56 protein-coding genes and 1 pseudogene (1 of these 57 cut by a window edge) are annotated in these 56,887 nt (G+C 56.0%); 37 read left to right on the plus strand and 20 right to left on the minus strand.

Annotation, left to right across the window (positions count from 1 at the left end; translation table 11 throughout):
• Positions 1 to 259: 259 nt before the first annotated feature.
• The 5 genes from NAC44_RS01725 to NAC44_RS01745 form a co-directional block, all read right to left on the minus strand.
• Positions 260 to 3,577, minus strand: coding sequence for an efflux RND transporter permease subunit (locus NAC44_RS01725; RefSeq protein WP_250937190.1), 3,318 nt, complete (start codon positions 3,575 to 3,577; stop codon positions 260 to 262).
• Positions 3,578 to 3,589: 12 nt separating this feature from the next.
• A complete protein-coding gene (locus NAC44_RS01730; RefSeq protein WP_250937192.1) occupies positions 3,590 to 4,765 on the minus strand; it encodes an efflux RND transporter periplasmic adaptor subunit in 1,176 nt (391 codons plus the stop codon).
• A 511-nt stretch (positions 4,766 to 5,276) separates the two neighbouring features.
• Positions 5,277 to 6,731: a dihydropyrimidinase gene (gene hydA / locus NAC44_RS01735; protein WP_250937194.1), complete on the minus strand. Its 1,455-nt coding sequence runs from the start codon at positions 6,729 to 6,731 to the stop codon at positions 5,277 to 5,279.
• A complete protein-coding gene (locus NAC44_RS01740; protein WP_250937195.1) occupies positions 6,728 to 7,069 on the minus strand; it encodes a hypothetical protein in 342 nt (113 codons plus the stop codon). The genes hydA and NAC44_RS01740 overlap by 4 nt, the downstream gene beginning before the upstream one ends.
• Positions 7,066 to 8,319 (minus strand): Zn-dependent hydrolase, encoded by a 1,254-nt coding sequence (locus NAC44_RS01745; RefSeq protein ID WP_250937197.1) that lies wholly within the window; start codon positions 8,317 to 8,319, stop codon positions 7,066 to 7,068. The genes NAC44_RS01740 and NAC44_RS01745 overlap by 4 nt, the downstream gene beginning before the upstream one ends.
• A 226-nt stretch (positions 8,320 to 8,545) precedes the next feature.
• Between NAC44_RS01745 and NAC44_RS01750 the strand changes: the two genes are divergently transcribed.
• Positions 8,546 to 9,184 carry a TetR family transcriptional regulator C-terminal domain-containing protein gene (locus tag NAC44_RS01750; protein WP_250937198.1) on the plus strand — a complete coding sequence of 213 codons (639 nt, stop codon included), beginning with the start codon at positions 8,546 to 8,548 and terminating at the stop codon, positions 9,182 to 9,184.
• Between the two features lie 3 nt (positions 9,185 to 9,187).
• On the opposite strand, the gene NAC44_RS01755 is transcribed toward NAC44_RS01750, so the two are convergent.
• The 4 genes from NAC44_RS01755 to NAC44_RS01770 form a co-directional block, all read right to left on the minus strand.
• Positions 9,188 to 10,135 (minus strand): DMT family transporter, encoded by a 948-nt coding sequence (locus NAC44_RS01755; protein WP_250937199.1) that lies wholly within the window; start codon positions 10,133 to 10,135, stop codon positions 9,188 to 9,190.
• 161 nt (positions 10,136 to 10,296) lie between these two features.
• A complete protein-coding gene (locus NAC44_RS01760; protein ID WP_250937201.1) occupies positions 10,297 to 13,002 on the minus strand; it encodes a bifunctional diguanylate cyclase/phosphodiesterase in 2,706 nt (901 codons plus the stop codon).
• Between the two features lie 792 nt (positions 13,003 to 13,794).
• Entirely contained in the window at positions 13,795 to 15,108 is a 1,314-nt protein-coding gene (gene preA / locus NAC44_RS01765; protein ID WP_250937203.1) for an NAD-dependent dihydropyrimidine dehydrogenase subunit PreA, read from the minus strand.
• Between the two features lie 17 nt (positions 15,109 to 15,125).
• Positions 15,126 to 16,487, minus strand: coding sequence for an NAD(P)-dependent oxidoreductase (locus NAC44_RS01770; RefSeq protein ID WP_250937204.1), 1,362 nt, complete (start codon positions 16,485 to 16,487; stop codon positions 15,126 to 15,128).
• A gap of 195 nt (positions 16,488 to 16,682) precedes the next feature.
• On the opposite strand from NAC44_RS01770, the gene NAC44_RS01775 reads away from it, so the two are divergent.
• Entirely contained in the window at positions 16,683 to 17,090 is a 408-nt protein-coding gene (locus NAC44_RS01775; protein WP_250937206.1) for a DUF2325 domain-containing protein, read from the plus strand.
• Positions 17,068 to 17,346 (plus strand): hypothetical protein, encoded by a 279-nt coding sequence (locus tag NAC44_RS01780; protein WP_250937207.1) that lies wholly within the window; start codon positions 17,068 to 17,070, stop codon positions 17,344 to 17,346. The genes NAC44_RS01775 and NAC44_RS01780 overlap by 23 nt, the downstream gene beginning before the upstream one ends.
• An 8-nt stretch (positions 17,347 to 17,354) precedes the next feature.
• Here NAC44_RS01780 and NAC44_RS01785 read toward each other — a convergent pair whose 3' ends face one another.
• From NAC44_RS01785 to NAC44_RS01805, 5 genes are all read right to left on the minus strand, one after another.
• Positions 17,355 to 17,726 (minus strand): DUF423 domain-containing protein, encoded by a 372-nt coding sequence (locus NAC44_RS01785; protein ID WP_250937208.1) that lies wholly within the window; start codon positions 17,724 to 17,726, stop codon positions 17,355 to 17,357.
• A gap of 4 nt (positions 17,727 to 17,730) precedes the next feature.
• Positions 17,731 to 18,138, minus strand: a complete 408-nt coding sequence (locus NAC44_RS01790; protein WP_274706770.1) for a group II truncated hemoglobin — start codon at positions 18,136 to 18,138, stop codon at positions 17,731 to 17,733.
• Between the two features lie 139 nt (positions 18,139 to 18,277).
• A complete protein-coding gene (locus tag NAC44_RS01795) occupies positions 18,278 to 18,730 on the minus strand; it encodes a hypothetical protein (RefSeq protein ID WP_250937209.1) in 453 nt (150 codons plus the stop codon).
• Between the two features lie 21 nt (positions 18,731 to 18,751).
• Entirely contained in the window at positions 18,752 to 18,937 is a 186-nt protein-coding gene (locus tag NAC44_RS01800; RefSeq protein WP_250937210.1) for a hypothetical protein, read from the minus strand.
• A 171-nt stretch (positions 18,938 to 19,108) separates the two neighbouring features.
• Positions 19,109 to 20,032, minus strand: a complete 924-nt coding sequence (locus NAC44_RS01805) for an alpha/beta hydrolase family protein (protein ID WP_250937211.1) — start codon at positions 20,030 to 20,032, stop codon at positions 19,109 to 19,111.
• A gap of 529 nt (positions 20,033 to 20,561) precedes the next feature.
• Between NAC44_RS01805 and NAC44_RS21480 the strand changes: the two are divergent.
• A pseudogene (locus NAC44_RS21480) lies at positions 20,562 to 22,188 on the plus strand (methyl-accepting chemotaxis protein); the annotation flags it as partial.
• Between the two features lie 934 nt (positions 22,189 to 23,122).
• On the opposite strand, the gene NAC44_RS01815 reads toward NAC44_RS21480, so the two are convergent.
• From NAC44_RS01815 to NAC44_RS01830, 4 genes are all read right to left on the minus strand, one after another.
• Positions 23,123 to 23,890 carry a hypothetical protein gene (locus NAC44_RS01815; RefSeq protein WP_250937213.1) on the minus strand — a complete coding sequence of 256 codons (768 nt, stop codon included), beginning with the start codon at positions 23,888 to 23,890 and terminating at the stop codon, positions 23,123 to 23,125.
• Between the two features lie 101 nt (positions 23,891 to 23,991).
• Entirely contained in the window at positions 23,992 to 24,669 is a 678-nt protein-coding gene (locus tag NAC44_RS01820) for a hypothetical protein (protein WP_250937215.1), read from the minus strand.
• A gap of 101 nt (positions 24,670 to 24,770) precedes the next feature.
• Positions 24,771 to 25,280 (minus strand): IS1595 family transposase, encoded by a 510-nt coding sequence (locus tag NAC44_RS01825; protein ID WP_250937217.1) that lies wholly within the window; start codon positions 25,278 to 25,280, stop codon positions 24,771 to 24,773.
• Positions 25,281 to 25,551: 271 nt separating this feature from the next.
• Positions 25,552 to 26,073 carry a helix-turn-helix domain-containing protein gene (locus NAC44_RS01830; RefSeq protein WP_250937218.1) on the minus strand — a complete coding sequence of 174 codons (522 nt, stop codon included), beginning with the start codon at positions 26,071 to 26,073 and terminating at the stop codon, positions 25,552 to 25,554.
• A 154-nt stretch (positions 26,074 to 26,227) separates the two neighbouring features.
• Here NAC44_RS01830 and NAC44_RS01835 point away from each other — a divergent pair, with 154 nt between their 5' ends.
• From NAC44_RS01835 to NAC44_RS01915, 17 genes are all read left to right on the plus strand, one after another.
• Positions 26,228 to 26,524: a helix-turn-helix domain-containing protein gene (locus NAC44_RS01835; protein WP_250937220.1), complete on the plus strand. Its 297-nt coding sequence runs from the start codon at positions 26,228 to 26,230 to the stop codon at positions 26,522 to 26,524.
• A gap of 64 nt (positions 26,525 to 26,588) precedes the next feature.
• Positions 26,589 to 27,050: a hypothetical protein gene (locus NAC44_RS01840; RefSeq protein ID WP_250937222.1), complete on the plus strand. Its 462-nt coding sequence runs from the start codon at positions 26,589 to 26,591 to the stop codon at positions 27,048 to 27,050.
• Complete coding sequence (locus tag NAC44_RS01845; RefSeq protein WP_250937223.1) at positions 27,047 to 29,179, plus strand: Mu transposase C-terminal domain-containing protein; 2,133 nt, start codon at positions 27,047 to 27,049, stop codon at positions 29,177 to 29,179. The genes NAC44_RS01840 and NAC44_RS01845 overlap by 4 nt, the downstream gene beginning before the upstream one ends.
• A gap of 27 nt (positions 29,180 to 29,206) precedes the next feature.
• Entirely contained in the window at positions 29,207 to 29,974 is a 768-nt protein-coding gene (locus NAC44_RS01850; RefSeq protein ID WP_250937225.1) for an AAA family ATPase, read from the plus strand.
• Positions 29,974 to 30,570 (plus strand): hypothetical protein, encoded by a 597-nt coding sequence (locus NAC44_RS01855; protein WP_250937226.1) that lies wholly within the window; start codon positions 29,974 to 29,976, stop codon positions 30,568 to 30,570. The genes NAC44_RS01850 and NAC44_RS01855 overlap by 1 nt, the downstream gene beginning before the upstream one ends.
• The gene (locus NAC44_RS01860) at positions 30,558 to 31,010 is read left to right on the plus strand and encodes a MarR family transcriptional regulator (RefSeq protein WP_250937228.1); all 453 of its coding nucleotides are present in this window, start codon (positions 30,558 to 30,560) and stop codon (positions 31,008 to 31,010) included. The genes NAC44_RS01855 and NAC44_RS01860 overlap by 13 nt, the downstream gene beginning before the upstream one ends.
• A complete protein-coding gene (locus NAC44_RS01865; protein ID WP_250937230.1) occupies positions 30,940 to 31,584 on the plus strand; it encodes a DUF3164 family protein in 645 nt (214 codons plus the stop codon). The genes NAC44_RS01860 and NAC44_RS01865 overlap by 71 nt, the downstream gene beginning before the upstream one ends.
• Before the next feature lie 12 nt (positions 31,585 to 31,596).
• Entirely contained in the window at positions 31,597 to 32,052 is a 456-nt protein-coding gene (locus tag NAC44_RS01870; protein WP_250937233.1) for a regulatory protein GemA, read from the plus strand.
• Positions 32,042 to 32,422 (plus strand): helix-turn-helix domain-containing protein, encoded by a 381-nt coding sequence (locus NAC44_RS01875; RefSeq protein WP_250937234.1) that lies wholly within the window; start codon positions 32,042 to 32,044, stop codon positions 32,420 to 32,422. Before NAC44_RS01870 ends, NAC44_RS01875 begins: the two co-directional genes overlap by 11 nt.
• A 79-nt stretch (positions 32,423 to 32,501) precedes the next feature.
• Complete coding sequence (locus NAC44_RS01880) at positions 32,502 to 33,341, plus strand: peptidoglycan-binding protein (RefSeq protein WP_250937235.1); 840 nt, start codon at positions 32,502 to 32,504, stop codon at positions 33,339 to 33,341.
• 57 nt (positions 33,342 to 33,398) lie between these two features.
• Positions 33,399 to 33,917 carry a hypothetical protein gene (locus tag NAC44_RS01885; protein ID WP_250937236.1) on the plus strand — a complete coding sequence of 173 codons (519 nt, stop codon included), beginning with the start codon at positions 33,399 to 33,401 and terminating at the stop codon, positions 33,915 to 33,917.
• 66 nt (positions 33,918 to 33,983) lie between these two features.
• Positions 33,984 to 34,328, plus strand: a complete 345-nt coding sequence (locus NAC44_RS01890; protein ID WP_250937244.1) for a hypothetical protein — start codon at positions 33,984 to 33,986, stop codon at positions 34,326 to 34,328.
• A complete protein-coding gene (locus NAC44_RS01895; protein ID WP_250937245.1) occupies positions 34,318 to 34,818 on the plus strand; it encodes a DUF1804 family protein in 501 nt (166 codons plus the stop codon). The genes NAC44_RS01890 and NAC44_RS01895 overlap by 11 nt, the downstream gene beginning before the upstream one ends.
• Positions 34,815 to 36,470, plus strand: a complete 1,656-nt coding sequence (terL, locus tag NAC44_RS01900; RefSeq protein ID WP_250937246.1) for a phage terminase large subunit — start codon at positions 34,815 to 34,817, stop codon at positions 36,468 to 36,470. The genes NAC44_RS01895 and terL overlap by 4 nt, the downstream gene beginning before the upstream one ends.
• The gene (locus NAC44_RS01905) at positions 36,467 to 37,864 is read left to right on the plus strand and encodes a phage portal protein family protein (RefSeq protein ID WP_250937247.1); all 1,398 of its coding nucleotides are present in this window, start codon (positions 36,467 to 36,469) and stop codon (positions 37,862 to 37,864) included. Before terL ends, NAC44_RS01905 begins: the two co-directional genes overlap by 4 nt.
• Positions 37,861 to 39,420: a PBECR2 nuclease fold domain-containing protein gene (locus NAC44_RS01910; protein WP_250937249.1), complete on the plus strand. Its 1,560-nt coding sequence runs from the start codon at positions 37,861 to 37,863 to the stop codon at positions 39,418 to 39,420. Before NAC44_RS01905 ends, NAC44_RS01910 begins: the two co-directional genes overlap by 4 nt.
• Before the next feature lie 105 nt (positions 39,421 to 39,525).
• Complete coding sequence (locus NAC44_RS01915) at positions 39,526 to 39,990, plus strand: phage virion morphogenesis protein (protein WP_250937250.1); 465 nt, start codon at positions 39,526 to 39,528, stop codon at positions 39,988 to 39,990.
• 10 nt (positions 39,991 to 40,000) lie between these two features.
• On the opposite strand, the gene NAC44_RS01920 is transcribed toward NAC44_RS01915, so the two are convergent.
• Positions 40,001 to 43,828, minus strand: coding sequence for an ATP-binding protein (locus tag NAC44_RS01920; protein ID WP_250937252.1), 3,828 nt, complete (start codon positions 43,826 to 43,828; stop codon positions 40,001 to 40,003).
• A gap of 387 nt (positions 43,829 to 44,215) precedes the next feature.
• Between NAC44_RS01920 and NAC44_RS01925 the strand changes: the two genes are divergently transcribed.
• The 16 genes from NAC44_RS01925 to NAC44_RS01995 all read left to right on the plus strand — a co-directional run bounded on the left by NAC44_RS01925 (position 44,216) and on the right by NAC44_RS01995 (position 55,733).
• Positions 44,216 to 45,352 carry a hypothetical protein gene (locus NAC44_RS01925; RefSeq protein WP_250937254.1) on the plus strand — a complete coding sequence of 379 codons (1,137 nt, stop codon included), beginning with the start codon at positions 44,216 to 44,218 and terminating at the stop codon, positions 45,350 to 45,352.
• Between the two features lie 17 nt (positions 45,353 to 45,369).
• The gene (locus NAC44_RS01930) at positions 45,370 to 45,708 is read left to right on the plus strand and encodes a capsid cement protein (RefSeq protein ID WP_250937256.1); all 339 of its coding nucleotides are present in this window, start codon (positions 45,370 to 45,372) and stop codon (positions 45,706 to 45,708) included.
• Positions 45,709 to 45,721: 13 nt separating this feature from the next.
• Complete coding sequence (locus NAC44_RS01935; RefSeq protein WP_250937257.1) at positions 45,722 to 46,675, plus strand: major capsid protein; 954 nt, start codon at positions 45,722 to 45,724, stop codon at positions 46,673 to 46,675.
• Positions 46,672 to 47,037 (plus strand): hypothetical protein, encoded by a 366-nt coding sequence (locus tag NAC44_RS01940; protein WP_250937258.1) that lies wholly within the window; start codon positions 46,672 to 46,674, stop codon positions 47,035 to 47,037. The genes NAC44_RS01935 and NAC44_RS01940 overlap by 4 nt, the downstream gene beginning before the upstream one ends.
• Positions 47,038 to 47,133: 96 nt before the next feature.
• Positions 47,134 to 47,601, plus strand: a complete 468-nt coding sequence (locus tag NAC44_RS01945) for a phage protein Gp36 family protein (protein WP_250937259.1) — start codon at positions 47,134 to 47,136, stop codon at positions 47,599 to 47,601.
• On the plus strand, positions 47,601 to 48,092 hold the full coding sequence (locus NAC44_RS01950) for a Gp37 family protein (RefSeq protein WP_250937260.1): 492 nt from the start codon (positions 47,601 to 47,603) through the stop codon (positions 48,090 to 48,092). The genes NAC44_RS01945 and NAC44_RS01950 overlap by 1 nt, the downstream gene beginning before the upstream one ends.
• A gap of 14 nt (positions 48,093 to 48,106) precedes the next feature.
• Positions 48,107 to 48,358, plus strand: coding sequence for a hypothetical protein (locus tag NAC44_RS01955; protein WP_250937261.1), 252 nt, complete (start codon positions 48,107 to 48,109; stop codon positions 48,356 to 48,358).
• Between the two features lies 1 nt (position 48,359).
• Positions 48,360 to 49,622 carry a phage tail sheath family protein gene (locus tag NAC44_RS01960; protein ID WP_250937262.1) on the plus strand — a complete coding sequence of 421 codons (1,263 nt, stop codon included), beginning with the start codon at positions 48,360 to 48,362 and terminating at the stop codon, positions 49,620 to 49,622.
• 15 nt (positions 49,623 to 49,637) lie between these two features.
• Complete coding sequence (locus NAC44_RS01965; protein ID WP_250937263.1) at positions 49,638 to 50,150, plus strand: phage major tail tube protein; 513 nt, start codon at positions 49,638 to 49,640, stop codon at positions 50,148 to 50,150.
• A gap of 57 nt (positions 50,151 to 50,207) precedes the next feature.
• The gene (locus NAC44_RS01970) at positions 50,208 to 50,579 is read left to right on the plus strand and encodes a hypothetical protein (RefSeq protein WP_250937264.1); all 372 of its coding nucleotides are present in this window, start codon (positions 50,208 to 50,210) and stop codon (positions 50,577 to 50,579) included.
• Between the two features lie 29 nt (positions 50,580 to 50,608).
• Positions 50,609 to 50,740: a hypothetical protein gene (locus NAC44_RS21195; protein ID WP_274706743.1), complete on the plus strand. Its 132-nt coding sequence runs from the start codon at positions 50,609 to 50,611 to the stop codon at positions 50,738 to 50,740.
• 87 nt (positions 50,741 to 50,827) lie between these two features.
• Positions 50,828 to 53,485 carry a tape measure protein gene (locus NAC44_RS01975; protein ID WP_250937265.1) on the plus strand — a complete coding sequence of 886 codons (2,658 nt, stop codon included), beginning with the start codon at positions 50,828 to 50,830 and terminating at the stop codon, positions 53,483 to 53,485.
• Complete coding sequence (locus NAC44_RS01980) at positions 53,485 to 53,961, plus strand: phage tail protein (RefSeq protein ID WP_250937266.1); 477 nt, start codon at positions 53,485 to 53,487, stop codon at positions 53,959 to 53,961. Before NAC44_RS01975 ends, NAC44_RS01980 begins: the two co-directional genes overlap by 1 nt.
• Positions 53,958 to 54,224 carry a tail protein X gene (locus NAC44_RS01985; protein ID WP_250937268.1) on the plus strand — a complete coding sequence of 89 codons (267 nt, stop codon included), beginning with the start codon at positions 53,958 to 53,960 and terminating at the stop codon, positions 54,222 to 54,224. Before NAC44_RS01980 ends, NAC44_RS01985 begins: the two co-directional genes overlap by 4 nt.
• Positions 54,225 to 54,226: 2 nt before the next feature.
• Positions 54,227 to 55,225, plus strand: a complete 999-nt coding sequence (locus tag NAC44_RS01990; RefSeq protein WP_250937269.1) for a phage late control D family protein — start codon at positions 54,227 to 54,229, stop codon at positions 55,223 to 55,225.
• The gene (locus NAC44_RS01995) at positions 55,212 to 55,733 is read left to right on the plus strand and encodes a hypothetical protein (protein ID WP_250937271.1); all 522 of its coding nucleotides are present in this window, start codon (positions 55,212 to 55,214) and stop codon (positions 55,731 to 55,733) included. The genes NAC44_RS01990 and NAC44_RS01995 overlap by 14 nt, the downstream gene beginning before the upstream one ends.
• A 775-nt stretch (positions 55,734 to 56,508) precedes the next feature.
• Here NAC44_RS01995 and NAC44_RS02000 read toward each other — a convergent pair.
• On the minus strand, positions 56,509 to 56,887 hold the end of the coding sequence (locus NAC44_RS02000) for a hypothetical protein (protein WP_250937273.1). The gene runs 578 nt beyond the window's last position; 379 of the gene's 957 nt are visible here — the last part of the coding sequence; the start codon falls outside the window, past its right edge; the stop codon is at positions 56,509 to 56,511.

The following is a 56,887-nucleotide window of genomic DNA, read 5'->3' on the forward strand; positions in this document are numbered from 1 at the left end:
TTGATTTCGATCAATAATTGTATGAAATCGCAAGAATATTCCATTTTGTCAATTTCAGCGATCAGCCAATGAGATAAACCCATTGTGTATGATGCGATCATGACACAAGGGTTCCGAAAATATTTCTTTTATGTTTTTTGTAAAATAAAATATTGCCAGCTTATAAAATCAATATTCAATGTTCATTTCAAATAATGAATGCTTATAAATTTTGCACATTTTTCTTCTCTTTGTTTTTCATTTCTGGTCGATGCAAATATCAACTGCTGCCGGAATATCGTCTTTGTTTGGGCACATCGCCATCGCTCAGGCTGTTTTCCAGCGCGGTCAATCTTTGGTCCTGGGCGTGGAGGGTGGTTTGCAATCTGCTCTGGCTTAAGGTGAGCGCGGCCCTGTCCATCGCCGGAGGTTCCTCTTCCTTACTGCCGACAAAGCCGGAGAAAATCCGGCCCAGCAATTGCGACAGATCGTCCATGATCAGGAAAAAGGCCGGAACGACCACGAGGCTCATCACCGTGGAGACGATGATACCGCCGATCACCGCAATCGCCATGGGCGCGCGGAAGGAGCCGCCTTCACCGACGCCGAGGGCAGAGGGCAGCATGCCGGCCGACATGGCAATCGAGGTCATGACGATCGGGCGGGCGCGCTTGCGGCCGGCCTCGATCATGGCCTCAACGCGGTCCATCCCGTGACGGCGCATTTCAATGGCGAAATCGATCAGCAGAATGGCGTTTTTCGTCACGATGCCGACCAGCATGAGAATGCCGATCAGCACCGGCATGGAGAGCGCATAGCCGGTGAGGATCAGCCCGACGGCGACGCCGCCAATGGCCAGCGGCAGCGAGAACAGAATGGTCAGCGGCTGGATCACATCCTTGAACAGCAGGATCAGCACGGCAAGAACCATCAGCACGCCGAGCATCATCGCATTGATGAAGCTTTGCTTCATCTCGCTTTGCACCTTGGCGTCGCCGCTTTCCATCAGATGCACGCTTTTCGGCAGATGCGCTTCGGCCACGGCCTTTTTGAAGGCGGCTGTCGCCGTATCCAGCGCCACGCCCTGCGGCAGATCGGCACCGATGGAAACGACCAGATTGCGGTTGTTGCGCTGGATGGAGCTGATGCCCTGGGTATAATCGATCTCCGCCACGCTGGAGAGCGGCACCATGACGCCCTCGGCGCTGCGGATTTTCAGGGCGCGCAGTTCACTCAGGCTGCGGCGCACCGAGAGTTTGTCCTGCACCCGGATGGGGATCAGCCGGTTGTCGAGCGAAATTTTCGGCAAGAGCGCATCGGCATCGCCAATCGTGGCAATGCGGATCGTATCGGAAATCTGCTGGGCGGTGATGCCGAGCCGTGCCATTTCATCGGTTTTCGGACGGATCTGCAATTCCGGTCGTGGCAGCGAGCCGTCGGCGCTGACATTGGCAAGAACCGGCACATGTCTGAGTTTGGCTTCGAGAATGCCGACGGCGCGCGAAAGATCCGCCTGATTGTCGGAGAGGAAATAGAACACCACGTCACGCTGGCCGCGGTCGTTCATCTTCTGCACGCGCATGTCGGGTATGGCGGCAAGCCGATTGATGACCTCTTGTTCAATGGCCCATTGCGGTCTGGTGCGACCCGGATCGGCGAGTTTCGGCAGGAGAGCGCCGATCAGTGGCAGGTGGCCAAGTCCATCATTGTAAAGGGTTCGGATCAGGGAGTGATCGATTTTCGTCAGGGCAAGGGTCACGGCGGCGCGGCGGATTTCCAGATCACCGGCTGGCGAGGTGCCGCCCTGAATGAAGATGCTGGCGATATCCGGCACGGTTTTCAGCACCTGATAGATCTGTTTTGAGCGCATTTCGGTTTCGGCAAGCGTGGCATTGGGCGGCAATTCGACCGAAAGCGTGATGCGACCGGCATCGCTCGGCGGCAGGAAACTGCCCGGAACCCGGAAAAGAAGTGTCATGGAGCCGACGAGAAAGACAATGGCAAGGCCAAGCGTGGCATAGCGCGCCATTCCGCTGCCGGTGCTGAGCGAGACCAGCGCCGTATAGGCACGCATGATCCTGCCGTCCTTCTCATGGTCGTCGCCATGGACATCGCCATGGGCATCGGTTGCGCGCATCAGATAGGCAGCCATCAGCGGCGTGATCAGCCGCGCCACCATCAGCGAAAAAAACACCGAAAAGGCGACCGTCAGGCCGAACTGGATGAAATATTGCCCGGCAATGCCCGGCATGAAGGAAACGGGCACGAAGACGGCGATGATGGTGAAGGTGGTGGCAATTACCGCCAGCCCGATTTCGTCGGCGGCTTCGATGGCTGCGCGATAGGGCGTCTTGCCCATCTTGATATGGCGGGCGATGTTTTCGATCTCGACAATGGCGTCGTCCACCAGAATGCCGGTGGCGAGCGTCAGTGCCAGCAGGCTGACGAGATTGAGCGAGAAGCCCAGAAGCTCCATGATCCAGAAGGTGGGTATGGCCGAGAGCGGCAGCGCGATGGCCGAAATCACCGTTGCGCGCCAGTTGCGCAGGAAGAGAAAGACGACGATCACCGCCAGCACCGCCCCTTCCAAGAGGGTGTGGATCGCCGCTTCATAATTGCCATAGGTGAAATAGACCGTGTCGCTGATCAGGTGGATCGCCACGCCGGGATGGTCGGCGCGCACCTTGTCCAGCGCCTTTTTCACCGTATCGGCCACTGTGACTTCCGACGCGCCCTTGGCGCGGAAGACCGAGAAGGAGACGACCGGTCGATTGTTGAACAGCGCAAAGGATTTCGGCTCTTCATAGGTGTCGATCACCCGACCGAGATCACCAAGGCGGACAAAGCCGCCCCCCGGCAGGGCAATGGTGGTGCGCGCCAGCGCCGCCACATTGCGGGTATCGCCAAGAACCCTAATGGCCTGTTCCACCTTTGCCACCTGACCGCGGCCCGAGCCGATATCGACATTGGTGCCGCGCAATTGCTTGGACACATCGGCGGCGGTGATGTTCAGCGCATTCAGCCGGTCGGGATCGAGCTCGACATGGATTTCCCGCTCCGCCCCGCCGATGCGGTCGATGCGGCCAATGCCCCTTTCGCCCTGCAGGCTGCGCTTGATCGTGTCGTCGACGAACCAGGACAGTTCTTCCAGCGTCATGTCGGGGGCGGAGACAGCGAAGGTCTGGATCGCCTGTCCCTCGACATCGACCTTGGAGACGATGGGTGTATCGATCCCGGCGGGCAGGTCGTTGCGGATGCGGTCGATGGCGTCCTTCACATCCTGCACCGCCTGTTCTGTCGGCACCTCGATATGGAAGATCACCGAGGTCAGCGACAGACCGTCGGTGACTTTCGAGGAGATTTCATCGACACCGTTGACCGAGGCGACGGCATCCTCGATCTCCTTCGTCACCTGCATTTGCAGTTCCGACGGCGAGGCACCGCTCTGGGTTACTCGGATCGAGACGACCGGCACATCGATATTGGGAAAGCGGGTGATCGACATCTTGTCGAAAGATTGCACGCCGAGCAGCAGCAGCAGGCAGAAGACGAGGAGAGGGGCAACGGGATTGCGGATCGACCAGGCGGAGAAATTCATCGTTTCACCCCGTCATTGGCTGGCCAGATCGGTTTCAGGCACCGGCTTCACCTGATCTCCGTCACGCACGAAAGCGCCAGCCTTTTCCACCAGCATATCGCCTTGGCTGAGGCCTTTTGTCACCTCGATCCAGCCATCGTCGACAATGCCGGTTTCAACCGGCACATCATGGACCACACCGTCGCGGACGATCCGGGCCAGGCTTTTGCCGTCTTCTGTGCGGATGGCCGAGAGCGGCAGGGCAAGGCCGGTCGCCCTGGCCAGAATGATGGTGGCGCTGGCATACATGCCTTCGCGCACGCCTTTTGCCGGATCGAGCGCGATATGCACCGAGCCCAGCCGCGTCTTCGCATCGACAGCGGGCGAAATCAGCCGCACCTGGCCGGGCACCGGATCTTTCAACCCGGCAATGGTGACAAGGGCCTGCTGACCGACGCGGATGCCGACCATATCACCTTCGGCAACATCGGCCACCAGTTCGAGCTTTCCATCTTTCAGCACGGTAAACAGCGGCTGGCCGGAGCCGGAGGCGATCTGGCCGACGCGGGCATTGCGCGCGGTGATCACCCCGGCAAACGGGGTCCTGATTGCGGTGCGGGCGAGTTTCAGATCGATATCGGCAATCTGGGCGTTGACGGCCTTGAGATTGGCTTCGGCAATGGCGACATTTTGCCGGGCCGAGGCCACCTTGTTTTTTCCGTTGATCGAGGCGGTTTCAAACTGCTGCACCTGGGCGGTGGAAATCGTGCCGCCACCGACCAGCGCCTTGCCGCGCGCCAGCTGCCGGTCAGACTCGGCGGCGTTGGCCTCGGCATCAGTCACCTGAATGCGGTCCTGGGCAAGGCTGGCCTCGGCCTTGGCCTGATTGGCCAGCAACTGGTTTTTCTGCAGGAGGAGGCTGCTATCATCAAGGGTGGCGAGAACCTGACCCGCCACGACCCGGTCGGAGACATCGGCCTGCAGCGTCTTGATCGCCAGTCCTTCCACCTCCGGCTGGATATAGAGTTCCTCGACGGCGCGGATGGTGCCGGTGGCGATCAGCCTTTGCGTCAGAGCGCGGTTTTCGGCCTTGATCACGACGATGGCGGGCAAACGTATGTCCGGGGCAGACGCTGCAGGCGTTTCGGCAAAAACCGGCGTCGCCATTGTCATGATCAGCAGCAGGGCACATGCGCGTTTGCAAGACATCATATCTATTCCTTTTCGCCATCGCCTGGGACAGTGACCGTGACAGTGACCGCGGCCGGGCATGCAGCACGCACCCTGCCGCATCCCGCGATGCCGATAGTTGACCGGTCTTTGCCGGTTCAGACCGCCAGGAAAGGTTTGGCGGAGTACCGCAGGGAATGACGCAATTTTACTGAATTAGAATTTAAAAGAAAAATCCAACACTTTTCATCGATCCTCACCTGCAAGCGAAAAGCCCGCACAGGAAAGACCCTATGGGTCATACAATGCTTGACCCTGTCTCGCAATGGAAAGCGGCTGTCCCGGACGTCAGACAGGCGTATCGATACTGGAGGATGATTTTAAATATAAAATAAAAACAATGATTTATATATTTATTGATAGGCGGTTATGCGGACTCTGCCGCATTCTTCTGCGAAACGCTTGCAAAAAGGGTTAATTCAATCCCGCGATGACGGCATCCGGAAAGGGCAGGATGCCGTCATCTGGTGCATTTTCAGACAATGCTTCGTTACACACCGCTTGCCGGAATGCCGGAACGCTCCACCTTGCGCGGCGCAATCAGCTCCTTCCAGGTGGAGAGCGCCCGGTTGACGGCGGTAAAGGGCTGGCGCTTGACGAATTTGCCATGCCCCTCGCGGGTCTTGACCGTGCCTTCCTCCACCGAGACCAGACCGCGTGTCAGAGTGAAGCGTGGCAGGCCGGTCACCTGCTTGCCCTCGAAGACATTGTAGTCGATGGCTGATTGCTGGGCTTTGGCTGAGATGGTTTTCGACCGTTTCGGGTCCCAGACGATGAGATCGGCATCGGCGCCGACGAGGATGGCGCCCTTCTTCGGATAGAGATTGAGGATCTTGGCAATATTGGTCGAGGTGACGGCGACGAATTCGTTCATCGTCAACCGGCCTGTCGCCACCCCATACGTCCACAGCATCGGCAGCCGGTCTTCCAGCCCGCCGGTGCCGTTGGGAATTTTGGTGAAATCGTTCACGCCATAGCGTTTCTGATCGGTGGTGAAGGCGCAATGGTCGGTGGCGACGCAGGAGAGCGAGCCCGATTGCAGACCGGCCCACAGGCTGTCCTGATGATTTTTGTTGCGGAAGGGCGGGCTCATCACCCGGCGCGCCGCATGATCCCAGTCCTTGTCGGCATATTCGCTTTCATCGAGCGTCAGATGCTGGATCAGCGGCTCGCCATAAACCCGCATGCCCTTTTGCCGGGCGCGGCGGATGGCCTCATGCGCCTGTTCGCAGGAGGTGTGCACCACATAAAGCGGCACGCCCGCCATATCGGCGATCATGATGGCGCGGTTGGTGGCCTCGCCTTCTACTTCCGGCGGGCGGGAATAGGCATGGGCTTCCGGGCCGTTATTGCCCTCTGCCAGAAGCTTTGCCTGCATCTGGGCGACGATATCGCCGTTTTCAGCGTGAACCAAAGGCAGCGCGCCCAGCTCGGCGCAGCGCTGGAAGGAGGCGAACATCTCGTCGTCATTGACCATCAGCGCGCCCTTGTAAGCCATGAAATGCTTGAAGGTGTTGATGCCCTTGTCCTTGACGACGGTTTCCATCTCCTCAAAAATCGTCTTGTTCCACGAGGTGATCGCCATGTGGAAGGAATAATCGGCATTGGCGCGGGTGGATTTGTTGTCCCAGCGGGCCAGCGCCTCCAGAAGCGACTGGTCTGGATCGGGCAGACAGAAATCCACCACCATGGTGGTGCCCCCGGCAAGCCCCGCCCGCGTGCCGCTTTCAAAATCATCGGCCGAATAGGTGCCCATGAAGGGCATTTCCAGATGCACATGCGGATCGATCCCGCCCGGCATGACATAACAGCCGGTAGCGTCAAGAACCGTATCGCCGGAGAGGTTCGGCCCGATCTCAACGATCACCTCGCCCTCGATTTTGACATCGGCCTTGTAAGTGAGATCGGCGGTGACGACGGTGCCGCCCTTGATGACTGTGCTCATGGCGCTTCCTCAGCTTTTAATTTCGTGTCTTTATGACTATAGTGTAGCGGGTTTAAGGGAGTGGGAGCGTTAAACTGAATGGGTACCTCGAAGGTTAGCTTGTTCGTGCTTTCTGTTTTGCCACTAGCTTTCACATCGCCAAAGCTAAGTATCTTAATGCCGCCCCCGCCTTCAGCAGAAGTTGTAACTGATACTTCAAATTTTACCTCTTGAGGCTTTTCTATACGTTTTCCTTCTACATAACCGGGAGCTATATATAGCTGTGATTGTCGCTGAGCCTCAGCCACACCGTTCGTAATATCTAACAAAGCCTGCTTTACGAATTCATCTAATTTCATCCCACAACCTCCGCTGTCTCCAGCACGGCCTGCAACAGCACGTCGCAGCCCGCTGTCGCCCAGTCCTTTGAGATCTCTTCCGCCTCGTTGTGCGAAAGCCCGCCGACGCAGGGGCACATGATCATGGTGGCGGGGGCGACTTTGGCGGCCCAGCAGGCGTCGTGGCCGGCGCCGGAAATGATGTTCATGTGGCTGTAGCCCAGCCGTTCGGCGGCATCGCGCACCCGGCCCACCAGTGTTGGGTCAAAGGTGACGGGGTCGAAATGGCCGACTGCCTCCACCGAACAGCCGACGCCGAGAGCGTCGCAGATTTTCGCTGCTTCCGCCTCGATCCTGGTCCGCATCCGGTCGAGTTTTTCCTGGGATGGCGTGCGGATATCGACGGTGAAGACCACGCTTCCCGGCAGAACATTGCGGGAATTGGGCGAGAAGAACACCTGACCGACGCCGCCGACCGCGCCCGGCTGTTCGCTCATGGCCACCGTCTGCACCATTTCAAGGATGCGGCCCATGGCAAGGCCGGCATTGACGCGCATGGCCATCGGCGTCGAGCCGGTATGGGCCTCCCTGCCGGTGAGCGTAAACTCCAGCCACCACAGGCCCTGACAGTGGGTAACAACGCCGATATCCTTGCTTTCGGCTTCGAGGATCGGCCCCTGTTCGATGTGATATTCAAAATAGGCATGCATTTTGCGGGCGCCGACCTCTTCCTCGCCCACCCAGCCGATGCGTTTCAGCTCCTCGCCATAGGTCTTGCCCTCCGGGTCCTTGCGCGAATAGGCGTAATCCAGCGAGTGCACACCGGCAAACACGCCTGATGCCAGCATGGCCGGGGCAAAGCGGGCGCCTTCCTCATTGGCCCAGTTGGTGACGACGATCGGGTGTTTGGTCTTGACGCCGAGATCGTTGAGTGAGCGCACCACTTCAAGCCCCGCCAGCACGCCGAGCACGCCGTCATATTTGCCGCCGGTCGGCTGGGTGTCGAGATGGGAGCCGATATAGACGGGCAGGGCCTCCGGATCGGTGCCGGGGCGGGTCATGAACATCGTGCCCATCTTGTCGACGCCCATGGTCAGGCCCGCCGTATCGCACCAGCTTTGAAAGAGGCGGCGGCCTTGCGCATCCTCGTCGGTGAGCGTCTGGCGGTTGTTGCCGCCGGCAATGCCGGGGCCGATTTTTGCCATCTCCATCAGACTGTCCCACAGCCTTTCGCCGTTCACGCGCAGGTTAATGCCGGTTCTTGCCGTCATGATGCCGTCCCAATTCTGTAAGCCCCCATCCGAAGGCTTGGTTCCCGTTATCAGCCCCTGTTCAGGGCATTTGTCTGGTTCTTCTATCTTGGTCTTCCGGCCTTGCCTTTGGCGGGCAAGTCACCGATATTTGACCGATTGGTAAAGATTACAGCTTCCGGCGAAAGGCTCAAGATCAAATCAGATCATGAGTGCGAGAAAATGCCGGTTGGAGAGCATTTGCAACATGGCGATACCGAGAGCGGCAAAAACCCAAAGACGCACACGCATTCAGGAAGAGAAGGAAGAGCTGATCCTGGAGGCGGCGCTGGAGGTGTTTTCCCGGCGCGGCTTTCTCGGCGCGACCATCGACCAGATTGCAGAGGCTGCGGGCATGTCGAAGCCGAATGTGCTCTATTATTTCCGCACCAAGGAGGCGATGCACCGGGCGCTGATGGACAGGCTGCTGGAGACCTGGCTGGAACCTTTGCAGGCTTTCGATGCTGAAGGCGATCCGGCCAGCGAAATCCGTTCCTATATCCGCCGCAAGCTGGAAATGGCGCGTGATTTTCCGCGCGAAAGCCGGCTTTTTGCCAATGAAATCCTGCAGGGCGCGCCGGTGATTGCCGATCAATTGGCCGGACCGCTGAAAACACTGGTCGATGAAAAGGTCAAGGTGATCCGCAGTTGGATTGCCGCTGGAAAGATCAGGCGGTGCGAACCCTATCATCTGATCTTCTCCATATGGGCCACCACCCAGCATTATGCCGATTTCGACGTGCAGGTGGGGGCTGTTCTGGGGCCTGCCTATGGCGAAGGCCGTTTCGAGGATGCGGCCCGTTTTCTCGAAACTCTGTTTCTACGAGGGCTTGGCATCGATGTTTGAGTCTCAATCCGGCAAAAGCGCCATGGCGGCCAGCCCGCAGGCGGTTATCAAGGCCCCGGCAAAGACGGTTGCCGCCGCCCAGCCATGACCGAGCAGCCCTTCCAGGATAATGACGAAGCTTGGTGTCAGATAGCTGTAGGCCAGCACCTTTGGTGCGGGCAGACGCTGAGAGGCATATTGCAGCAAAAGGAAGGTGACGATGGTCATCACCACGGCGAGATAGAGGATCAGCAGCCAGCCGAGAAGCGGTATGGCGGTATAATCGAGCGCCACCAGCCGGGGAAAGGCCGGAAACAGCACGAAAAACAGCGTGCCCATCGCGGTCCATAACATGAAGACCATCGGCGGCTCATCCTCATTGAACTTGCGCAGCAGCGGCACGTAGATCGAATGGGCGGTAACGCCGATGAAATAGATCATTTCGCCCTTGCCGACATCGAAGGCGAGCATGGCTTGAAGATCGCCGTGGAAGATCACCCAGATTGCGCCGATGGCGGCAATGATCAGGCTGACAAGAACCCGCCCGCGGGTGCGCTGGCGCATCAGCACCCAGGCGAAGACGGCGCTCATCAGCGGCATCAGGGTGAAGATCGCCCCGGTCGCCACCGGTGCTGTAAATTGCAACGCAATGAACATGCTGAGCATATAGGTGGCCATCAGCCCGCCAATCACGGCAAACCGCCAGGGGCGGCGCGGCACGCGCATGGGATAGGCCTTGACCCGAAAGCAGATAAAGGCGGTGAGCACGACGGTGATGGCATAACGGATTGCCGTCAGTGCCACGGGATCGATCATATGGGCGGCGATGCCGCCAAAGGAAAAGGAGGTGGCCAGCAAAAGCGCAAACAGCAGAACGGCCAGATGCGCCATCAGTTTTTCACGCCCCCGGGCATGGGTGTTGTGCCGCGCCCGCAAGGTGTCGGAGGTTGGGAAGCCGGAAGCCTTAAGCACGGTCGAGCTTTTGCCTTGAAGATCCATGAAGATGATACGCTTTTGCCTCGCAATGCCTGCGCATTTTCTGATCCTGCGCTACGCCGTGCGTGATTTTTACAGCGGTTAAAGCATAGGTGGACTTTGAGCTTTGAAAAGGCCGATTTCCCTGCCAACAGTTCTCATGCGATAATTTTTTGTGCCGCTTCCATGCGGTTCTTCATCAACAGTGTGAAGAGGTCGTCGGCGCTCATTGGTCGGGCCAGCGCATAGCCCTGCAGCGTATGGCAGCCAAGATCGCGCAGAATGTGGGCGTGCTGCATGGTCTCGACCCCTTCGGCGACGATCTCGATGCCGAGAGAGCGGCCGATTTCAACAATGGAGCCGATCAGGCGGCGCTGTTTCGGGCTTTCCAGTATGGGCAGCGTCAACTGGCGATCGATTTTCAGCCGTCGCGGCGACAGTTTCAGCAGACTGAGGATCGATGAATAGCCGGTGCCGAAATCGTCGATTTCAATGTCGATGCCAAGCGCCTTGACCCGGTCGATGGCAATGGCAGCGGCTTCTCCCTTGTCATCGAAGGAAATCGACTCCAGAAGCTCGAAGGACAGGCCACTTTCTGGCAGGTCCAGCAGTGACAGACGGTCCGTCAGGTCATCCTCGAACAGGCGCTGGGCAGAGATGTTGACGGCGATATTGGGAATGGGAAGGTCATGGGCCTTCCAGCGCCGGGCCTCGGCCAGTGCCTGCTGCAGCACGGCATCGTCGATATCGGCCATCACATTCAGGCTTTCAGCGACCGTCAGAAAGGCGCTGGGGGGCAACAGCCCAAGCTCTGGGTGCATCCATCGGGCCAGTGCCTCGACACCGGTCACGGTCAGGCTGCGGGCGTCGAACTGCGGTTGGAAATAAGCGATGAAATCCTGATTTTCCAGAGAGCGCAAAATCGCATCGGCTGTGCGCTTGGTTAAAAGTGTGGCCTCCTTCAGCGTATCATTGAAGAATTCCACCCTGTTCTTGCCGCGGCGCTTGGCCTCGTAAAGGGCAATATCGGCATTGATCAGCGCCTGCTCGGCATTGCCTGGGCCGCTCATTGTCATGGCAATGCCGATACTGGCGCCGACACGGCATTCCTGCCCTTCGAAAACAAGGGGTTTGTTAATGGCGGTAATGATGGCCTGGGCAATGTCGCGCACGGCCGTTGCGGCATCCTCGCCGGTGAGAACGACAATGAATTCATCACCGCCGATGCGGGCGGCAAAATGGCCATCGCCAGCAGCGGTACGGATCTGACGGGCCGTGTGGCGCAGCATGGCGTCGCCAGCGGCGTGACCGAGCGTGTCGTTGATTTCCTTGAACCGGTCCAGATCGATATGAAGAAGGGCAATGGCTCGGGCCGTTTTCTGTGGATCGGCAATACCGGACAGATAAAGATCGAGATAACGGCGATTGCCCAGTTCTGTCAGCGGATCGTGCAGAGAGGTATATTCCATCGCCTTGCGGGCGTCTTCCAATTCACGATTGCGCTTTTCCAGCGCGGTCTTGGCGGCTTTAAGCTCGTCCTGCAGTTCCATATCGGCGGTCACGTTCCAGTTGACGCCAACCATTTTCTTGCGGAAGTGCGAATCGCGGTAAATCGTCCCGAAGGCGCGAATATGGCGGACACGACCAGCCCGATCGAGAATGCGGAACTGGGTGACATAGGGATTGTTGTTGCGCAGAGAGTCGAGAAGCGTCATTTCCGCCATGTCGCGATCGTCTGGATGCAGCATTTCACTCCAGTCGGTCGTGGTCTGGATGGTCTTCTCGGCGGCAACGTCATAAAGATGATACATCCGGCTGTCCCAGACCAGATTTGTATTGCCGATATCCATTTCCCATACGCCGATCTTGGAGGCATCGAGAGCAAGCTGAAGTCTCTGGGATATTGTTCTCAGGTCGCGCTTCTGCTGATTGAGTTCCGTGATATGGGTCTGCCGCTCCTGCATGAGGCGCGCGGCCCACAAGAGCGGTGTGATGACGCTGAGAACCAGCAGGAACATCAAGGTCCGCTTTGCCCATATATCAGGCGGCGAAAGTGGCCAGCCCTGTTTCGGGGCGGCAGCGATGATCCAGTTGCGGGGTCCGAGATTGACCTCGACCCGAACCGCCGAGCCCTGCATCAGCGCCTTGTCACCGTAAAACAGGTGCGGCGATGTATGACCGCTCTGATCCTGCTCATAAAGGGCTATGTCGAGATTGAGATCGGTCAGGCCGCTGTCCTTGAGCAGGCGCTCCACATCAACTGTCGCCATCACCATGCCATTTGGCCTGGTCGGGCTGAACAGGAGGGTTTGCCGTCCCTGCTCGGATGTCAGGTTCATCGGATAAAAGATCAGAAGGGTCTGTTTGCCCATGGCGTCTGTGAAGGGGCTGGTCACCACCGGGCTGTTGGTCGATAAAGCCAGAGAACCCGCCTGATCGTCTACCGACGAGGTACGGTAGCTGCGCCCGATCATCCGGTTGTTATGCATCAGCGGAAAGGCCATCGTCACGATGTCATTGCGGATCACCATGAGATTCAGCAGGCTCACGGGACGGGAAAAAATCCTGCGGCCAATTTCTCCAAAGCGGCCCTGATCCATATCCGGTTCGGTTTCGACGATGCTGGCCACACCCTGCAGCAGCTTGATATCGGCCTTGATATTGCCTTCAAGCCGGGCGCGGATCGGGCTCAGCATGTCGTTGATGGAGGATCGGAGGCTTTCAACATAGGATTGCCGATAGTCGTTATCGGCCATTTTCAAGGCAAAGAAAATGCCGATGCAAATCACCAGCACAGGCCAATAGAAGCCGAACGAGCGGAGAGAAAGGCGTTCTTGTCCCTTTTTTTCTCCAGTCGGCATCATGGCAGATGGCGATCCTTCATGTTGAGTGCTGATATTGCCATTATCGTTTATCCGCGAAAGCCTATAGGGATAATATCATGTCTGGTCGAGTGTATTTCGCGATCATGACCTGTGATTGTACCCGCTCTTTCGCATAGGTATGCGGTTCATTACAATCGGCATGATGTAGCGGTGTTTATTGTCTTATCAATCGTCTTGTCTCATGCCTGCAAGCGTGCCCCTGACAAAGCTCTCCGGCAACCTCATTTCAACTTTAAGGACTGCAACTCATGAAAGTAAAATACAGCCCTTGCAATACTGCAATAGAGTTTATTGTTAGATTGAATAATGACGACACGAAATATTTTATAAATCCTGAATCTCTCTGAAAAGCTGGAGGATTTCAAAGATGAATATCAGTAATTACTGATATGGATTGACGGCTGAGCGCTTTTGCCGCCATTTGCATTATTTTTTGCTAATTAATATGAAATACTAAGCGTTTGCATGGTATGTGCAGGTTGCATGGAAGTGCAGGTGAGAGCGTCCCGCACGATGCTCTAAAGCATGCCGCGTTTTATTGTCCTCAATAAAACGATACAGCGCCATGCGCCATATTTGGCGCATGGCGCTGTAAAACCTGTCTTGCATGGCAGCAGGCATATCGGCGTTTCGTGTCACCAATGAAACGGTAACGCATATGCGAAAAGGAAAGCACAAAGCGGATTGCCGTGAACGTCTTGACGTCAATCCGCTTCAATGTGGCTTCGAAGCCCGTCCGGTTTGGAGGGATGCAGGCGTGCGAAAGGTGGTTTATTCTGCGGCCTGCACCGCCATCGGGTTGTTGGGATGGGTCGTCCAGTTGGCATAGGTCGGATCGACCGGTTTACCCGTGCGCTGGTCCAGCGTTCCCGGCTCCAGTCCGACCATGGTGATGCAGTTTTCCACCGGACAGACATTGACGCAGAGATTGCAGCCGACGCATTCGTCTTCCATCACCTCGAACTTGCGCAGGCCATCGACGATGCTGGTGATCGCCTGATGCGAGGTGTCCTCGCAGGCGATATGACAGCGGCCGCATTTGATGCAGGCATCCTGATCGATATGGGCCTTGGCGACATAGTTGAGGTTCAGGTATTTCCAGTCGGTGACATTGGGCACGGCGCGACCGCAAATGTCGTCGAGTGTCTTGTGGCCTTTTGCGTCCATCCAGTCGGACAGGCCCGAGATCATCTCCTGCACGATTTTGAAGCCATAGGTCATGGCGGCGGTGCAGACCTGCACGTTCCCGGCACCCAAAGCCAGAAATTCTGCCGCATCCCGCCAGGTGGTGACGCCGCCGATGCCGGAGATCGGCAGGCCGTAGGTTTCGCTATCCCGGGCGATTTCCGAGACCATGTTGAGCGCGATCGGCTTGACGGCCGGGCCGCAATAGCCACCATGGCTGCCCTTGCCGCCAACGGTTGGGACGGGCGCGAAACTGTCGAGATCGACTGAGACGATGGAATTGATCGTGTTGATCAGCGAGACGGCATCGGTGCCGCCGCGTTTTGCCGCACGCGCCGGATGGCGGATATCGGTGATGTTCGGTGTCAGCTTGGTGATGACCGGCATGCGGGTATATTGCTTGCACCAGCGCACCACCATTTCGATATATTCCGGCACCTGACCGACGGCGGAACCCATGCCGCGCTCGCTCATGCCGTGCGGACAGCCGAAATTGAGCTCAATGCCGTCCGCGCCGGTTTCCTCGACCAGCGGCAGGATTGCCTTCCACTCTTCCTCGACACAAGGGACCATGATCGAGGCGATCAGCGCCCGGTCCGGCCAGTTCATCTTGACCTGCTTCATTTCCTGAAGATTGACCTGAAGTGGCCGGTCGGTGATCAGCTCGATATTGTTGAGGCCGAGCAGGCGACGGTCGGCACCAAAGATCGCGCCGTAGCGCGGGCCGTTGACATTGACGACCGGTGGGCCTTCCGAGCCGAGCGTTTTCCACACAACGCCACCCCAGCCCGCCTTGAAGGCGCGCTCGACATTATAGGCCTTGTCGGTTGGCGGGGCCGAGGCCAGCCAGAAGGGATTGGGCGATTTGATGCCGACGAAATTGTTACGAAGATCTGCCATGGTTCACTCCCTCCGGCTCAGGCGACAGCGCTGACGCCGGCCACACTTGCGGCCAACGTCCGGTTGATGCTCTCGGCCGCATCGCGGCCCATGGCGACGGCGGAGACGGTCAGGTCCTGTCCGCCGGTGGCGCAGTCGCCACCAGCCCAGACACCGGGAAGAGAGGTGCGGCCTTCCGCGTCTATGGCGATCTTGCCGCCTGTCAGCGTCAGCATGTCCTGTCCCTGAGGGTCGAGTTTCTGGCCGATGGCAACGAGGATCTGGTCGGCCTTGATCTCGGTGCTGTGGCCGGTCCCTTTCATCAGCCCGTTTTCCAGATGGGTGTATTCGAAGCGGATGGCCGAGACGTGGCCGTGATGATGCAGGACCTCCTTCGGTTGCAGCCAGTGGCGGATGGTCACGCCCTTCGAGGCGGCGAGGTTCTGTTCGTAATCCGAAGCATTCATGTGCTCTTTGCCGCGGCGATAGCAGATGGTGACGTTTTCGGCACCGAGCAGTTTTGCCTGTATGGCGGCGTCAATCGCAGTCATGCCGCCGCCGATGACAACGACGTCACGGCCCACAGGCACATCACCCTTGTTTTCGGCCTGACGCAGATGGGCGATGAATTCTACCGCGTCCATGACCCCATTGGTGTCTGCGCCGGGAATAGCGAGCATATTGACATTGCCCAGGCCGGTGCCGAGGAAAACGGCGTCGAAACTCTGCCGCAGCTCGTCCAGGGTGATGTCGCGGCCAAGCATCTGGCCGTTGGCCACATCAATATTGCCGATGGCGAGAATATAATCGACCTCCTTCTGCGCAAAATCATCGGCGGTCTTGTAGGCGGCGATACCATATTCGTTGAGGCCGCCCGCCTTTTCGCGGGCATCGAAGATCGTCACGTCATGGCCGTGGAGCGCCAGCCGATGGGCGCAGGCAAGGCCGGCTGGTCCTGCGCCAACCACGGCAACGCGTTTTCCCGTCGATGCGGCAGGCTGATAAAACTGGTGCCCCTGTTCCATGGCAAGATCGGTGGCATAGCGTTGCAGGCGGCCAATTTCCACCGGGCGCTCTTCCGCTGTGTTGCGCACACAGGCCTGTTCGCAGAGCTGTTCGGTGGGACAGACGCGGGCGCACATGCCGCCTAAAATATTCTGGTCGAAAATCGTCTTGGCCGACCCTGTCGGATTGCCCGTGGCGATCTGGCGGATGAACAGCGGAATGTCGATCGTGGTCGGACAGGCCGTCATGCAGGGCGCGTCGTGACAGAAATAGCAGCGGTCCGCCGCCACAAGCGCTTCATGGCCCCCAAGACGCGGATGAAGATCGGAAAAATGACGAGCATAATCGGCAGCCTCAAGCCGCCCGGCCTTCAGGCCCGGTTCCAGTTTTCGCATCGCAGTTCCCTTTTTATTCGAGCGATGAAGCGATGGTAGCGCAGGGAAAAATTTTTATCAAACGGTAAAAAATGCTTCGGGATTGAAAAACGCAGGAAAAACATGAGTGAAAATATCAACTATATACTTTACTCTTTTTGTCATGTTTTGTAGAGTGCCTTTCATCGGCACAGCGGCAGAAGAAAAAGGCAGGACATGGCGAAAAAACGCAGACATGAAGAGAACAAGACGGCGCAGGCTCCGGCCCGGGACGACAACCGCACGGCCAGTGACATCAAAAGCTTTCTTTATGTCGGCGGTCGCGATTGTCAGGTCGCGCATCTGCGGCAGATCGCGACAAATTTTGGGGCAGAACTGATCCACCATGACGGGGGACTGCGCGAGGCGGTTTCGCGAATAGATACGGTTTTGCCCTCGGTCGATTGCGTCTTCTGTCCGATTGACTGCATCAGCCACGATGCGTGTCTGAGGGTCAAGAATGGCTGCAAGAAGTTTGGCAAGGCCTTCATTCCCCTGCGCAACGGCTCGAAATCCAGCCTGGAGCGCGCCTTGCAGACGCTGAACGAGAAAAGTGAGAGCAATGAGCGAGATCAGGGACGGTGAGTTTGTCATCGAACTACACAAGGCCATGGCTTTCGATCCAGAAAACCGCGCCATCGAACTTTACGAACGCGACGAGGATCGCAGCGCGCGCCAGGCGATGATGGCCGAGATCCTGCGTCTGCCCGCTTTGCATGAACGCAAGGTTGATCGCACACGCCAGCTTGCCGATGGCGCCTGCCGGATGCGTCTCAAAGCAGTGATTTTGCCCTTTCCGCAGCCGCGCTGGCAAAGAAATGCACTTGGTCGAAAAGGCTGAGCAGCTCTTTACATGAGAAAAAGCGTCGCCGTCAGAGTCATCCAGCCGATGATCAGGCTGATGCCCCCGATCGGAGCGGCCATGGGAAACAGGCTTGCGCCGGTAAACTGTTTCATCACCAGATCGCCACAAAACAAAAGCACGCCGAAAGACAGGATCAACCCGCATAAGGTTGCTGTGGGCAATTTCTCATGGGCAAGATAGAGCGCCAGCACTGCCGGTGCATGGCACAGGGCAATGAAGGAGGCCGGTTGCAGCAGATTGATCGTGCCGCTCATATGGGCGGCGGCGGCGGCCATGCCGACCCCTGACGCGCCGAAAAGACCAGTGGTGAGCAAGAGGGCAGGGCGCAGGACATCGAGACTGGAAAGCAAGGCCACCGGATCACTCCTTGTTCTGCATGTGATGGGCAAGTTTTTCGATCGGACCCCAGATGATCTCCCGCAGTTTGGGATGATCGACCGTCTCTTCGAGGGCGCGGCGAAAGCATAAAAGCCATTCATCCCGTTCCTGCGGTCCGATTTCGGCAACGAAATGGCGTCGCCGAAGCATGGGATGGCCATGTTTTTGCATATAGACCGGTGGACCGCCGAGATAGCCGGTCAAATAATCGTAAAGCTTTTCTTCGCTCTCGGTCAGGCTTTCGGGATGGATGGCCCGGCAGCGTGCCGCCTCAGGCAGCGTGTCCATCAACTGGTAGAAGCGGCGGGTGAGCGCCTTGACCGTCTCGTCCCCGCCAATCGCCTCATAAAGCGTGATGGTCTTCTCTTCACTCACTGCCTGCCCTTCCATGCCAGAAACGACATGAGATCGGCGCGAAAGCGCTGTTTGATCCATGTCGTGTTGACTGTCGTTCACTCTGGCAAGTTTTTCGATTCACCGCAATGCGGCATGACGTCAGCTTGGCTCAACTCGCTGAAATTGCAGGGCATCAATTGAAATAGGGGCTCCAGCCTTCTGGCGTCCAGGTTGTTTGAGGATTGTCCGTTGCAACGGGACCTTCCAGAATATAGGGCTGATTTGCGGTGATTTCGGCAATTGTGGTTTGGCACTGGGTGACGAGCTTGACGCCGTTCTGGTTGACCACCGCATAGGTATAGGACCATTGCCACTGCTGGATGGAGTTTTGCGTTTCCAGATTATAAAGGGTGATGAGGAATGTTTCCGATGCCTTTATGGAAGCCAGCGCCGCCTGAGTGGTTTCCGAACCCGTGGTGCTGGTGGCGACGGTGCTGATGCCACTGAAAAATGGCGAATCTTCGAGCTTCAATTCTTTCTCATCGCCAATGTTTTTCAAGGTGACGGAGCATTTTGAATTATACCACGGAATGGTCGTTTCATCGCCATCCAGACATGGCGTGGCCGAACCCGGTGTCACGCTCATGATGATGCTGTTGTTGTTTCCTTAAAAAGCCTGCCGCGTTGAGCTTAACAATGTCTGAGAGAGGCCGATTGTGCCGCAATCCTCGGCGGTTTCTGCCTTGATCTTGATATCGAGTATTTGAGCATCGTCATAGCCGGCATTCCATGTATTGGTGCCGCTGACCCTCAGTTTTGACTGCTGGTGATTTTTTACGATCGTTATTTTCATGATGCCGTCCTGTCGATTCATCTTGATTGTGATGAATCATGACATGAAGGCGCGGTATCATTCGGTAGCTTTTGTTACAGACGATTTTGAAATTAAGAAAAAAGTCTTTGCCATCCTGTGTTTAGAAGGGCGCCATGTCTTTATCAAAATCATGGCGCTCCCGCGCAGCATTTACGCCGCGATTTTCTTGAAAAAGCTGATGCTGGCAGCGACGGCATCGGGAATTTCGCTCATATGCGTGCCATTGAGGACATTGCTGGTGACCGGCACGGAAGCCCCCTTGGCCCGCTTGAGCAAAAGCGCATTCTGATCGGCAAGGCGTGTCTCGCTATTGGCCTGCAGGATCAGGGTTGGGCATTTGAAGCTGTGGGCATAGCAGACAGGGCTGCGCATTGAAAATTCGTGCGGATTGGACACGTCGAAGCGGATGTCGCTTTGGTAACGGTCGAAAAACAGCCAGGCATTGCTGGCGCCGGAAACCGGCACGCTGGCGCGGAAGCGGCGGCTGGTCATCGATGCCAACAGCGCCAGCGTGCCGCCAACGCTGTGTCCGGCCAGAAACACTCTCTCGTCGTCAACGCCTGGCAGGTGGGCCAGCCTTTCGGCCGCCGCCAGAACATCGCTCACTTCGTCGTAAAAGCCGGAAAAAATACCCATCTGACCGTTTTCGCCGCGCATGGTCGGCATCATCACCACATAACCTGCATCGATATAGGCTTTCAGTGGTTCCCACTGGCCGCGGCCCATGGCATTACCGCCGTGCAGGAACAGCACGGCCGGCTTGCTTTTCTTGCTGCGTTTGTAATTGGAGACCCAGGCAATCAGGTCCAGTTCGCCGCCGCGCCCCGAGCGATAGAAAATCCTGCGCGCATTGGCTGGTGTTTCCAGAGTTTCATAATTATCCGGAGCGGGGCCTTTTTCGACCAGCCTTGTATGGAAATGCTCACGCGCCTTGCGGTAGTCCAGATGTTTGAGCGGCGGCTCTGCCGGAATGGCGAAAGCTTCCGCAAGAGATGGGGCGGCCAGACTTGCAGCAAAACCACCAAGCAGGCTGCGCCGGCTCAGGAGAAGCTGAGAGGGAAAAACGGATCTCATCGGCAATGCAACTCCGCAAAAGCTGTTTGAAGACTGATTTTTATCATGTTCAGATAGGGTCAATGTGTCATGACCGTGACGGTTTTCCATCATGTCGTGTCGGTGGGCACCCGTCCACCGCTCTGCCTCATTCTCTCGCTCTTTCTTGCCAGATCCTCCATCATCGACAGGTTTCCGTTTTATATCCGGTCAGTCTGGGCCAAGCGATCGACCGAATCCTCAGTATAAGTTTTTTAAACTGCGAGATGTCCATATCAGAAATGGTAAACTGTTGATTTATGCAATTAAAAATATTGTAATAAAATATGTAACAAATTGATTTTTACAGAAATTTAAAGGAAAGAATGCATTATCATAAGAATAATCTACTTTAGCGATAAAATAAAAACCTCCAATCGCTATGGCTGATTGTTTCATATGTGACCGGAGACAAATTATGTCAGCTTTCCTGAATTTCAATAGAACCTCTCGTCCGGCCACTGCGGTGGAGGTTATCCGACATCTGACGGCATCCTGCGAGACGGGGAATATGGAAGATCGTGCCGATCTTTCAGCCGTGACCGGTGATGCCAGAGAGATTTTGCGGGCCGTCAATGCGCTTCTCGACAGCGCCACCCGTCCACTCGGTGCTTTGAGTGCCGGTCTGACCCGGATGGAAAGCGAGCATGAGCGGGGCGAGATCGACGCGGTGCTTCCCGTGGATACGTTCAAGGGCGAATATGCCGTCATTGCCGCGCGCACCAACGCCCTGGTAGCGAGCCATATCAGTGTGAAGAAAAAGGCGATGGCCTGTGTGAAGGAATTCGCCGAAGGCAATTTTGAAGCAAAACTGGAGCAGTTTCCCGGCAAGAAGGCTTTCATCAATGAGACGATCGAGACGCTGCGCGGCAATTTGAAGGGCCTGATCAGCGAAATGAATCACATGTCGGCTGAGCATGACAAGGGCGATATCGACATCTTCGTGTCGGTGGAAAAATTCAAGGGTGATTTTGCCACCATGGCAAGGGGCGTCAATACCATGGTCGAGGGCCATATTGCCGTCAAGAAAAAGGCGATGGCCTGTGTGAAGCAGTTTGGTGAAGGCAATTTTGACGCTGCGCTTGAACAGTTTCCCGGCAAGAAGGCCTTTATCAATGACACGATCGAGACCCTGAGACACAATTTCAGAGAGATCATTGCCGAAATCCAGCGGCTGATCACCGCCTCTATTGCCGGTCAATTGGCGGAAAGAGGCGATGCAGGCCGATTTGTCGGTGATTTCTCCAAGCTTGTCTCCGGCATTAACGGCATGTTGGACGCCATTCTCCTGCCGATTGCCGAAGGCAATCGCGTGCTGTCTCTGGTCAGCACCGGCGATCTCAGGGAGCATGTCGAAATCGACTGTGACGGCGATCACCGCCGGATGAAAACAGCCATCAATTCTCTGGTGGAAAATCTCGCCAGCTTTGCCGGTGATGTGGCCTCTGCGGCGGCACAGGTGGCCGGGGGCAGCCAGGAGCTGTCATCAAGTGCGGAAATGATGAGCCAGGGCGCCACCGAACAGGCGGCCGCAACCGAGCAGGCTTCCGCCTCGATGGAGCAGATGGCGGCCAATATCAAGCAGAATGCCGACAACGCCGCGCAGACCGAAAAGATCGCCCGCCAGTCTTCCAAGAATGCGGAACTGTCCGGTGAAGCCGTGCGCGAAGCTGTGGAAGCGATGCAGACCATTGCTGAGAAGATTTCCATCGTGCAGGAAATCGCCCGCCAGACCGATCTTCTCGCGCTCAATGCTGCTGTTGAAGCCGCTCGCGCAGGCGAACATGGTCGTGGTTTTGCCGTTGTCGCCTCCGAGGTGCGCAAGCTGGCCGAACGCAGCCAGAAAGCATCGGCCGAAATCGGCTCGGTCTCTTCCGATACGGTCAAGGCGGCGCAGCGTGCCGGTGATATGCTTGGCAATCTGGTGCCGGATATCCGCAAGACGGCCGAACTGGTCGCCGAAATTTCGGCTGCCTGCCGCGAGCAGGATATTGGCTCTGAACAGATCAACGAGGCCATACAGCAACTCGACAAGGTGACGCAGCAGAATGCGGCGGCATCTGAACAGATCAGCGCCACATCGGAAGAACTGGCAAAACGGGCTGAACAGTTGCAAACGTCCATTGCCTTCTTCCGGATGGTCAATGAGGGTGACGCCAGCCGCAGCACCAACACAGTCAGCCAGGCCAATCGTACCGCTGCCCCGTCAATCAAGCGCAAGGCGGAAGCCAGATCGCTATCACCCCAAGCATCGTCAGACCGCGCTGGCAATGCCAGCGTCGGCAAACAACAGGCACGCGCCCGTGGTTTTGCTCTCGAGCTTACCCAGGGTGGGGTAGATGAGGATGACGACCATTTCAGATATCGCAGCTGAAGACGCCAGCTGCTGTTATGCAGCATCGCACGCTTTATAAGGCGTGCGATGCTGCAACCCGTTTACGCTGCCGCAAACCGATCCTGTCCGGTTTGATTGCGTGAAAAAAGATGCTCTTGAGGTCGATTGGGGTACGGAAATCTGTCAAACTGTAGGGGGGTGTTACCTTCTAGACACCAGCTGAACTAACGCGCATTCAGCCAAGTTGCCGTAAAATAAAGAAAAAGTGGGAATTTTTTCGTTGCGTTCACATGAGAGAATGCAATCTGCCTATTTAAAACGGAAACTTATCGCGCAATCTTCTGGACAAATTCGCGCATTTTTCCTGCATTGTTCTGTCAATCCATCTGACAAGAACAACATGCTGAAATAAAACGAGAAAATTAGTTCACGGTTTGGCATCTCAGTGACAAAGCATGAGAATTTTACAGCTTTGCCAACTTTTGGATTGGGCAATGGAAAAGCGTAAACCGTGAAGTTGGGTTACGCTTTGGCCATCAAGGTAACAGTTTCGATAGAGCTATGAAATTTATGAAAAAATCAATTTCTGATGACTCAGTTGTTTTTGGGGAACCGTAACCTCTCAATATTTCTGAAGACCGCTTTTTTCCCTAAATTATATGCCTGACGTACCGGAAAGTGAAATGGCATGATGCGCGAGCGTGACAGGCCGGATAAAAATACAGAAAAAGAGGGAGCTAGTTATCAGTTGAACGCGATTTTGCGTTTGCGTCCCTCTGGGCCTGCTTCTTCGCCTTCTTCTCAGCGCGCGCCTTTTCAAGAGCGACTTGTGCCGGTGTGGGTGTCGGGTCGCCGCCTTTTGCTGCCTGAGCTTGCTTTAAGTGAAGGTTTTTCTGATCTGCTGTTAGCCACGTCGGCAAGTGTTTCTCTGGAGGATTATGCAACGGGGGTAGCACGAGTTCTGACGGCTTTGGATGCGCAGGGTATATTGGTTGTCCCTCTATGACGGATAATTGATGTTCGAAAAAGAAAAGGTAGCTTTGGGTATTCACGAAAAAAGCTTCCTGATCCCGCAATAGTTTTGTGTCGATATGCCGCCAAGGAAGGAAATCTAAGCCGAATGAAGTTCTTGATGCGGCTTCCAAATCTACGAAATAAAGACCAGTTGGATCGTCTCCCCAATTGCAATGTGCAAACTGGTTTCGAATGCGTAGACAATAGCGTATAGCAATCATCATGGTTTCGTAGTCGGAAGACAACAAATGACCATCGAATGATGGTCTGATTAAAGCGTCAGCGCTATCTATTCGGCTGGACGTAGCTCGAAGAGAATAGAGTGCTTTCAATACTCGCGCTCTTTCCTTTACGGCTCTTCCCGCGCAAACTGCGAGCAAATACTCAAGTTCTCCAAAGGCGACGACCAAACGCCCTATGATCTGAGCTTCACGTTTGTAACGGTGGAGAGCCGGATTAATACGATACATAGGATCACTGGTAACTTTCATGTCAGACACCGATAAAAAGCCAGATCAAGAAAAGGGCGACGAGGTCTCGCGGCGCATGCTCAAGATGACGCCTGAGCGCAGGAGAATAGAAGCCGAAAAATCTACTGAAAAGCAGCAGGCTGACGCGGCCCCACGAACAAAAAGGGAGCGTTCGGGATCATCTGAACGTTGAATTGATTACCAGTTTGTTGTTGAGGAAGGGGCTTTAGTGTGAAGGGAATATTTGCTGCAACAAATGCCTCAGCGAGCGGCCCAGATTGCGGAATCCATATTCCAAACGGAATTGCATTCCCCGGCTTCATCGACCCAGGTGCTACGCTCCACCCCGCAAGAGCGAGGATTTGCGAAAGCTGTATTGCCAGATAAAGAGACTCTGGATCGCCATCCATGTATCGAAGATTTACGGGTCCAGAGGCCTTTCTCAGGGCTGTGACAAGCGCGCTGCTTTCTGCTTTTGAAAAAATCCGCCACGAAACAGAGGCCTTAATTTTTTCTGTCTCGAGTTGAGCTTCGCGGGCCTCTTTTTCTAGTTTTGCGGCCCTCACATTGGAGTCCGCTTGATAGGCCGCTAAAGCCCTATCCTTGGCGGCTGAGATTTCGGTGGAAGACCTCCACATGAAATAGCTTGAAAGAAGCGCTATTGCCGCAAAGACAATGGAAAAAATGGTAGCGAACAAATATATGCGATTAGACCAATCATTTACAGACTCGACGGAAAAACCAAACATGCCGCCCCTATGGCTGTTTTGGGGGGCGGTCTGTATAATGCTTTTTGTCATCATAGCGCTCCCGATCGCGATGGGTATGTTATTTCTTATTTTTACGTGATCTAGCGCAAGTCGCAACAATCTTTCGCAACTTCTGCTTACGCGTGACTGGCTTAACCAATCCGCCGATAGGTCAAACGCTTGTTGCGGGTCTGACGAAGAAGGTCTTCGGCGCGTTCCGCATCTGAGATTTTCAGGGCGGCGCGGCGGTTATACCTGAAATCAAATTCGGCAAGGTAGCGGTGAAGGTGAGCTTCGCCGCAATGCTGATAAACGCCAATCATGCTGCGCTTGAAAACTGAGAAGACGCTTTCGATCGTATTGGAGTGAATGACGATATCGCCCTCGCGACGGGCATATTCCTTGGCGGAATGCTTCGTCGTCTTGTGGGTTGCGTATTCCTGTCCAACGGTCGTGTAGAGACGGCTTTCGTCGGTAGGCTTGCGGCAAGAGTTGCACTTATAGACGCCGGGGCGGGTGGATTTCCCCTCCAGCTTCGTAATGCGGTTCTGGTGCGAGTCTTCACAATGGGGGCAGATCGGGCCGCGCGGCCAATGGATGCCCTCAAGGTATTCTCGGGCCTTTTCTGCGTCCTGGTAGATTTCGTGGGTGAGGTCAAACATTGGCGTAACTCCTTGATCTCAAATGTGCGAAATCAAAAGTGGTACGTTAAGTATATAATTAGGCTTTTTCCTATAATGCAGACGGGTGCTGTGAAGAGCATTGCTAAATTTGTTATAAATTATGACCGATAAAATTCGGTCGGTATGATTTAATTGGCGCCAACCAAGAGCAATGCGACTTCTGTGGACGGTGGGTCGGCAAGCTGGATGGCGCAACCGCCTGCAACTACAGAGGCACCCGACAGCCAGTTTATAATCAGAGATTTTATGACTATGAGGCCGAACGTTTGCCGGTACCAGGTTCTTCGGCTGCGCGTTGCAATCGCCGTTTGAACTCCAGCGTTACCATTGGCAATGCAGCTTCTATCATCTCCTGATCGTTCATATCCTGAACGGCTTTTGCAAGTTCATTGTAAAGGTTAGCGGCCTCACGAGCGATTCGGCGCTGTGGCGGCTTTTGGCCGACATCATGATAGATTGCGGCGACACGATCATGAAGACGTTCTAATAATTCAGCATCAACCTGAGCGGTCATTCTAACGCCGCCGAAAGCGTCAAACATTTCGCCTTTTCCGGTTGCTAGCCAATTAATGTTAACACCAAAAAGCTCGTTGTAGATTGCCAATATCACGGCGTCAGGTGTTCTCTCGCCCCGCTCATAATACGCAAGTGTGTTCTTACTTATGCCGAGTTTCTCGGCGAAATCCGCTCTGTCGAGATCGCCTAATTTTCTTCGTACATCTCGAATTCTCGCACCTAACGGTGTTTTCGGATCGTTTTCCGGTTTAGCCAACAATCCACCAATTAGACAACAAATGCGTATTTACAAAAACGCATTTGTTGTCTATCCATTCTTCTAGCGGGCCGCTTCGGCGGGCCGCAATTGTTCAAACACCACCAACAAAAAGCGGATGCGCCAACATCCGCTTTCATCAGGAGTAATCGCTATGGGTGCCATCAACTGGACCCCGAAGCGGATTTTGTGTGAGATTCAGGAGCGTGGCATGACGCTCGAACAACTCGCACTCCGCAACGGGCGTAACCCCAGCAGCTTCCGTCACGTCTGGAAGCGCCCGAACAAAATCAATGAAGCCATTATCGCAGACTTCATTGGACAGAAGGTCGAAACGCTTTGGCCCAGACGGTATCCCAAGACCACCACTCGCATCTACGATAGCGCAAAACATGGGCCGTTAGAAAGCCAAAAATCTAACGCTCCGGCTGGCATGAGGACGGCGGCATGAGCGCTCGTCTGCCAACAGTTTCCGCATGGGCTGGCAAAGCTGTATTTGCTGCACAGGCCTGACCATGAGCAAGCGCCGCGATCCCCACACCATGGACCTCTTTCACGATTACCAGCCGCCAGAAGTGGCGGCACGGTTTGAACCGGATGTCGCCAAGGGTGGCACACTGGACGTGAAGATTGCCCGTGTTCTTTCCGAGGCGATGAGCCGCAGCGGAAAGAGCCGTGGGCAGATTGCGGCGGATATGTCGGATTATCTTTCCCAGAATGTCACTGAGAACATGTTGGATTGCTACGCATCACCCGCACGGCGCGATCACAAAATCACGCTGGAACGTTTCATTGCCCTGATCAATGTGACGGGCTGCCATGAGCTGCTTGGGTTCGTTTGCGAATTCTCGGGCTTCGTTGCGGTGCCATCCCGTTACGCTGAAGTGATCCAGCTTTGGCAGACGGAAGAACGGCTTGCCGAGTTGGAACGTAGACGGTCCGCTCTTCGTGGCCGGGTTGGAGGGCTATTGAAATGACCTTTCTCTCCGCTCAGGAAATTGCCGATACGGTTGTACGCCTCAAACTGAAAGTCATGCCACTCACTAAAAAAGGTGTGATCGATTTCATCAAGCGTGAAGGCTGGATGGATCTGCCCACCAACCTTTGCAGAAAGCGGACAGGTCGCGGCGGCGGCTTTGAATACCACGTCTCACTTTTGCCAGACGCCGTGCAGCAGGCCCTTCATGCCGAAGCCACCCGCGAAGTGGTTCTTGCCAATCAGGAAGTCAAGCAGGCGCAAGAGATTGCACGGCGAGAGAAGATCTCCACTGCCAACCTTTCCGCTCGGCAACGACACGTGCTGAATGCTCGTTCGGCCATCCTGTCGGCTATCGAAATGCATCGGATTGTCGCCGGGGTTTCGCTGAGGCAGGCGATCCAATTTTTTCTGACCGATCCTGCAGCGCTGGACATTAGCGAAGCTGTCATGATGACGGCAAACGACCGAGCTTCAGTCAAGGCGACCGTCAGCCGCGCCACGATTTATGAATGGTTCAAGTTGCGGGATGCGTCGGGCCTCGGCGCTCTTGCCCCATTGCCGACCAAGGAAAAGCAGGAGGTGCCGTCATGGTTCTGGCAGTTCCTGCGGTTTTACGCGCAGCCGACCAAGCCATGCCTGACCGATGCGTTAGAGAATTACTGCAAGGCTCTGCCCTCGCATGTGATGCCGCCGAACTATGATCAGGTGCGCCGGTTGATGGCGCGGCTCGGCAATGTCGAAAAGCACCGTGGCCGTGAAGGGTCTTTGACCCTGAAAAGCCGTATGGCCTTCACCATGCGTTCCACCGCAGACCTGTTACCGGGTTGCGTTTACACCGCCGACGGCAAGACCTTTGACGCCGAGATTGCCCACCCGATCCACGGGCAGCCGTTTCGCCCGGAAATCACCAGCATTGTCGACGTGGCCACGCGCCGGTGCGTCGGGTTTTCCTTTGGTTTGGCAGAAAACACCATCGGCGTGGTTGATGCGCTTCGCTATGCCTGCGAACAGAACGGCATTCCCGCGATTTTCTACGTGGACCGTGGCCCCGGCTTTAAAAACGACGTGCTCGACAATCAGTTGACGGGCGTGACGGAACGGCTGGGCATCACCAAGCTGCATTCATTGCCGCAAAACTCACAAGCCAGAGGCATTATCGAACGCTTCAACGGTTCAGTCTGGAACCCGCTGTCAAAAGAGTTCGATACCTATATCGGTGCCGATATGGACCGGCAGGCCCGGCAGAAATCATTCAAAACCACCCGCAAAGACATCAAGCAGTTCGGTGCTTCCAGCCGTTTGCCCTCATGGCAGGATTTTCTAACGGCCTGCGTCAATGCCGTTGCGGCCTATAATGCCAAGCCGCATTCGTCGCTGCCCGGCAAAATGTCACCGGATCAATATTGGGACTATCACGTTTCCACCGGCTTCGAGATCGTGCCGGTTCTGGAACACGAAAAGAACGATCTGTTCCGCCCATATGTGAAGCGCCGCACCCGTCGCGCCATGATCGAATGGCTGACGAACTCCTATTTCCACCTCGCGCTGGAAGAGTTCCACGGTGAAGACGTGCTGGTCGGTTACGATATCCACGATGCCAGCAAGGTCTGGGTGCGGGAGATCGAGCGCCGTGATGGTGAAGAACTGATGGGGCGCTTGATCTGCGTTGCCGTCTTTGCCGGAAACGAGGAGCGTTACATCCCGCTCACCATGGAACGCTCGGCCATTGAAAAGCGGGCAGCGTCTCGCGCCCGCCGCCTCAATGATCATCTTTCCGAAGTCGAAGCGGAATTGTCACCAGCCCGCTATCTGGAAGCCACAGCACAACAGCCCATTCAGATGATCGACGTGACGCCGGAGCCGGTATCCGCAGGCCCGATGTTGGTGGTTAGCAATGGACAGGAAATCTCTCAAAGCCCGATAATTGCAGGTGAGCAACCTCGTAAGCGTGGCTTTGCAAGCGATGAAGAGCTTGCCGCATGGGCGCTCGACCATCCCGATCAAGTCACCAGTACCCACGTTCGCGTCTTGAGATCGGCGCTTCAACGCCCCGGCTCAATTGAACTTTTCCGACTGTCAGGCATCGACCTGGACGCGCTTCGAAACCTCATCCGCGCCGCTGCCTGACAGTCGTCAACATCAAGGAAAATACGCATGAAGAATGTTTTTGTCGAGACCAGCAATGTGAAACGGTTTCAATCTGCCCTTGCCGCCCTTGAGCAGCGTGGTGCGCAAGAGGCCTGCCTTGCTGTTGTCGATGGTTTGCCCGGTTTGGGCAAAACCACCACGCTGAAGCATTGGGTGGCGCATAATGGCGCGATTTACCTGCGGGCCAAGAAGGAATGGACGGCGGCGTGGTTCATGAATGAGTTGTTGGAAGAGCTGCGTGCCAATCCACCGCACTCATTCCAGAAGAAGTTCCAGAAGGTCGTTGAAGAGCTGGCAATACGCAACAATGCCGCGGCCATGGCCCGTCGCAACTTTGCGGTTGTCATCGACGAGGCCGACCACATCAGCAAGAAGGAAACCATTCTCGAAACCGTCCGCGACATTTCCGACATTATTGAATTGCCGATCATTCTTGTCGGCATGGGTAAGGTTAACGATCACCTGACCCGCTTTCCGCAGGTATCCTCCCGCGTCAGCCAGAAAGTTCGTTTCGAAAAGGCAACCCTTGCCGACGTCAAAACGCTGATTGACCAGCGCTGCGAGGTCAAGGTGGCCGAGGATCTGGCCGGTTTCGTGTTCAAGGTCAGCCAAGGCTATAACCGCGAAGTGCTGGAAGCCATCGCCAATATCGAGCGGTTTGGCCTGCGCATGGAACCCGGCGACCAAGGCGTCAGTATTGCCGATATGGCAGGCATGGCGATCATCAAGGACCGCCATAGCGGTCAGTCCATCATGGTGCCGGAGGTGCTGTGATGACGGTGCGGCTTGAAAACGGCACCTTGCCGACAACCCTCTTGCATTGCCTTGCTGATGGCTCCTGCAAAACCATTGATGAACTGGACGCCACGTTATCGCTGGATCGCGGACAGATTTCCGATGGGGCGTTTCGCCTGATCATGCGCGGATATGTCGAGCGTATTGAAAAGGGGTGCTATCAGCTTACGCCTGCGGGCGTCGATGCTGCCGCCCGTGGCGAGATCCTCAAGGGTGGTCCGACCCGGCCCGACACAGTGCGTGTTCGCAAACCCGTTCACGACACATTCCGCCAACGGGTTTGGACTGCAATACGGATGGGCGGCAATTTCACCATTGGCGACATCGTTATGGTCGCGGCCACGGCAGAGGACAAAGACGCAGAAAACAATGCCCGTTGGTATGTGCGCCGCCTGAAGAGTGCCGGTTACGTGGTCGAGCTGCCCATTCGTCAGCGCGGCACGAAACTGACGTCCAGCGGCCATAAGAGGTTTCGGCTTTTGAAGGATACCGGGACAAAAGCCCCCGTCTACCGCCCGAAAACCAAGACGCTCTACGATCACAATCTCGGGGAGGACGTGCCATGCAGCAAATGAAGCTGATGGGCTTGGCCGATCCTGCGTGGATGGAGGTTTTGCGGGCTGAGGCCGCGAAACCGGAGCGCACCAAGGCCGATATTGCCAGAGAGCTTGGCGTTTCACGCACGGCCATCTCACTTCTTTGCGCTGGCAAATACAGCGCCCGCACCGACAAGGTTCAGGCCAAGATCGCCGGTCCTGTCATGGCGCTTTATGCCCGTCGCGTCTGGTGCCCGCATCTGCGCAAAGCCATCACGCCAGAGGCCTGCAGCGCGTTTTGCGCCGCCCCCATGTCCACCAGTGATCCCGGCAAGCTCAAGCATTGGGCCGCCTGCCGCAATTGCACAGAAAACCCCGAAAACAAAGCATCCGAGGAAAACCATGAGCATGACTATTCCCACCAGCATCCCGACCGAGACGATCAACGGTCTGCCTTACGTCAACAAGGGCAAGGGTGAATTGATTGCACTGTCCGCGATCAAACCAGAACATATTGAAGAAGACGAACTGGTGCGCCGCCTGACGGCCAAGGCCGCTGACCTGAACCGCATTCTCGCCGCGTTTCGTGGGGAGGTTTTTGATGATGTCGTGGCCTATCGCGAATTGCTGGCCGACAAATACGGCGTCAAACGCCGTGGCTCAAAAGGCAACATCACGCTTTCCACCGTTGATACCAGCCTGCGCCTGACCATTCAGGTGTCGGAAACACTCACCTTTGGCCCGGAACTGGAGGTGGCCAAGGAGATTATTGACGGTTGCATTCGCCGCTGGTCGGCAGGGTCTAACGACAATATCCGCGCCCTGATTGATCAGGCGTTTCAGGTGGACAAGCAAGGCAAGCTCAACACTGACCGTATCCTTGGCCTGAAGCGCCTCAAGATCGTGGACGAAACCGGCGAGTGGGAAAAGGCCATGGGCATTATCTCCGACTCGGTGCGGGTCATGGCATCCAAGGAACACGCCCGCTTTTACCGTATCGAAAAAGAAAGCGGCAATGCGGTGCGGATTGCCCTTGATCTGGCGAATGCGTGAGGGCGATGGCAGATGAACACAAACGCCATCATCAACATTGCCAAAGCCCAACTCGGTCTCGATGAGGTGACCTACCGCGCTTTGTTGTTGCGGGTGACGGGAACCGAGTCTTTGCGGGAGATGAGCGAACGCCAGAAGCTTGCCGTTGTCGATGAGTTCAAGATGAAGGGCTTTCGGGTAAAGCCAACACGTAAGAAACAGCTGCGGGTGTCAGACAAGCGCTATATCCGGCTCATCCATGCGCTGTGGAATTCCTGTCACCAGCTCGGCGTGGTTTCTAACGGCTCCCGTGCCGCGTTGCGCGAATTTTGCCGGGGCATTGTGTTCCCCGGCAATGACAAGATCGCGGTTGATCCCGACACGCTGGACTATGACAAGGCCAGCAAGGTGATTGATGCTTTGAAGGCAATGGAACAGCGCGGCAAGGAAAAGGCCGTGTCCGATCAGGTGCACCATGATGGCGCCTGATCTGGACACGCGCTTGCCCGCCTCACTGGCCGATGTTGCCGACACGCTGGGGCTTGAGGTGGCTTTGAAGATCATCAGTGAGTTTGGCGGGCAAGAGATCAAGTTTCCCAAACTCCCGGATGATGACCACCCGGTGATCGTCGCTCTTGGCAAAGAGGACGGTTATGCGGTATGTCAGTTCCTGACCGGATGCTTTATCTATGTGCCACACATGAAGGCCCGGCGCTCTGTCCGCATGGATGTGCTGGCATTGCAAAACGCAGGCAAGGGGCGGCGTGAGATTGCCCGTATCCTTGGTGTCAGCCAGCGCCATGTGCGGCGCATGGCCAACAAGGCCAAAAACCCCAATCAATATGATCTGTTTGCCTGACCGGACCTGACGTCCGGTCTTTTATAGCGCGCCTTCGCGTCAAAGTCCTCGCATCTGCAAACTGCAACCGCGAGGCCGAATGTCCCCCACACTTTTATCCCGCCTTGATGCATCCGTCCTGAAGGCTATCGCGCCCACGCCACCCTCCAAAAAGGCAGCGACGCAGCGCGCCATCATCATCGCTTTTGGTGCGATGCTGCCGGAATTGCTCACCCTGATCGATTGCACCACGCCTCTGCGGATTGCGCATTTTCTCGCACAGGTCGCCCATGAGAGCGACGGCTTTTGCACCCTGGAAGAATATGCCTCCGGTGCGGCCTATGAGGGGCGCACCGATCTGGGCAATGTTCGCCCAGGCGATGGCGTTCGATACAAAGGCCGTGGACCGATCCAGCTTACAGGTCGCGCCAATTATCGCGCCTTCACTTCATGGATGCGCAGGATTGATCCGACATGCGCCGATTTTGAAGCAAGGCCCGAACTGGTGGCGACATGGCCATGGGCCGGATGGGCGGCGGCTTTCTTCTGGGAGCGCAACACGATCAACACCCGCGCCGCCGATCTCGATGATCTGGTCAAGGTGACGAGGATCGTCAATGGCGGGCGCAATGGCCTTGAGGATCGCCGCCGTTATCTGGGCAAGGCCAAGACCGCGATTGCCACCCTTGCCGCCGATCAGCTTTCCGGCGTTCAGCTCTTCCCCGTGTTGCGCCGTGGCATGGAAGGCGAAGCGGTGGAGCAACTGCAACGGGCCTTAGCGAGTGCCGGTTATTATCACCTGAGTATTGACGGTGATTTCGGGCCGGGCACCGAAGGAGCCTTGCGCATCTATCAGGGTGACACCGGCCTGACCGTTGATGGCATTGCCGGGAAAAATACCTTCGCGTCCCTTCAGGACTATTGGCCGGAGGAGGATTAAGCGCCGCAGCCCTCGCAAGGCGCACTCTCTTTCTTCCAATCATCCACGGACCCGACCATGACCTTTTTGAAACGACTGCATCACCGCATCACCGGCCTGTTGCTGACCGCTGCCGCCTTCCTGTTCTGCTTTGCTGTCACGGCCTTTGCAGCCACCAATGAAGCAAGCGCCCCGACAAGCTTTCTGTCAGCGATTTTGCCGCCCATCCTTGATCTTGCCGTCACCGTTCTCGCATCCGGTGGCGCTTGGCTGGCAGCCCGACTTGTGCGGCTGACGGGCGTTGATACCGAAGCCAGGCGGCTTGAAGTGGAAGGCAAGTTACGCGAGGCGCTGCATTCTGCTGCCGAGAACGGTTTGCGCTTTGCGCTGACAAAGGCCGGAATGCCGACCATTGCCGAACCGACAGCCGATATCATTGCCGATGCCCTGTTCTATGTGACGGATAAAAACCCCGACACGATCAGAAAACTTGGCGTCAGCGGCAATATACTCGAAGACATTATTCGCGCCAAGTGGCCGATTGCCAGCCTCGGCCTGCCACTCGCCGCCAGTCTCTCCACCAATCCCGCCACCTGATCATCACCCAGACCGGCCCGCCGTGCTGACATGCACGGCGGTAACATCCAACCTGCAAGGAAACCCATGACCGGCCCCGAAACCATTTTTGGCCTGAAGGTCGCCACGCTTGCCTCGTCGGGTGTGGCGGCTGTGTTGTCCGTTGCGCTGGACTGGCGCTCCCATGACCTGTTTACGGCCATCGGCTCGATTGTCGCGGGCGTGTTTGTCGCAACCATTGCCACCGAACTCACGCTTGATCTGGCTGGTGTGGCCGACAATCCCGGCTCATGGGGCTATGCTGTTGCCGCCGCCTACGGCATCACCGGGCGCAATCTGATCCTGTGGCTGAAACAGGCCTCCAGCAATCCACCGCAATTGATCAAAGACCTGCTCGGTCTTGGAAAGGGCGGTGGTAAAAATGGCCAGTGATCAGGAAACGCGCCGCAAGGCCCGCTCGGATTATGTCTATCGGCGCATGTCGGCCGCCACCATATCCATGACGCTCAACATCTCGCAGGCCACCTTTGGCCGCTGGAAGAAGGCGGCCAAGGAAGCCGGTGACGATTGGGACATGGCCCGGTCTGCTTCCGTGATTGCAGGCGAAGGCATCGACACGGTTGTTTCTTCCGTGGTCGAGGATTTTGTGCTGATGGCACAGGCGCTTCTGGAAGAGGTCAAAACCGAAGACCTGAGCCTTGATCAGAAGATCAAGCACATGGTTGCCCTGGGTGACGCCATGGTCAAGGTGACGGCCTCGGCGGGCAAGCTTGCGCCCAAGATCAGCCAGCTTGGCGTCGCTCAGGATGTGGTTCAGCACCTGATTGCCTTTGTGCAGGAACAGTTTCCGCAACATATCTCCGTCGTGCAGGAAATCCTCATTCCGTTTGGCGACCGGATTGCCACGGCTTTCGCCCCATGAAGCGCCCGAAACTCAGCCCCACAGTCAGCCCCAAGGATTTTCGGGAAAATCTCGCCCGCATGGCCGACGAGCTGGCCCGCTGGGTGGACCTCTCCGTCACGGCCTTTGCCGCCGACCCCAAGGCGAAGGCGGAACGGCTGGCCAGGGCAAAACACCCGGAAACCGGATTCCGCTTCTTTCTGGAAACCTATCTGCCCCATTATGTGAAGGGCGACCACAGCCGGTTCCATGAAGAAATTTTTGCACGGGTGCCGCAAATCCTAACGTCTGCAAAGGGCGTTCGAGATTTGTTTATCGCCCCGCGTGGCTCGTCCAAATCCACCCACCTGTCGCTCGGTTTTGCGCTCTATTGCCTGTGCCTTGGATACAAGCGTTATATATTGGAAGTCTGCGATGTGTATGCTCAGGCGGCACTCTTGATCGAAGCCATCAAGGCCGAGCTGACCACCAATCCGCGTCTGGCCCATGATTTCCCTGAGGCCACCGGACAAGGCCGGGTGTGGCGCGAGGGCGAGATTGTCACCGCCAACAACATCCGTGTCGAGGGGCTTGGCGCATTGCAAAAGCTGCGTGGCCGTCGCCATGGACCTTATCGCCCAGACCTGATGTTTTTTGACGATCTGGAAAACGACGAAGCGGTGCGCTCTCCCGATCAGCGCAAGAAACTGGAAACATGGATCAAGCGGGCGGCGCTGAAAGTCGGCCCGCCCGATGGCTCCATGGATGTGGTCTGGGTTGGCACCGTGTTACATTATGATGCCGTGCTGGTGCGGGCGGCAAAGTCGCCGGTGTGGCGGGTGGCCGAGTTTCAGGCGATTATCCGTTTTCCTGACCGCATGGACCTTTGGGACCGCTTTGAGGAGTTCTATCACAACGACGGCGAAGACGCTGCCCGTGCATTCTACGATGCCAACAAGGCAGATATGGATGCCGGGGCTATCGTCAACTGGCCGTCGATGCAGCCGCTTGTCTGGCTGATGCTGGAACGCGCCGCCGACCATGACAGTTTCCAGACCGAATATCAGAACAAGCCAATCAGCGAAGGAAGCCCCTTCAACCGCTTGACCTTTTGGACCCTGAGGCAACCCGACCTGATCCATTTCGGTGCGCTGGACCCATCGCTTGGCAAAAAGGGCCATGGCCGCGATCCATCCGCCATTCTGATCGGCGGCTTTAACCGGCTGACCGGCACCATGGATGTGGTGGAAGCCTCCATTCGCCGCCGTCTGCCGGACGTGATCATTGCCGACATCATCGCCCTTCAGCGCGAGTATCGTTGCCTGTTGTGGTTTGTCGAAACGGTGCAGTTTCAGGAATTTTTGCGCACCACACTGATGGTGGAAGCAGCAAAGCAGGGTGTCGGGATTTCTGCCGTGCCGATCATTCCTCATGCCGACAAGGATTTGCGCATTGAACGTCTTCAGCCACCGATTGCCAACGGGTTGATCCGCCTGAACCAGACCCAACAGACCCTGATTGACCAGTTGCAGCAATGGCCGAACGCCGACCACGACGACGGGCCGGATGCGCTGGATATGCTGTGGCAAAACACCCTTCAATATGCGGGCGGTGATCGATCTGCGGGCGTCAGCGCAGGAGTGATGACAGCCGGGCAAACCGGCGCTGACAATTATGGAGATTATCGTCTGTGAGCCGCAAGACCCGGAAAAAAGCAGAATCCTTTGCCGCTGAAACATCCGCAACCGAGCGAAAAAATCTCGGTGTTGAGCAACGCAGCCTGATTGCCAATGCCGCCAATGACATCACCATTCCGTTTTATACCGGTGCGCTTCAACATGCCGATGACACGTTGATCCAGCGCGGCGGTGGCAAGGGTCTTAAAATCTATGATGAGATCAAGCGCGACACCCATGCGTCTGCCTGCCTGACCAAACGCAACAAACATCTGGTAGCGCGTGAGTGGGAGGTGAATGCTGCCTCCGAAAAGCCGCTCGATGTGGAAGCCGCCGATTTTGTGCGCGATGTGTTGAAGACCCTGCCATTTGACCGGATCTGCGAAGACCTTTCCGGGGGCGCATTGCTCAAAGGTTTTGCTGTCAGCGAAATCATCTGGCAGCGCGATGGCAACCGCATCAGGCCGGAAAGGATTGTCAGCCACGATCAGCGCCGCTTTGCTTTTGGTCAGGATGAACGGCCACGGCTGCTCACTTGGACGAATATGAATGACGGCATCGAACTGCCAGACCGAAAATTTATCGTTCATCGTTATGGCGTTGTCGGCAATAATCCTTACGGCCTCGGCCTTGGTCATCAATTGTTCTGGGCGGTGCTGTTCAAGCGTGAGGGCGTGGCCTTCTGGCTGCACTTCCTTGACAAGTTCGCCGGTCCCACCGTCATTGCCGAAACCCCTTACGGTATGTTGAGCGATGAGCAGCGCCGTCTGCTGAACAATCTTGCCAGCATCCGCACCAGCTCTGCCGTGACCGTGCCGGTCGGGACCGCCGTTAAATTCTTGGAAGCGGCCCGTTCCGGCTCGGTCAGCTATCAGGACTGGCTGGATTATTGGGACAAGCAAATCTCAATCTGCATCCTGGGCGAAACGCTCACCACCGACATTGGCTCTAACGGTTCTCGTGCTGCTGCCGAAACCCATGCCGATATGCTGGACCTGCTGGTGGATAGCGATGCCGATCACCTGTCCGATAGTTTGCATGAACAGCTTGTCTGCTGGCTGATCGATTATAACTTTCCGGGTGCTGCCATTCCCCATGTCTGGCGTGTGCGCCCAAGCAACGAGAAGGCCAAGGCCGAAACCCGCAAAGCCAAAGCCGACGCCGCCACCTCGGAACATGCCGCCCTGATCGACATTATCGCCAGTGCTGCCCATATTGAGGATGATGACACCGCCCGCGAATTTATCACGGCCTTCGATCTGACCCATAACTTGTCTGACGAGGCGATTGATCGGCTGGTGGAAGCACGGTTTGCCTTTATGGAGGGCAAGCGACCAAAACGGACGCCCGATCATATGCCTGCATTCTCCACCCTGTTCGGGCCGCTCGGCTCAAAAAAAAACGGCATTTGACGGCAAGCTTTGCCGATGATGCCGACCCCGTCAGTGATCTGACGGATCAGCTCGAAGAGTTGGCCGCAAACCTTTCCACCCGTCGCCTCAACACCATCCGCACCGCCCTTGAGGCAGCAAATGATTATCCAGACGCCGCCCGCGCCATTCTGACCCTTGGCGCAAAATGGACGCCGGATGCGCTTGGCAAACTGTTGGGCGACGGCTTGGAGCTGGCAGCGCTTCAGGGCCGCGAGGCGGTGTTTACGGACGGCGAGGACGACGGCGCACGCTTTGCCGATGCCGACGTGTTCAACCAGCCGTTCAAGGAACAGATCGACTTCTTCACCCAGAAGCGCGGCAAGCCGACCAAAGCGTGGACCGATGCCCTGCGCGGCACCCATGACCGCGCCTTTGTCATTGCCGGAGCAACCGATCTTGCCATGCTCTCGGATTTCCAGACGGCCATTGCCAGTGCCATGCAAAACGGCACTACCTTTGCCGATTTCCAGAAAGACTTTGACAGGATCGTTGCCAAATACGGCTGGGCCTATAAGGGCGAACGCGGCTGGCGCAGCCGGGTGATTTTTGAAACCAACCTGCGCACCAGCCACATGGCCGGTCGCCTGCAACAGATGCGCGACCCGGATGTGCTGAAACTTCGGCCCTATTGGGAATATCGCCACGGCGAAACCCGCAAACCCAAAATTCCCCGTAGCCAGCATGTGGCGTGGCACGGCAAGGTGTTGCGCCACGATGACCCGTTCTGGCAAACCCATTTTCCGCCCAATGACTGGCGCTGCTCCTGCGGTGTCCGCTCTCGTTCCTTGCGGGATTTGAAACGCATGGGCAAAGAAGCGCCCGATCCATCACCGGAAATTCTAACGGCACCCATGTTGGACCCCATCACCGGCCAGTTGATCGAACACCCGCAAGGTGTGGGCTATGGCTGGGATTATGCCCCCGGTGATTTGTGGGAGCGCGGCCTTGTGCCATCCAACCTGATCGAACAAGGCACCGTGCTTGATCACAACCCGCGCATGGCCGTCGAGATCGACGCGCCTGAACCGTTAGAGGATTTGCTCAAAAAGGCCAAACCCTTCAAGGCCAAGGCGCTGCCCGACGGCTTGCCCCCGGAAGATTATGTCCGCGCCTTCCTCAAACCCTTTGGCGGCGACATTGGTAAGGCCGTGCTGTTTGAGGATAAGGCCGGGACGAAAATCCCGATCTCAGATCAATTGTTCCGCGATGTATCGGGTGCGCTCAAAGTCACCAAGCGCGGGCGTCATCGGCTGGTGGCGATGATGGCAGAAGCCTTGATGGACCCGGACGAGATCTGGATGGGCGTTGCGCGAAAGCTCAATGCTGCCGACGGCGAAACCGAGGATCTCGTGTTGGATCGGCGCTATATCCGCCTTGATCCCAAAAGCGGCATTCAGATTGTCTTTGAAATCGGCGAACGTCTCTGGGAAGCCATCACCAGTTATAACCCGACCACCAAAAAGGGCGACCCGGATTTTAACGCGCTGGACCGACGCCGGGGCGGCAAGCTGCTTTACAAACGCCCGAAAGCATAAAAGGCCGGGGTGATCCGGCCTTTGTGTCAGGGAGCTAGCTGGACCACCACCGGTCATCGCGTGCCTGACACTGCAAATATAAGCCAATCATAAGGGAAAGTCGATATGAACGGCATCAGCTACAAGGCCACCATTGATGACGCCGACATGCGCGAAAAGCTGGCCAGCCTGATTGCCAAGATGCAGCGGCCACAGGGCTTTTACAAAAACGTCGGCGAACACCTGCTGAATTCGGTCAAGGACAATTTTGAAGCCGAGACCGCCCCGGATGGCACCCGCTGGAAAACCCTGTCCCAAGCCACACGCGACTTGCGCTCGAAAAAATACGGCAACGCCCCCGTCACCATCCTGCGCGCCTCTGGCGATCTGATGAACTCCATCAACATGCAAGCCAGTGACACCGATGTGCGGATCGGCTCAAGTCTTGTTTACGCCGCCATCCACCAGTTTGGCGGCGATGCTGGCAGAGAAAAGAAGGTCACTATCCCGGCGCGGCCTTATCTTGGGTTGTCCTCGGTCGATGAGGGTGAGGTGGTGGCGATTGCGGAGGAGTGGTTGGCGGTTGACTAACTACAGGACACTATTCGAAACTCGCAGCAACATCTCGCTCGATTTGTCTCTCATGTTCTCGCCAAAGATCGATGTCTCCTTGTAATTGAAGTTCAGCATCGGATAAAGTCTTCGTGATTTCAGGGTCTCCATCAATTATTAAGGCTTTTAACAGAGGCTTTCGTCTCTCCAAAATATCAGCGTAGGAGCCGCTCCAGCAAGTTTGCGAAATTTTAGGTAGATATTCCTTAATAATCGCTCTTTTATCTGGTGCGTTGTTTAATAGGTAAATCGCGATTTTTGACAATGAGGCCTGGTGATTGCCATCACTGTCAGACCTTTCAAAAAGATCACACGTTGCCGCTGCAAATGGGTATCTGTCTATCGGCGATACCTTACACCAAGCCAAAAGGGTTTCTTCTGAAATCTCCATCAACAAAGACTGCTCTTGATCAGAAAAATCACTTCCCATCATCCTACGAGCGGTCTTGTAACTTCCATCATCGTCGGGTTGATAAATTGCATTGAGTGACAGCGTTGGAAAGAACTTAAAAAACGGAGACAATATTTTTCCACGATCAATATTATAGTATCTTTCAGGACGTTTCTCATTATCTAAAAAATTGGTCAGAGCCTTTATTACTTCATTTTCTGAAGCGTTTTCTGAAAGGGCAAAACATAAGGCAGGATTTAATTTGTAATCAAGGCGATAAACATCCGTATTTACCGATGTCCAGTCAACTTCACCAAAAAAAATCAGTGCTACCCTACTAAGGTCACTAATGTATTTAAGGCCCTTTGCATTCTTGCGGTGAATCACGCTGGAAAGTATCTCGAAGGATGCGGAACAGCCGTCCTTTCCATGCTTGTTTAGCTCGCTGAGCAGTGACCCGATTTGATCGGGGGAGAATGTATCTGTGACCCGGTCATTAGCAAGATTACTGAAGCGCCATATTGGCGTCCGGCCATTTTTAATAGCAAGCATAAGCCTATCAAAGGCTTCACTGCCCATGACGCCCTGAGATTGTAGTTCAATAAACCAACTTGACCAGACATCATCATAAAGAGCTCTGTCTAAAAATAGTCCCACAGCTACAGGGTCAATCTCACTCCACCCCGCGATTATGCCGCGAACGACCGTCGTTGAAATAGCCTCTTCTTTCCCGGCGGCTATCAAGATTCGAATTTTTTCTAGAAGATCAGCAACAGGAGCGGCAGACTTTCCTAGACCTCTTCCAAATGAATACTCTCCGAATCCGCCGTATTTTTCTATGAAGCATGGAATAAGCGCATTTATTGCGGCACTATTTTTCCCGACCTGCTCGCCAAGTTTTTCGGCGTATTGTTCTCTAGTTTCCCATGACATGGGGGCATTATCATCGTCAAAATCATAATAATGTGCGCGTCCTTTGGAGAATATACGTGCCATTACTTCAGTTATAAGATCATTTGGTCTGAGAATTTTTTCAAGTTCTTCAATCTCTTTAATTGATTCAGGCTGAGGTTTTGATTTTTGAAAGTGAATTATAGATTTTGCGGCATTCCAACCTTCTGGCCAGCTTTCTATCGAGACAATTCGTTTTGTCATTTCGGCGAGAAAAGGACGTAATTCAGCGATATTCCAAAGTCCTTGAAATTTATTGCCAAGCACAATTTTGATTTCTTCTGCATCTACACCTCCAGATTCAACAATTGACATGCATTTTGTCAGCCACGCCTTAAACCAGTTCTCCACCTCAGCAGCTGTCGCAGGACGCCACCCCGAATTGCGAGGAAGAGATCCGATATCGAGTGGTGGATATGAGGTAAAGTGGGATGTTTTGAGTGTTGCGCCTAACGCGTTAAAACCTAGCGCCTTAATTTGGGGATCGTCACTACTCAACAATTGGTCAACAGCCGCCTGTTTTTGTACCAAAGTTGCATGTGTATAAGAGTAGCAAATATAAAAAAGAGCAAGCAATCGCTCCTTTGCCAATTTTTTATTGTAGTGCTGATCACCGAAATTGGCAAAAGTCACGAGTAAGTCTACAGATTTTTCAAAATATTTAGCATCATACGCAATATGGGCTACGAGCTTGATGAAGCGTCCGCTGTTCCTGTTCAGGATTGAGATGAAATTTGTTATGGATAGAGCTTTAGATATATGCGCGAGCGCCAAATCGGGGGCGAGTGGTGCCAACCAAACAAACATCTGTTCTTGATATTCATTTAGCCCTGCGACGTCGGATAAGCTTCCGTCTGACGACATAATGGATCGCGCTATATCGACCGCCTGTGGGCAACTCTGCAGAAAACTAAGGCGACGAGCAAACGATCGTGCCACACGCTCCGATGTATTAAAAAAGAAATGTTGCGTTACGTCCTCAATATTCCCATTTTCTAAAGCGCGAACAGCAAGATTATTAGCGATGGCATGTGGCAATATTGCTCGCCATTCGCCACGTTCTTGTAGCAAACCACGTCTACGGAGTTCCGCCATGTACCGGGCAAAAACTCCAACCGTGCAATCCGCAAATGATGAAAGCATGGAAAGCTCAGAGGTTTCGCTACGATCCATTCCGTTGAATGAATAAAGTAAGCTAGCCGCTTCGGCGCTCCGTAAAAGATCATCATTCTCTTTGTTGTTTTGGTGAAACAGCCGTTTAAACAGGTCGGCGCTTTGAAGCTGCGCTAAGTCGCCTGATTGCCTAGATGTTGCCGCAAGTGCAAATGCTACACGGGCATTGCCATCTGAATAATCGGCGATACGAATAGCGTCGGCGCTGCTCAAGCCTTGGTATTTCCGCCTAAGAAGGTCGAGAATTGCGTTTGTTGACGTACCCTCCAAACGGTAAACTGAAGTGCCCTCGGTAAAATCATCCCTTACATCATATTCAACGGTGATAAGCTTTAATTGGCAGCCTGGACGGCGGACCAATTGTGAAAGGCGCTCGTGTTCCGCTGGACTGCAATTATCTACAATGATCGTGCAATCGGCTTTTTGGGACTGCAGCGCTTCAACCATGCTGCTTGGCAGTGGGTCGATCACGTTAGATAAATCGCAATAAATAACGCTTTCTGATGCGGGTACCGAATGAGAAGGGAAGACACGGGGATCGAAGAGCGCCTGAACAAAACGGGTTTTACCAACACCTGAAAGCCCGACAATTCGACTTACCGATGGCGCATGTAAATTGCGCCTAAGAGTGTCAATTGCCTGCTCAATTGTTTTACCTTCACTTGCATCTGGCACGAAAACGCGAACTTTATCATCAACAATGTATTCTGCGTTTACATCATGTTCATTGTAAGCCCATGGGCCGTAAGGTTGCCAGCCTCGTATTGGTTCGCCAATCGCTTCTCGTACCCAAGTTACAACCGCAGGAAATTTTTCCACCCAATCGGCTAACCGCCTCATGCAGTAAAAGTCGGCAACTATGATTTCGCCAAAACCATGTGCTTTAAGTGTTTCCTTTATTTTATCGATGCGGTCTTTGAGATGTTTATCAGAGCAGTCGTCACGCGAAGATACAATAATGTATGCTCCATCTTCTGAATATAGCTCACTAAGAACTTCCCGAGGTTTACCCTGCGGTGCCACTTCTCCTGGAATTTTCGATGGGGGAAAAGCCTCCGCCTTCACTTGAAATACGGCGCTCGGCCTTTTTATAAAATCTAGTCCTGTCGAGCCTTTTGCAAGTTTAACTCGAACATCAACGCCTCCGTCCTTCGCGCGCTGATCACCGCCCCACGTCACACCAGACTCCGGTAAGCCAGTTGCACGGCATTCTGCTTTTGCCAAGCGGGCAACGAGCTCCCGAGCCTGCTCATCATTCAATTGTTTGATTTGCTTCTTATCGACGGAGAAAATTGTTCTCATTTAAAATACATCCCCATCGTCCGAACCGAATCAGCGCTATGAATACCCGTGCAGCTTGCAATATTAGGTTATGCAAACGAGTGGCGCTACTATTGGATCAGAGGAAACATGGTTCTGTTTAGAATGACGGCATTGTAAACGTTTGTCCCTCCATTCAAGCAAATGATACGTGTTTTCCAATCCCCTCGCGTTAGACCCCCGTTAGAAACCGGCTACGGCCCCATCCAGCCCGCATCCTTGCGCCACAATTGCAATGCGGGCTTGAAACTCCCCGCCAACTGTCGCATGTTGGCCTTGCGAGACGCATTGAACTGACCGGACCTGACGTCCGGTCTTTTTGTTTTGGGCAAGGCGGCATGGTGGCTTCAGATGATTTCTGGAGCCGATATGACCACCGCATCGAGCACACCCACCAAGACCACCACCGCCCGGATTGAGGTTTTCCGCCCCGGGACGTTTCAGCCGATGGAAGGCGATGCGCTCACCTATACGGCTGCCGATTTGAAGGCGGTGGCGGATGCGTATGACCCGGCAACGGCTCCGGCTCCGGTTGTGGTTGGTCATCCTTCGACTGACGCGCCAGCCTATGCCTGGGCGACGGGGTTTGATTATGACGCCAGCGAAGGGCGGCTTTATGCCACCGTGGGCGAGATCGATCCGGCCTTTTCCGAGGCCGTGAAGGCCGGACGCTATAAAAAGGTCAGCCTGTCATTCTTCCGGCCCGATCATGCGGCCAATCCGGTTCCCGGCACCTGGTATCCCAAACATATCGGCTTTCTGGGCGGTGCGGCTCCGGCGGTGTCGGGATTGAAGAACGTCCAGTTTTCCGCTGCTGACGCCAGCGTCACCGTGTCGGCCGATTTTGGCGAACGCGGTTTTGAAGAGACGTCCAGCCTTTTGCGCTCGCTTCGGGATTTTTTCATCGAGAAGTTTGGCATGGATGACGCCGACAAGGCTTTGCCGTCCTACCGGATTGATTGGCTCTCTGATGCCGAGATCACGCCGCCCGCGCCGCAGCCGTCATTTTCCACACATCCTAATGTTCTTCCGACCACAAAGGAGCCTGTTGTGACACAGCCGAACCCGGACTTTGCCGCCCGCGAAGCCGATCTGAACGCGCGTGAGGCGCGGCTTAAAGCCCGCGAACGCGAAGCCGCAGAGGCCGAAAACGCCGCCTTTGCCGAACAGCTCGTTGTTGATGGCCGCTTGCTGCCCGCCTCAAAAGATAAGGTGGTGTCGATCCTCAACGCCTTGCCCACGGAAACCGCCGTGAGCTTTTCCGCAGGCGAAGCCTCGGTTCCCCTTGCTGATGCCTTGCGTGATCTTTTGGCGGCACAGCCCAAAGCCGTCTCGTTCGGGGCGTTGGATCTGCCGGAAGCCGGTGCAGATGACGTCAGCGCCTCTTTTGCCACCGACGGCAAGCCGGTGGACCCCGCCGCCATGGAGCGCCACACAAAAGCGCTTGCCTATCAGAACCAGCACCCCGGCACGGATTATCTCACTGCCGTGCGGGCTGTCGGTTGACCGGAGGAGTTTGACCCATGCAGTTTTTCCACTCGGTTTATAGCGACACCATCACCGCCACCACGCTGTTCGATGCCTTCGATCTGGTTGGTTTTGACGATGGCAAGATCATCACCGACGACGCAGCCGTGAAAGGCGTGGCGCAGCACCCGGCCACCGAGATCGGTCTTGATGTCGCCGCCACGCTGATCGGCACGTCCCGCGTTCGCGCCCGTGGCGTCATCGCCAAAGGGACCAGGCTGATTTCCGCCGCAAACGGTGGCGTCAAGGCGGCACCCGACAATGCGGCAAACCCGTTTGCCATAGCGCTCACCGATGCCGCCGACGGCGAATTCGTCACCATTCTCATTCGTTAAGGACTTCTCACCCATGACCACCCGCGCCCTCAACCAGCGAACCGCCGCCGTTGTCGATCCGATCCTGTCCACCCATGCCCGTGGCTATCGCAACTCCACCTTTATTGCGGGGGCTTTGTTTCCCCGCGTGTCGATCCCCAACCGTTCCATGCTGGTGATCAAGTTCGGCAAGGAAGCGTTTCGCAAGCTTAACACCCGCCGCGCGCCCGGTTCCGCCACCAAGCGGGTGCAATATGGCTATGCATCCGATCCGGTCGCTCTGGTGCAGGATTCGCTTGAAGGCATTGTGCCGACCGAACACCAGCAGGAAGCGGAAAAGGTGCCGGGCATTGATCTGGGGGCCGGTGCGGTCAACATGGTGCTGGATGTGCTCGACCTCAATCTTGAGGTTGAGAGTGCCCGCCTTGCCCGCGATCCCGCCAATTATGACGCCAACCACAAGCTGGCGCTGACAGGCACCGACCGCTGGACCGATCCGGACAGCGACCCGAAAGCGGATTTCGATGAGGCCCGGGAAATCATTCGCCGCTCGATTGGCCGCTATCCCAACACGTTGGCGCTTGGCCCCAACAGCGGCAATGCGCTCAAAAACCACCCGAAGATCAAGGAGCAGTTCAAATATACCGGGCGCGACTCGATCACGGCAGAGATGATTGCCGCCTATTTCGACATCAAAAAGGTCGTCATCGGTGCTGCTGTCTATCTGCCGGAAACGGCGGATGACGCCACCCTTGCCAATGACGTCTGGGGCGATGATGCGATCCTCGCCTATGTGCCGGAAACGGGCGATAATTTTCAGGTGCCGTCGTTTGCTTATACCTATGAGCTGACCGGCTATCCGCAGGTCGAGCAGCCTTATTATGAGCGGCCCATCAAGTCATGGGTCTATCCGACCACAGCCGAACGCCGCCCTTATCTGGTCGGGGCCGAAGGCGGTTTCCTGTTTCAGGGGGCGGGGTCCAAATGAGCGATCTTGTTTCCGTAACGCTGACCGGCCCGGCCAAGATCGGCGGTATCCGCAAGCCAGCGGGAACCACCGTTTCGGTCAGCACCATGCTCGCTCTTCAGCTGGCCGCGTCCGGTGTCATCAACCCCGAACTTGCACAATCACTCTCCGACGCGGTGAGCGCCACGCCGTTGGAACACGATTTTCAGGCGGTGGTGGATGCTGCCGTGGCTGAACGGCTGGCCGTGCTGGAGACGAAAGCGGCTGAAGACCTGAACGCCGCTCATGAGCGGATTGCGGAACTGGAGCGGCAATTGTCCGAGAAGGCCAAGCCGGAAGCCGCCAAGACTGCAAAAGCCGCCAAAGCCACCACAACCCCATAAGGCCCGCAGCTCACGACCTCTCAAGCAGGGCCTTATGCAGCGGGATGGTTGAGCCTCCCGACCATCCCGCTGTCTTTCTCCAACAGGATCATGCCCATGTCGCGTTTTCTAACGGTTGATGACTTTACCAGCGCATTTGGCCTTGCCGAGGTCGCGCAAATTGCGGGCATTGGCCATCTGAATGATCCGGCTGGCCGCAGCCTCGATACCGTCAAGATCGAAACCGCCATCACATGGGCGGAAGACATTCTGATCGGCTATGCCCGCGCCCGTTATAAAATCATCGAAACCTTGACGCCAGACACCACCCCGCCACTGGTCAAGGGTCTGATTGCCGATGTGGCGCGCTATCGTTTGCGCGACAAATCCGGTGGGCAGGGGCAAGTGTCGGAAACCGTCAAGGAACGCCATGACGCTGCCATGGCCAATATCAAGGCTGTCGCCACCGGCAAGTTCGAGCTGCCGATTGCGGGCGAAGCCGCCAATGGCGAGGCCGGTTCTGTTGGCAGCCAGGCAGTTATTCCACCATCGCCGGTGACCACCATATTGCATGGGTGGCGCTGATGGAAACCAGCCTGCGCACCGTTCGGTTGTCTTCCATCATCGAACAGGTGGAAGACGCGCTGTTGACCGTGCTGAAGGAGAATGTCTCCGGTCAGTGCAAGGTCGATGCCTTTCCCAACAATCCGGCACTTTATGATTTTGATGGCCTGCCTGCCGCTTTGCTCATTCATTATACCGGGTCACGGTTTGCGCCTGCCAAAGGGCCAGCCAACACCACCCAAGCCCGTGCCATGGAGTTTTCGCTGGTGTTGCTGGTCCGCTCATTGCGCGGCGAAGGCGGGGCTTACGCCCATCTCGACGATATTCGCCTTGCCATTCAAGGCCGCAGCTTTGCGGGCGCTGGCCCCGCAGCACTCGCCCGCGATCAGCTGAATGAAGAGAAAGACGGCGTCTGGCGTTGGGAAATCCGTGTGTCGCTGCCGATCCCCGCTGTTGCCCGCAACTATCAACCGCCCGCACCGCTGATGCGACCGGGCTTTTCCACCCCCTGAAGGAGACGAAGGACATGGCAAAGACCCCGCAAGCCCCTCAACACCCCCTCAAGCAATCCTATCGTTATTCCGGCCCGGTCACGGCGCTCGATGTTGAGGGCGAGGCCAGCCGTTTGTTGTTTCCCGGCACGTCCTATCGTGACCTGCCGGATGACAGCATCGTGGTGCAAAACCTGATCGAACGCCGTTTGCTGGTAGCCGAGACCGGAACCAACGACGCGGCCACCGTCACCGCCGAACCATCCACCGCAAGCGAAGGAGCCTGATATGGCCGCCACATTCCACCATGGCCCCGAGGTCATTGAACATAAGGATGGCGTTACCGTTGTGCGTGACGTCAAATCCGCCGTCACCTATGTGAACGGCACAGCCCCGATCCATGATGTGCACGACACCGCAGACAAACGGGCCGCCTACATCAACAAGCGGGTGATTATCCGTTCCCGCGCTGAAGCTTCCGCTGCTTTTGGCCTGCATCAGGCGGGCTATACCATCCCCGCAGCCCTTGATGCCATCTTTGACCAGGGCGATGGCGGCACCATCATCGTCAACAACGTCTTTGACCCCGACACCCATAAGGAAGGCACCACGCCCGACCCGTCGAAGGTGACAACGCAGGACATTAACGGCACGATCACGCCTGCCGGTCTCGCCACCGGCTTTTCCGGGGCCTATGAGTGCTACAACACATTCGGCTATTTCCCCAAGCTGATCATTGCGCCTGGCTATTCGCCGTCAAGCCTTGTCCGCACCGAGATGGATGTGGTCGCCTCCCGCCTGAACGCGCTGGCGATTGCCGATTTGCCATTGGGCCTTACCAAGCAACAGGCCGTGGAAACACGCGGGGCCAGCGGCATCGCCAATACGTCCAGCGCCCGCACGGTTTTGACCTATCCGCATGTGGTGATTGAAGACACGACCGGGGCGGCAGAAACCCGGCTGGACCCGCTATCGTCCCGGCTGGCGGGCGTGATCATTGCAACAGACTTGAACGACGGTTGGCACCATTCGCCGTCCAACCGCGAGATCAAGGGTGTCGTCGATCTGGAAACGGCCATCAACTTCTACCCGTCCGATTATCAGAACGACACCAATTTTCTGAATGAGGCTGGAATCGTTACCGCCATGCGCTCCTTTGCCACCGGGTTTCGCACGTTCGGCAATCGCTCGGCAGCGTTTCCGTCGTCGTCGCATGTCGAGAATTTCATTCACGCCCGGCGCATTCTCGATATGACCCATGAGGCCATCATCTTCTTTCTGATGAACTATGTGGACCGTCTCGGCACCCGCCAGAATATCGAAGCGGCGGAAGAAGGCGTGAATGCCTACCTGCGCACCAAGATCGGCGACGGCGTGTTTTACGGGGCCAAATTCCGCTTTGACACGGCCAAGAACACGGCGGCGCAAATTGCCGATGGCCGGTTCTATTACAGGTTCGAGTGCCACCCGACATCGATCATGGAGCGCATCACCGTCGACAGTTACGTCGATACCAAATTCATCTCTGACGCGCTGTCACTGGCCGCATAAGAAGGGACATACACCATGGCACGCAAAACCGGACAGATCACCCAGGCCGATTGCTATATCAACGAGGTCGATGTCTGCGGACGGGTGGCGGAACTGGATATGGGTGAGATTGCCCATACCGAGATTGAGCATAAAACCCTTGGTCAGATCGGCGTTCTCAAACTGCCGGGCCGCCCGGTCGAGGCCATTGAAGGCAAGATCAGCTTTGAATGGCTGGATGAGGAAGTCTCGCGCTCGATCCTCAACCCGACCAAGACTCACAAGCTGCAAATCCATTCCTATGTCGATATTTTCGATGCCGATGGCCTCAACTCCGATCAGTCCCACACGCTGATCACCCATATCGGTTTCCAGACGATGAAGACCGGGGGCCGCACCGCCAAGCTTGGCGAGAACCTTGCCCAGGAGCATGACATTTCCATCACGTCATTCAAGCAATCGGTCTATGGCGGCGAAACGCCGATCATCGAATTTGACGCCTGGAACAACATTTACCGCGTCAACGGCGAGGATGTCTGGCCGAGATAGCGGCCAGCTTTTTCCTCTCTCAGCCCCAATTTCTAACGCGCACCGAGGAATGATCTCATGACAGACAAAGACACCGCCACCGAGTTCAAAGGCGTCCGCGCCAAGCTTCTGGCCAACAAGGCCGCCAAATCCGGCTCTTACGATTTCCCGCTTGCCGAATGCGGCGTTATCGCGTCCATTCCGAATTTCATCAATCACGGCCTCTGGATGAAGGCGCAGCGCATTGCCAAGGGCGACACCACAAAGGCCCAAGCTGCCTTCATCTGCGAAACCGTGCTGTTCGATGGCGAGAAGCTGACCATCACCGACCTGTCCGAACTGGTGCCGGCAGGCGATACGCTGTCCCTGATTGGAGAAGTGTTCGGCAAGGGCGAAGATGATGAAACGGACGACGGACAAGGGGGAAAGGGCAAGACCAAAGCGGCCTGATCCTCTCGGTTCCCGCCCAACACCTCTTCATGATCGAAAAGGGCTGGACGCATGACACGCTGAATGGCATGAGTGAGGCAGAATTCGGCTGGTGGTATGAGGAAGCCATCACGCTGGAACAGGCCAAGGCCGACGCCATCCGCGAGGCACAAAGCAAGTAAATCGGGCAAATAGACGGACCAATCGTCCGGCCATCCATCACCTTAAAATATGCGACCTCTGGCAGGTATTCCCGCCGGAGGTTTTTTATGCGCTTTGCCATGATTTTCGAGGGCATTGACCGTGCCACCAAGGTCATGAACAAGATCATGGCGGCGGAAAAGGCAACGGCTGCTGCCAGCGCCGCCAACGCTCAAAAAGCAACCGCCGCCACGCAAGCCGCAACGACAGCAACAGCCAAGCAGAGAACGGCGACTGGCCGGGCATCATCCGCATTGGTCGCGATGGGGTCAGCTGCGCGTGGGGGCTATCGCACCGTCGTCTCCGGCGCCAATGCCGCCGCCCGCGCAACGGCAGCCCTTCATCGTGCCACCGTCAATCTTGCAAGCTCCGGCATCGGCCAGATTGGCTCAGGCGGCAAGAAAGCCTTTCGTGGCTTTGCGCTGGCCGCAGCCATTGGCGCGGCGGGTGCCACCACGGCCTTCGGTGCGTCGGCAACTGCCGCCACGCAATTGGTCGGCGTTGCCTCGCAGTTCGAGAAATTCCAGACCATTTTGGAAACCACGGAAGGCTCCAGCGCCAAGGCCAGGACGGCCATGAACTGGGTGGCCGATTTTGCCGCCAAAACACCCTATGAGCTTTCCGAAGTCACCGACAGCTTTGTGAAGATGCGGGCCTATGGGCTTGATCCCACCAAGGGCCTGTTAAAATCGCTGGGCGATACCTCTGCCGCCATGGGCAAGCCGCTAACGCAGGCGGTGGAAGCTATGGCCGACGCCGTGACGGGCGAGAATGAGCGTCTGAAAGAATTTGGCGTCACCGCCTCCAAGACCGGCAACAAGATCACCTATTCCTATACCAATGCGGCTGGCAAGCAGATGAAAGCCTCGGTCAAAGCCAGTGACCGCATGGCAATCCAGACCAAGCTGATGGCGATCTTCAATGAGAAGTATGGCGGGGCCATGGAAAAGCTCTCCGCCACATGGGAAGGCATGATGTCGAACATTGCCGACATCTGGAGCCAGTTCCAGCTCGCCATCATGAATGCCGGGCTGTTCGACTGGATGAAGGGCAAGCTCAAGCTTCTGCTCGATACGCTCAACCAGATGAAAGACAGCGGCACCTTTGACGCATGGGCCAAGCAGATCTCGGACAATATCCTGTTTGTCCTGCAAAACGCATGGAAGTTTGCGCAACAGGTCTGGCAGGCGTTTCAAACCCTGTCTAGTTATCTTTCCGCCGCGTCCGATTATGTTGGCGGCTGGAAAAACCTCGCCGCCATCCTCGCAGGCCTTGCTTTTGCACCGGCGCTGGTATCCACGGCGGTGGGCCTTGTGCAAATTGCCATCGGTCTTTCCATGCTATCCGCTGCCCTGATGGCCAATCCCATCGTGTTGATCGTTGCTGCCATCGTGGCCGCAGCCGTTGCCATCTATGTCTATTGGCAACCGATCAAAGCCTTTTTTGTCGGCGTGTGGGATGCGATTGCCAAGGGTGCCAAGGCAGCATGGGCGGCTGTCACCAGCTGGCTTGGCTTTGATCCTCTCGCCATGCTGTCTTCCGGCTGGCAGTTCTTGTCAGCCACCATTGCCGCCGCATGGGATGCTTTGCCGCCGCTGACATGGGATAATGTCATCACGGCACTGGATTGGATCAGCTGGATATCGCCCTTGCGCTGGCTGGATTTTATTCCCGGCTTTTCATGGGCCGGAATTATCTCCGGGGCGCTGGATTGGGGCCAGTATATTGTCAGCCTTGATTGGACAAAATACCTGCCGGCCTTTTCATGGCCTGAACTGCCGTCCTTCCATTGGCCGCAAATCCCGGTGCTGGAATTGCCGTCACTGCCCGATATTGCGGGCTGGATCGGGGCCTTTGGCGACAAGGCCATAGGTGCGATTGAGGCTTTATCCTCGCGTCTTGGCACGGCATGGGCCAAGGTCAAGTCAGCCTTCAGCTTTGGCGAGGCCAAGGCCGATATTGCGGTAACCGATCCGGCCACCATTCAGGCGGCTGCCAATGCCACGGCTGACCTGAAAGCCGATATGCAGGCCGTGGCGGCCATCGACACCGGCCCCGCCATGGAACGCTTACAAGCTCTGGACAAAGCGGCAAAGTCGATCCTGCCCGCCATCACAGCGGCAGTGCGCCAGGCGCAAACCTTCCTCGGGAACGTCTCATTCTACAATCAGGGTGCCGCCCTGATGGATACCATGGCCGCAGGCATTCGCGCCCGCGCTTCCGTTGCCGTGGCAGAGATTGCCAAGGTTGCCCAGATGATGCGCGATCATCTGCCGTCATCGCCCGCCAAGATCGGGCCGCTGTCCGACATTCACCGGCTCAAGTTTGGCGAGACCATTGCCGAATCGATCCGGCCCGCGCCCATGGTCAAAGCCATGCGGGCGGCAGCGTTAGCGACAATGGGGGCAGCGGCGATTACCGCACCCGCTTTGGCTGGCCCCGACGTGTCACCCTCAACAGTGGCCGCAACCACTGCCGCCAGCCAGACCCAGGCCGAGGCCGCACGGGCGCAGATTGCCAGCGCCGCCCTGCAAGCCAGCCCGCAAGCCGCGTCCACAAATGCAGCACCCGTCACCCTGCAATTCAGCCCCACGATCAAATGGGACGGCCAAACGCCGCCCGCGACGATGAAGACCGAGTTTGACAAGCTGATGCGCGACAGCGCCCGCAAGCTGGCCGACCTGATGGAAGAAGAACAGCGCCGCCGCAACCGGAGAAACGTCTGATGATCTATCTGCTTGGCTCCATTCCGCTGGGGGTCGTGCCGCTGACCGGGCCGATGGCGCATGACTTTTCCTATGCCAACACCTTTGCGCAGCACATGCCGACCAGAGGCAAGCCGGTGCTGCAGGAGATTGGCGAGGAACTGGATACGCGCAATTTTTCCTTCTTCTTTTCGGAGGAATTTTGCTCCCCCGCGACCGAGCTTGCCAAGCTGGAAGCCGCCTTTGCGTTAAAAACGCCGATGCCTCTGGTGCTTGGCAACGGGGTTTTTAACGGCAAGCGCTATGTGGTCGAGATGCTGTCCGGCCAGATCGTCAAGACCGGTCGCAACGGCGCGCCGGTGAGGATCGAGGCAAGGATCGGCCTTCTCGAAGACCCGGTTGCCGGTGGCCTGTTTGGCCTTCTGAACGCTATTGCCAAATCACGCGCACCAGCCCTTTCCGGCTCGGCGGCAACCAATCCGGAGGTGAAGAAGTGACGACATTGACCGGGGATTATTTTGAATACACCACCATCGCAGGCGACCGCTGGGACATGCTGGCCTATCGCTATTATGGCGACCAATACAAGCAAACGGTGCTGATTGAGGCCAACCGCCATCTTTATCTCGATGCGCTCACCGTACCGCCGTTGGTGTTGCCGCAAGGGGTAAAGCTCAAAATCCCGGTGATCACCGAGACCGCCAGCAACATCGACCTGTTGCCGCCTTGGAAGCGCGATAACCCCAGTTATGGAGCCTGATCATGGCCTCAAAACCCTACTTTTCGTTGATCTATCAGGGCGTGGACATATCCAGCGAACTCGACCCGGAAACCACCGCCATTCGCTACACCGACAATCACCACGGCAAGGTCGATGAGATTGACGTGACCGTGCAGGACAAAGACGGACGCTGGAAAGGATCATGGAAGCCCGAACCCGGCGACACCATGAGCCTGACCATCTTTGACGGCAATGGCGGCATTCTGCCCTGCGGTGATTTCGAGATGGACGAGCCGGAAGCCTCTGGCGACCGGGGTGGCGACATCATGACCATTCGCGGGCTGGCAGCACCCATCTCCAAACCCTTGCGCACATCCAAGACCCGCGCCTTTGAAAAGCAAAGCCTTCGCGCCATTGTTTCCAAAGTTGCCAGCGAAAACGGCCTGACGCTCGAAGGCGAGATTGACAATCTGACCTTTGAGCGTGTCACCCAACGGCGCGAACGCGATCTGGAATTTCTAACGCGCTTGGCCGAGGACACCGGTCATTATTTTACCGTGCGCGGCAAACGCGCCGTGTTTACCTCCATCAAATCCGTGGATGGCAGAGCGGCAGCGCTCACCATTAGCCACACGCAAGTCGGCACGACTTTGACCCATTACCGCCTGAAGGAACAGACGGCAGAGACCTATTCCAAGGCCAGGGTCAAACACATGCACGACCGCGATAAAAAGCTGATCGACGAGGAAGAGGAAGACGGCGACGTCAAAACCGGCGATACGCTCAACATCACGGGTGAGCGGGTCGAAACGCCCGCCCATGCCAAGGCGCTGGCCCGATCGCGGATGCATTTCAAAAACCGCAAACGCCGCTCCGGCTCCATCACCCTGATTGGCGATGTGCGGGCTTTGGCGGGTGTGGTGGTGGATATGACCGATTTTGGCAAATATTCGGGCCGCTATCTGATTGACCGCTCCACCCACGACATGAGCCGTTCCGGCTATACCACGGAGGCCGAGCTGGTCGATGCGCGCAAGTAACGAATACGCCCAAAACCCCACCATCCGCCGTGGCGTTGTGGTGGACCGCGACCCCTCCACGATGCGCGTCAAGGTGCGATTTGAAGACGAAGACGACGTGGTCACCCAATGGATCGACGTCACCGCCAAATCCGCCACTGGCACCTCCGCTTTCCAGATGCCCGGCCACAATGACGAGGTCTGGTGCGCCATGGATGCCAAGGGCGAAGCGGGATGCTTGCTTGGCTCTCGCTATAATTCCAAGGACGCCCCGCCCGCCAACAGCAATGATTTGGTGACGATGACATTTGAAGGCGGCTTTATCCAGCTTGATACCGCTAGCGGCAACGTCACCCTGAAATCACCCGGCAGTGTGACCATTGAGGCGGCAGGGGATGTGAAGATCACTGCCTCTAATATTGTATTGGAGAGTGGCAAGCTGACCCACAATGGTAAGAATGTGGGCCATGATCATGTGCATAGCGGGGTGGTTCCCGGTGGTGGGGTGTCGGGAACCCCACCTTCGTAAATCAGATATTCGATTTCATTTAGAATGCTAATCAGACTTTTTGCGCCGCCCACCCCTTGGCTTCCCGTCCTCCCAGCTTAGATCAGCACGAACAGGAAAGCTGGCGTTCGTGTAGCTTAAAATGAGCGGCCTTATAGGGAAAATGCCAAGCTCCTTCCCTAATTCAAGAGGGGTCAGAATGCGCGTCTTCAGGCATTGGATCCGGTCCGTACCCTTTTGCGCGTTCAAGGCTTTGATTAACTTGAAATCCATCGTTAGGAAGCAAAACAAGTTGTGGATCTCAGCAGTACGAATGTGCCATGCGTCTTGACTGTTTTTCGGCCCCATAATCCTGACTAAGGAAGCGTATTCAGGATCTCGCTGCGCATAAGCTTTTAATATTTCTGCTTGTTGAGTGCTATAGATGCCAGTTATTTATTTTAAAATCTTATTTATAATTAAATTTTTAAATTTTAATCAAAATAAGAATTTTTCGATATTTGGTGATTTTATTAATTTTATTTGAGAAATATTATTTTTAAGTTTTTCGCTTTATAACGGTTCATTTTTACTCTGTTCTAAAACTGTATATGTTGCCGCAATATATCCTTTAATCAAGTCTACTTGCAGGAAATATTTGAATGCGTGCAGAAGTGATTTTGAAACCAACGGTTCAAGCTCCTTACGGCTTGGCCAGCCGACCAATCATTTTTATCTCTAATCCCCTTCTCTATCACAGGTACTCCGCGCCTCCTGGCGCGGAGTTTTCCTTCCAAGGGTGTGGAACCCGTCGCCCTCAACTGGCGGCCGGATAGGCGGCGATATGGGCCATGCTCGCCACATAAAGAGTGTCTCCACCGCCAAACATCCAATAGATCTGCGTCACGCCGGGAAGATCGGGGATCACCGTCCAGGCACCGTCGCTCGCCACCGCCACCTGATTGCCCATACCGGCATATACCGTGCCGTTGACCGCCGCCGCCACGACACCGGACGCGCCCGCCGACGTGATCCCGGTGGACACGACGGTGCTGCCTTTACCGATCACCGATTGCAAAGTCTCGGTCGAGGTTGCTGTCATGTAGACGAGATGAGGCACGCCTGAGCCGTTAAAGGCCGCCGCGGTTCGAGAGGCGTTGCCGCTTCCGTGCGACACCAGGGTGAAGTCGAGCGAG

The sequence above is a fragment of the Allorhizobium sonneratiae genome, from assembly GCF_023700755.1.
GTDB classification, from domain to species: Bacteria; Pseudomonadota; Alphaproteobacteria; order Rhizobiales; family Rhizobiaceae; genus Allorhizobium; species Allorhizobium sonneratiae.

Excerpts from the sequence above, each read along its gene's own strand:
- NAC44_RS01725 (WP_250937190.1), bottom strand. The coding sequence starts at position 3,577 with ATGAATTTCTCCGCCTGGTCGATCCGCAATCCCGTTGCCCCTCTCCTC.
- NAC44_RS01730 (WP_250937192.1), bottom strand. The coding sequence starts at position 4,765 with ATGTCTTGCAAACGCGCATGTGCCCTGCTGCTGATCATGACAATGGCG.
- hydA (WP_250937194.1), bottom strand. The coding sequence starts at position 6,731 with ATGAGCACAGTCATCAAGGGCGGCACCGTCGTCACCGCCGATCTCACT.
- NAC44_RS01740 (WP_250937195.1), bottom strand. The coding sequence starts at position 7,069 with ATGAAATTAGATGAATTCGTAAAGCAGGCTTTGTTAGATATTACGAAC.
- NAC44_RS01745 (WP_250937197.1), bottom strand. The coding sequence starts at position 8,319 with ATGACGGCAAGAACCGGCATTAACCTGCGCGTGAACGGCGAAAGGCTG.
- NAC44_RS01750 (WP_250937198.1), top strand. The coding sequence starts at position 8,546 with ATGGCGATACCGAGAGCGGCAAAAACCCAAAGACGCACACGCATTCAG.
- NAC44_RS01760 (WP_250937201.1), bottom strand. The coding sequence starts at position 13,002 with ATGATGCCGACTGGAGAAAAAAAGGGACAAGAACGCCTTTCTCTCCGC.
- preA (WP_250937203.1), bottom strand. The coding sequence starts at position 15,108 with ATGGCAGATCTTCGTAACAATTTCGTCGGCATCAAATCGCCCAATCCC.
- NAC44_RS01770 (WP_250937204.1), bottom strand. The coding sequence starts at position 16,487 with ATGCGAAAACTGGAACCGGGCCTGAAGGCCGGGCGGCTTGAGGCTGCC.
- NAC44_RS01775 (WP_250937206.1), top strand. The coding sequence starts at position 16,683 with ATGGCGAAAAAACGCAGACATGAAGAGAACAAGACGGCGCAGGCTCCG.
- NAC44_RS01780 (WP_250937207.1), top strand. The coding sequence starts at position 17,068 with ATGAGCGAGATCAGGGACGGTGAGTTTGTCATCGAACTACACAAGGCC.
- NAC44_RS01790 (WP_274706770.1), bottom strand. The coding sequence starts at position 18,138 with ATGGAAGGGCAGGCAGTGAGTGAAGAGAAGACCATCACGCTTTATGAG.
- NAC44_RS01795 (WP_250937209.1), bottom strand. The coding sequence starts at position 18,730 with ATGAGCGTGACACCGGGTTCGGCCACGCCATGTCTGGATGGCGATGAA.
- NAC44_RS01800 (WP_250937210.1), bottom strand. The coding sequence starts at position 18,937 with ATGAAAATAACGATCGTAAAAAATCACCAGCAGTCAAAACTGAGGGTC.
- NAC44_RS01805 (WP_250937211.1), bottom strand. The coding sequence starts at position 20,032 with ATGAGATCCGTTTTTCCCTCTCAGCTTCTCCTGAGCCGGCGCAGCCTG.
- NAC44_RS01815 (WP_250937213.1), bottom strand. The coding sequence starts at position 23,890 with ATGAAAGTTACCAGTGATCCTATGTATCGTATTAATCCGGCTCTCCAC.
- NAC44_RS01820 (WP_250937215.1), bottom strand. The coding sequence starts at position 24,669 with ATGACAAAAAGCATTATACAGACCGCCCCCCAAAACAGCCATAGGGGC.
- NAC44_RS01825 (WP_250937217.1), bottom strand. The coding sequence starts at position 25,280 with ATGTTTGACCTCACCCACGAAATCTACCAGGACGCAGAAAAGGCCCGA.
- NAC44_RS01835 (WP_250937220.1), top strand. The coding sequence starts at position 26,228 with ATGGGTGCCATCAACTGGACCCCGAAGCGGATTTTGTGTGAGATTCAG.
- NAC44_RS01840 (WP_250937222.1), top strand. The coding sequence starts at position 26,589 with ATGAGCAAGCGCCGCGATCCCCACACCATGGACCTCTTTCACGATTAC.
- NAC44_RS01845 (WP_250937223.1), top strand. The coding sequence starts at position 27,047 with ATGACCTTTCTCTCCGCTCAGGAAATTGCCGATACGGTTGTACGCCTC.
- NAC44_RS01850 (WP_250937225.1), top strand. The coding sequence starts at position 29,207 with ATGAAGAATGTTTTTGTCGAGACCAGCAATGTGAAACGGTTTCAATCT.
- NAC44_RS01855 (WP_250937226.1), top strand. The coding sequence starts at position 29,974 with ATGACGGTGCGGCTTGAAAACGGCACCTTGCCGACAACCCTCTTGCAT.
- NAC44_RS01860 (WP_250937228.1), top strand. The coding sequence starts at position 30,558 with ATGCAGCAAATGAAGCTGATGGGCTTGGCCGATCCTGCGTGGATGGAG.
- NAC44_RS01865 (WP_250937230.1), top strand. The coding sequence starts at position 30,940 with ATGACTATTCCCACCAGCATCCCGACCGAGACGATCAACGGTCTGCCT.
- NAC44_RS01870 (WP_250937233.1), top strand. The coding sequence starts at position 31,597 with ATGAACACAAACGCCATCATCAACATTGCCAAAGCCCAACTCGGTCTC.
- NAC44_RS01875 (WP_250937234.1), top strand. The coding sequence starts at position 32,042 with ATGGCGCCTGATCTGGACACGCGCTTGCCCGCCTCACTGGCCGATGTT.
- NAC44_RS01880 (WP_250937235.1), top strand. The coding sequence starts at position 32,502 with ATGTCCCCCACACTTTTATCCCGCCTTGATGCATCCGTCCTGAAGGCT.
- NAC44_RS01885 (WP_250937236.1), top strand. The coding sequence starts at position 33,399 with ATGACCTTTTTGAAACGACTGCATCACCGCATCACCGGCCTGTTGCTG.
- NAC44_RS01890 (WP_250937244.1), top strand. The coding sequence starts at position 33,984 with ATGACCGGCCCCGAAACCATTTTTGGCCTGAAGGTCGCCACGCTTGCC.
- NAC44_RS01895 (WP_250937245.1), top strand. The coding sequence starts at position 34,318 with ATGGCCAGTGATCAGGAAACGCGCCGCAAGGCCCGCTCGGATTATGTC.
- terL (WP_250937246.1), top strand. The coding sequence starts at position 34,815 with ATGAAGCGCCCGAAACTCAGCCCCACAGTCAGCCCCAAGGATTTTCGG.
- NAC44_RS01915 (WP_250937250.1), top strand. The coding sequence starts at position 39,526 with ATGAACGGCATCAGCTACAAGGCCACCATTGATGACGCCGACATGCGC.
- NAC44_RS01920 (WP_250937252.1), bottom strand. The coding sequence starts at position 43,828 with ATGAGAACAATTTTCTCCGTCGATAAGAAGCAAATCAAACAATTGAAT.
- NAC44_RS01925 (WP_250937254.1), top strand. The coding sequence starts at position 44,216 with ATGACCACCGCATCGAGCACACCCACCAAGACCACCACCGCCCGGATT.
- NAC44_RS01930 (WP_250937256.1), top strand. The coding sequence starts at position 45,370 with ATGCAGTTTTTCCACTCGGTTTATAGCGACACCATCACCGCCACCACG.
- NAC44_RS01935 (WP_250937257.1), top strand. The coding sequence starts at position 45,722 with ATGACCACCCGCGCCCTCAACCAGCGAACCGCCGCCGTTGTCGATCCG.
- NAC44_RS01940 (WP_250937258.1), top strand. The coding sequence starts at position 46,672 with ATGAGCGATCTTGTTTCCGTAACGCTGACCGGCCCGGCCAAGATCGGC.
- NAC44_RS01945 (WP_250937259.1), top strand. The coding sequence starts at position 47,134 with ATGTCGCGTTTTCTAACGGTTGATGACTTTACCAGCGCATTTGGCCTT.
- NAC44_RS01950 (WP_250937260.1), top strand. The coding sequence starts at position 47,601 with ATGGAAACCAGCCTGCGCACCGTTCGGTTGTCTTCCATCATCGAACAG.
- NAC44_RS01955 (WP_250937261.1), top strand. The coding sequence starts at position 48,107 with ATGGCAAAGACCCCGCAAGCCCCTCAACACCCCCTCAAGCAATCCTAT.
- NAC44_RS01960 (WP_250937262.1), top strand. The coding sequence starts at position 48,360 with ATGGCCGCCACATTCCACCATGGCCCCGAGGTCATTGAACATAAGGAT.
- NAC44_RS01965 (WP_250937263.1), top strand. The coding sequence starts at position 49,638 with ATGGCACGCAAAACCGGACAGATCACCCAGGCCGATTGCTATATCAAC.
- NAC44_RS01970 (WP_250937264.1), top strand. The coding sequence starts at position 50,208 with ATGACAGACAAAGACACCGCCACCGAGTTCAAAGGCGTCCGCGCCAAG.
- NAC44_RS21195 (WP_274706743.1), top strand. The coding sequence starts at position 50,609 with ATGATCGAAAAGGGCTGGACGCATGACACGCTGAATGGCATGAGTGAG.
- NAC44_RS01975 (WP_250937265.1), top strand. The coding sequence starts at position 50,828 with ATGCGCTTTGCCATGATTTTCGAGGGCATTGACCGTGCCACCAAGGTC.
- NAC44_RS01980 (WP_250937266.1), top strand. The coding sequence starts at position 53,485 with ATGATCTATCTGCTTGGCTCCATTCCGCTGGGGGTCGTGCCGCTGACC.
- NAC44_RS01990 (WP_250937269.1), top strand. The coding sequence starts at position 54,227 with ATGGCCTCAAAACCCTACTTTTCGTTGATCTATCAGGGCGTGGACATA.
- NAC44_RS01995 (WP_250937271.1), top strand. The coding sequence starts at position 55,212 with ATGCGCGCAAGTAACGAATACGCCCAAAACCCCACCATCCGCCGTGGC.